Origin of the sequence: Streptomyces sp. NPDC004539, from assembly GCF_040610055.1 — a bacterium.
In the GTDB taxonomy this organism is placed as follows: Bacteria; Actinomycetota; Actinomycetes; order Streptomycetales; family Streptomycetaceae; genus Streptomyces.
In genome coordinates, this window is record NZ_JBEXLS010000012.1 from 1 (window position 1) to 55811 (window position 55811).

General features: G+C 72.7%; 56 protein-coding genes (1 of these 56 running past the window's edge). 40 read left to right on the top strand and 16 right to left on the bottom strand.

Annotation, left to right across the window (positions count from 1 at the left end; all coding sequences use genetic code 11):
- Positions 1-244: hypothetical protein (locus tag ABZX85_RS24470; protein WP_355872338.1), on the bottom strand; the 244-nt coding region annotated here is incomplete at its 3' end.
- A gap of 160 nt (positions 245-404) precedes the next feature.
- Between ABZX85_RS24470 and mftR the strand changes: the two genes are divergently transcribed.
- Positions 405-995, top strand: coding sequence for a mycofactocin system transcriptional regulator (gene mftR, locus ABZX85_RS24475; RefSeq protein ID WP_355872341.1), 591 nt, complete (start codon positions 405-407; stop codon positions 993-995).
- On the opposite strand, the gene ABZX85_RS24480 is transcribed toward mftR, so the two are convergent.
- Entirely contained in the window at positions 957-2435 is a 1479-nt protein-coding gene (locus ABZX85_RS24480) for a GMC family oxidoreductase N-terminal domain-containing protein (RefSeq protein ID WP_355872343.1), read from the bottom strand. The genes mftR and ABZX85_RS24480 overlap by 39 nt on opposite strands.
- 145 nt (positions 2436-2580) lie before the next feature.
- Here ABZX85_RS24480 and mftA point away from each other — a divergent pair, with 145 nt between their 5' ends.
- The 9 genes from mftA to ABZX85_RS24525 all read left to right on the top strand — a co-directional run bounded on the left by mftA (position 2581) and on the right by ABZX85_RS24525 (position 9910).
- Complete coding sequence (gene mftA / locus ABZX85_RS24485; RefSeq protein ID WP_355872346.1) at positions 2581-2700, top strand: mycofactocin precursor MftA; 120 nt, start codon at positions 2581-2583, stop codon at positions 2698-2700.
- A 9-nt stretch (positions 2701-2709) separates the two neighbouring features.
- A complete protein-coding gene (gene mftB, locus ABZX85_RS24490; RefSeq protein ID WP_355872348.1) occupies positions 2710-2988 on the top strand; it encodes a mycofactocin biosynthesis chaperone MftB in 279 nt (92 codons plus the stop codon).
- Positions 2985-4124: a mycofactocin radical SAM maturase gene (gene mftC / locus ABZX85_RS24495; protein WP_355872350.1), complete on the top strand. Its 1140-nt coding sequence runs from the start codon at positions 2985-2987 to the stop codon at positions 4122-4124. The genes mftB and mftC overlap by 4 nt, the downstream gene beginning before the upstream one ends.
- The gene (mftD, locus tag ABZX85_RS24500) at positions 4117-5286 is read left to right on the top strand and encodes a pre-mycofactocin synthase MftD (RefSeq protein ID WP_355872353.1); all 1170 of its coding nucleotides are present in this window, start codon (positions 4117-4119) and stop codon (positions 5284-5286) included. Before mftC ends, mftD begins: the two co-directional genes overlap by 8 nt.
- Positions 5283-5978, top strand: a complete 696-nt coding sequence (mftE, locus tag ABZX85_RS24505) for a mycofactocin biosynthesis peptidyl-dipeptidase MftE (protein ID WP_355872355.1) — start codon at positions 5283-5285, stop codon at positions 5976-5978. Before mftD ends, mftE begins: the two co-directional genes overlap by 4 nt.
- Entirely contained in the window at positions 5975-7378 is a 1404-nt protein-coding gene (gene mftF, locus ABZX85_RS24510; protein WP_355872358.1) for a mycofactocin biosynthesis glycosyltransferase MftF, read from the top strand. The genes mftE and mftF overlap by 4 nt, the downstream gene beginning before the upstream one ends.
- Positions 7379-7439: 61 nt before the next feature.
- Positions 7440-8621 (top strand): hydroxylase, encoded by a 1182-nt coding sequence (locus ABZX85_RS24515; protein ID WP_355872360.1) that lies wholly within the window; start codon positions 7440-7442, stop codon positions 8619-8621.
- A complete protein-coding gene (locus ABZX85_RS24520) occupies positions 8618-9145 on the top strand; it encodes a flavin reductase family protein (protein ID WP_355872363.1) in 528 nt (175 codons plus the stop codon). The genes ABZX85_RS24515 and ABZX85_RS24520 overlap by 4 nt, the downstream gene beginning before the upstream one ends.
- A 30-nt stretch (positions 9146-9175) precedes the next feature.
- Positions 9176-9910, top strand: a complete 735-nt coding sequence (locus ABZX85_RS24525; protein ID WP_355872366.1) for a hypothetical protein — start codon at positions 9176-9178, stop codon at positions 9908-9910.
- A gap of 51 nt (positions 9911-9961) precedes the next feature.
- Here ABZX85_RS24525 and ABZX85_RS24530 read toward each other — a convergent pair whose 3' ends face one another.
- From ABZX85_RS24530 to ABZX85_RS24540, 3 genes are read right to left on the bottom strand one after another with little or no spacing between them, the layout of a single operon-like run.
- Positions 9962-10708 carry an SDR family oxidoreductase gene (locus ABZX85_RS24530; RefSeq protein ID WP_355872368.1) on the bottom strand — a complete coding sequence of 249 codons (747 nt, stop codon included), beginning with the start codon at positions 10706-10708 and terminating at the stop codon, positions 9962-9964.
- Positions 10705-11469, bottom strand: a complete 765-nt coding sequence (locus ABZX85_RS24535; protein WP_355872371.1) for an SDR family NAD(P)-dependent oxidoreductase — start codon at positions 11467-11469, stop codon at positions 10705-10707. The genes ABZX85_RS24530 and ABZX85_RS24535 overlap by 4 nt, the downstream gene beginning before the upstream one ends.
- A 19-nt stretch (positions 11470-11488) precedes the next feature.
- Positions 11489-12589, bottom strand: coding sequence for an acyl-CoA dehydrogenase family protein (locus ABZX85_RS24540; RefSeq protein WP_355872373.1), 1101 nt, complete (start codon positions 12587-12589; stop codon positions 11489-11491).
- A 76-nt stretch (positions 12590-12665) separates the two neighbouring features.
- Here ABZX85_RS24540 and ABZX85_RS24545 point away from each other — a divergent pair, with 76 nt between their 5' ends.
- Complete coding sequence (locus ABZX85_RS24545) at positions 12666-13859, top strand: thiolase family protein (protein WP_355872375.1); 1194 nt, start codon at positions 12666-12668, stop codon at positions 13857-13859.
- A gap of 203 nt (positions 13860-14062) precedes the next feature.
- On the opposite strand, the gene ABZX85_RS24550 is transcribed toward ABZX85_RS24545, so the two are convergent.
- Entirely contained in the window at positions 14063-15541 is a 1479-nt protein-coding gene (locus ABZX85_RS24550; protein ID WP_355872378.1) for an aldehyde dehydrogenase family protein, read from the bottom strand.
- Between the two features lie 206 nt (positions 15542-15747).
- Between ABZX85_RS24550 and ABZX85_RS24555 the strand changes: the two genes are divergently transcribed.
- Positions 15748-17025, top strand: a complete 1278-nt coding sequence (locus tag ABZX85_RS24555) for an amidohydrolase family protein (protein ID WP_355872380.1) — start codon at positions 15748-15750, stop codon at positions 17023-17025.
- A gap of 53 nt (positions 17026-17078) precedes the next feature.
- Here the strand turns inward: ABZX85_RS24555 and ABZX85_RS24560 are convergent, their stop codons facing one another.
- Both ABZX85_RS24560 and ABZX85_RS24565 read right to left on the bottom strand, forming a co-directional pair.
- Positions 17079-18050: an LLM class flavin-dependent oxidoreductase gene (locus ABZX85_RS24560; protein WP_355872382.1), complete on the bottom strand. Its 972-nt coding sequence runs from the start codon at positions 18048-18050 to the stop codon at positions 17079-17081.
- 51 nt (positions 18051-18101) lie between these two features.
- Positions 18102-18875: an enoyl-CoA hydratase/isomerase family protein gene (locus tag ABZX85_RS24565; protein ID WP_355872385.1), complete on the bottom strand. Its 774-nt coding sequence runs from the start codon at positions 18873-18875 to the stop codon at positions 18102-18104.
- Between the two features lie 101 nt (positions 18876-18976).
- On the opposite strand from ABZX85_RS24565, the gene ABZX85_RS24570 reads away from it, so the two are divergent.
- From ABZX85_RS24570 to ABZX85_RS24580, 3 genes are read left to right on the top strand one after another with little or no spacing between them, the layout of a single operon-like run.
- Positions 18977-19279, top strand: coding sequence for a hypothetical protein (locus ABZX85_RS24570; RefSeq protein WP_355872387.1), 303 nt, complete (start codon positions 18977-18979; stop codon positions 19277-19279).
- Between the two features lie 11 nt (positions 19280-19290).
- The gene (locus ABZX85_RS24575) at positions 19291-20820 is read left to right on the top strand and encodes a long-chain fatty acid--CoA ligase (protein ID WP_355872390.1); all 1530 of its coding nucleotides are present in this window, start codon (positions 19291-19293) and stop codon (positions 20818-20820) included.
- Positions 20817-21815 carry a phosphotransferase family protein gene (locus ABZX85_RS24580; protein WP_355872392.1) on the top strand — a complete coding sequence of 333 codons (999 nt, stop codon included), beginning with the start codon at positions 20817-20819 and terminating at the stop codon, positions 21813-21815. The genes ABZX85_RS24575 and ABZX85_RS24580 overlap by 4 nt, the downstream gene beginning before the upstream one ends.
- Before the next feature lie 9 nt (positions 21816-21824).
- Here the strand turns inward: ABZX85_RS24580 and ABZX85_RS24585 are convergent, their stop codons facing one another.
- Positions 21825-22565 (bottom strand): SDR family oxidoreductase, encoded by a 741-nt coding sequence (locus ABZX85_RS24585; protein WP_355872394.1) that lies wholly within the window; start codon positions 22563-22565, stop codon positions 21825-21827.
- Positions 22562-23881 carry an acyl-CoA dehydrogenase family protein gene (locus tag ABZX85_RS24590; protein ID WP_355872397.1) on the bottom strand — a complete coding sequence of 440 codons (1320 nt, stop codon included), beginning with the start codon at positions 23879-23881 and terminating at the stop codon, positions 22562-22564. The genes ABZX85_RS24585 and ABZX85_RS24590 overlap by 4 nt, the downstream gene beginning before the upstream one ends.
- Before the next feature lie 102 nt (positions 23882-23983).
- On the opposite strand from ABZX85_RS24590, the gene ABZX85_RS24595 reads away from it, so the two are divergent.
- Genes ABZX85_RS24595 through ABZX85_RS24640 form a run of 10 tightly spaced genes read left to right on the top strand, consistent with a single transcriptional unit; the run spans position 23984 to position 35328 of the window.
- Positions 23984-25216, top strand: a complete 1233-nt coding sequence (locus ABZX85_RS24595; RefSeq protein WP_355872399.1) for a CoA transferase — start codon at positions 23984-23986, stop codon at positions 25214-25216.
- Between the two features lie 25 nt (positions 25217-25241).
- Positions 25242-26450, top strand: coding sequence for a cytochrome P450 (locus ABZX85_RS24600; protein WP_355872401.1), 1209 nt, complete (start codon positions 25242-25244; stop codon positions 26448-26450).
- Positions 26447-26881, top strand: coding sequence for a VOC family protein (locus ABZX85_RS24605; protein WP_355872403.1), 435 nt, complete (start codon positions 26447-26449; stop codon positions 26879-26881). Before ABZX85_RS24600 ends, ABZX85_RS24605 begins: the two co-directional genes overlap by 4 nt.
- The gene (locus tag ABZX85_RS24610; protein ID WP_355872405.1) at positions 26878-27960 is read left to right on the top strand and encodes an acyl-CoA dehydrogenase family protein; all 1083 of its coding nucleotides are present in this window, start codon (positions 26878-26880) and stop codon (positions 27958-27960) included. Before ABZX85_RS24605 ends, ABZX85_RS24610 begins: the two co-directional genes overlap by 4 nt.
- Positions 27961-27964: 4 nt before the next feature.
- Complete coding sequence (locus ABZX85_RS24615) at positions 27965-29446, top strand: fatty acid--CoA ligase family protein (protein ID WP_355872407.1); 1482 nt, start codon at positions 27965-27967, stop codon at positions 29444-29446.
- Positions 29443-30681, top strand: a complete 1239-nt coding sequence (locus tag ABZX85_RS24620; RefSeq protein WP_355872410.1) for a MaoC family dehydratase N-terminal domain-containing protein — start codon at positions 29443-29445, stop codon at positions 30679-30681. Before ABZX85_RS24615 ends, ABZX85_RS24620 begins: the two co-directional genes overlap by 4 nt.
- Before the next feature lie 2 nt (positions 30682-30683).
- Complete coding sequence (locus tag ABZX85_RS24625; protein WP_355872412.1) at positions 30684-31448, top strand: crotonase/enoyl-CoA hydratase family protein; 765 nt, start codon at positions 30684-30686, stop codon at positions 31446-31448.
- A complete protein-coding gene (locus ABZX85_RS24630) occupies positions 31445-32536 on the top strand; it encodes a CaiB/BaiF CoA-transferase family protein (protein WP_355872415.1) in 1092 nt (363 codons plus the stop codon). The genes ABZX85_RS24625 and ABZX85_RS24630 overlap by 4 nt, the downstream gene beginning before the upstream one ends.
- A gap of 9 nt (positions 32537-32545) precedes the next feature.
- Positions 32546-33691 (top strand): thiolase family protein, encoded by a 1146-nt coding sequence (locus ABZX85_RS24635; RefSeq protein WP_355872417.1) that lies wholly within the window; start codon positions 32546-32548, stop codon positions 33689-33691.
- The gene (locus tag ABZX85_RS24640) at positions 33688-35328 is read left to right on the top strand and encodes an OB-fold domain-containing protein (RefSeq protein ID WP_355872420.1); all 1641 of its coding nucleotides are present in this window, start codon (positions 33688-33690) and stop codon (positions 35326-35328) included. Before ABZX85_RS24635 ends, ABZX85_RS24640 begins: the two co-directional genes overlap by 4 nt.
- An 8-nt stretch (positions 35329-35336) precedes the next feature.
- Here ABZX85_RS24640 and ABZX85_RS24645 read toward each other — a convergent pair whose 3' ends face one another.
- Positions 35337-36551, bottom strand: a complete 1215-nt coding sequence (locus ABZX85_RS24645; protein ID WP_355872423.1) for a cytochrome P450 — start codon at positions 36549-36551, stop codon at positions 35337-35339.
- A gap of 90 nt (positions 36552-36641) precedes the next feature.
- The gene (locus ABZX85_RS24650) at positions 36642-37814 is read right to left on the bottom strand and encodes an acyl-CoA dehydrogenase family protein (RefSeq protein ID WP_355872425.1); all 1173 of its coding nucleotides are present in this window, start codon (positions 37812-37814) and stop codon (positions 36642-36644) included.
- 176 nt (positions 37815-37990) lie between these two features.
- On the opposite strand from ABZX85_RS24650, the gene ABZX85_RS24655 reads away from it, so the two are divergent.
- From ABZX85_RS24655 to ABZX85_RS24675, 5 genes are all read left to right on the top strand, one after another.
- A complete protein-coding gene (locus ABZX85_RS24655; RefSeq protein WP_355872428.1) occupies positions 37991-39463 on the top strand; it encodes an FCD domain-containing protein in 1473 nt (490 codons plus the stop codon).
- 73 nt (positions 39464-39536) lie between these two features.
- The gene (locus ABZX85_RS24660) at positions 39537-40685 is read left to right on the top strand and encodes an acyl-CoA dehydrogenase family protein (RefSeq protein ID WP_355872431.1); all 1149 of its coding nucleotides are present in this window, start codon (positions 39537-39539) and stop codon (positions 40683-40685) included.
- 10 nt (positions 40686-40695) lie between these two features.
- On the top strand, positions 40696-41463 hold the full coding sequence (locus ABZX85_RS24665; RefSeq protein WP_355872433.1) for an SDR family NAD(P)-dependent oxidoreductase: 768 nt from the start codon (positions 40696-40698) through the stop codon (positions 41461-41463).
- Positions 41460-42599 carry an acyl-CoA dehydrogenase family protein gene (locus ABZX85_RS24670; protein WP_355872435.1) on the top strand — a complete coding sequence of 380 codons (1140 nt, stop codon included), beginning with the start codon at positions 41460-41462 and terminating at the stop codon, positions 42597-42599. Before ABZX85_RS24665 ends, ABZX85_RS24670 begins: the two co-directional genes overlap by 4 nt.
- Entirely contained in the window at positions 42596-43570 is a 975-nt protein-coding gene (locus tag ABZX85_RS24675; RefSeq protein WP_355872437.1) for an NADPH:quinone oxidoreductase family protein, read from the top strand. The genes ABZX85_RS24670 and ABZX85_RS24675 overlap by 4 nt, the downstream gene beginning before the upstream one ends.
- Here ABZX85_RS24675 and ABZX85_RS24680 read toward each other — a convergent pair.
- Positions 43567-44430 carry a mycofactocin-coupled SDR family oxidoreductase gene (locus ABZX85_RS24680; protein ID WP_355872440.1) on the bottom strand — a complete coding sequence of 288 codons (864 nt, stop codon included), beginning with the start codon at positions 44428-44430 and terminating at the stop codon, positions 43567-43569. The two genes, ABZX85_RS24675 and ABZX85_RS24680, sit on opposite strands and share 4 nt — an antisense overlap.
- Before the next feature lie 185 nt (positions 44431-44615).
- Between ABZX85_RS24680 and ABZX85_RS24685 the strand changes: the two genes are divergently transcribed.
- Genes ABZX85_RS24685 through ABZX85_RS24700 form a run of 4 tightly spaced genes read left to right on the top strand, consistent with a single transcriptional unit; the run spans position 44616 to position 46999 of the window.
- Positions 44616-45761, top strand: a complete 1146-nt coding sequence (locus ABZX85_RS24685; protein ID WP_355872442.1) for an amidohydrolase family protein — start codon at positions 44616-44618, stop codon at positions 45759-45761.
- Positions 45758-45973, top strand: a complete 216-nt coding sequence (locus ABZX85_RS24690; protein ID WP_355872445.1) for a hypothetical protein — start codon at positions 45758-45760, stop codon at positions 45971-45973. Before ABZX85_RS24685 ends, ABZX85_RS24690 begins: the two co-directional genes overlap by 4 nt.
- Before the next feature lie 5 nt (positions 45974-45978).
- Entirely contained in the window at positions 45979-46794 is an 816-nt protein-coding gene (locus tag ABZX85_RS24695; RefSeq protein ID WP_355872447.1) for a mycofactocin-coupled SDR family oxidoreductase, read from the top strand.
- 16 nt (positions 46795-46810) lie between these two features.
- A complete protein-coding gene (locus tag ABZX85_RS24700) occupies positions 46811-46999 on the top strand; it encodes a ferredoxin (RefSeq protein ID WP_355872450.1) in 189 nt (62 codons plus the stop codon).
- A gap of 56 nt (positions 47000-47055) precedes the next feature.
- Here the strand turns inward: ABZX85_RS24700 and ABZX85_RS24705 are convergent, their stop codons facing one another.
- Positions 47056-47925: a VOC family protein gene (locus tag ABZX85_RS24705; protein WP_355872453.1), complete on the bottom strand. Its 870-nt coding sequence runs from the start codon at positions 47923-47925 to the stop codon at positions 47056-47058.
- A 136-nt stretch (positions 47926-48061) separates the two neighbouring features.
- On the opposite strand from ABZX85_RS24705, the gene ABZX85_RS24710 reads away from it, so the two are divergent.
- Both ABZX85_RS24710 and ABZX85_RS24715 read left to right on the top strand, forming a co-directional pair.
- A complete protein-coding gene (locus ABZX85_RS24710) occupies positions 48062-48922 on the top strand; it encodes an alpha/beta fold hydrolase (protein WP_355872455.1) in 861 nt (286 codons plus the stop codon).
- Positions 48919-49518, top strand: coding sequence for a TetR/AcrR family transcriptional regulator (locus ABZX85_RS24715; RefSeq protein WP_355872457.1), 600 nt, complete (start codon positions 48919-48921; stop codon positions 49516-49518). The genes ABZX85_RS24710 and ABZX85_RS24715 overlap by 4 nt, the downstream gene beginning before the upstream one ends.
- Positions 49519-49560: 42 nt before the next feature.
- Here the strand turns inward: ABZX85_RS24715 and ABZX85_RS24720 are convergent, their stop codons facing one another.
- Positions 49561-51156 (bottom strand): FAD-binding protein, encoded by a 1596-nt coding sequence (locus ABZX85_RS24720; protein WP_355872460.1) that lies wholly within the window; start codon positions 51154-51156, stop codon positions 49561-49563.
- Positions 51157-51401: 245 nt separating this feature from the next.
- Between ABZX85_RS24720 and ABZX85_RS24725 the strand changes: the two genes are divergently transcribed.
- The 4 genes from ABZX85_RS24725 to ABZX85_RS24740 all read left to right on the top strand — a co-directional run bounded on the left by ABZX85_RS24725 (position 51402) and on the right by ABZX85_RS24740 (position 55158).
- Positions 51402-52226 carry a fumarylacetoacetate hydrolase family protein gene (locus ABZX85_RS24725; protein ID WP_355872463.1) on the top strand — a complete coding sequence of 275 codons (825 nt, stop codon included), beginning with the start codon at positions 51402-51404 and terminating at the stop codon, positions 52224-52226.
- On the top strand, positions 52223-53167 hold the full coding sequence (locus ABZX85_RS24730) for an acetaldehyde dehydrogenase (acetylating) (RefSeq protein WP_355872467.1): 945 nt from the start codon (positions 52223-52225) through the stop codon (positions 53165-53167). The genes ABZX85_RS24725 and ABZX85_RS24730 overlap by 4 nt, the downstream gene beginning before the upstream one ends.
- Entirely contained in the window at positions 53164-54174 is a 1011-nt protein-coding gene (gene dmpG / locus ABZX85_RS24735) for a 4-hydroxy-2-oxovalerate aldolase (RefSeq protein ID WP_355872470.1), read from the top strand. The genes ABZX85_RS24730 and dmpG overlap by 4 nt, the downstream gene beginning before the upstream one ends.
- Before the next feature lie 243 nt (positions 54175-54417).
- Entirely contained in the window at positions 54418-55158 is a 741-nt protein-coding gene (locus ABZX85_RS24740; RefSeq protein ID WP_355872942.1) for an IclR family transcriptional regulator, read from the top strand.
- A gap of 113 nt (positions 55159-55271) precedes the next feature.
- Here the strand turns inward: ABZX85_RS24740 and ABZX85_RS24745 are convergent, their stop codons facing one another.
- On the bottom strand, positions 55272-55811 hold the 3' portion of the coding sequence (locus tag ABZX85_RS24745) for an SDR family oxidoreductase (protein WP_355872473.1). Its footprint extends 222 nt past the window's final position; only the last 540 of its 762 coding nucleotides appear in the window; the start codon falls outside the window, past its right edge; the stop codon is at positions 55272-55274.

Consider the following 55811-nt stretch of genomic DNA (forward strand, 5'->3'; position numbering starts at 1 on the left):
GCGCGTCCCACTTGCCCCGGGAGGCGGTCGCGAACACCTCGGCGCCCAGGTGCCGCGCCAGCTGCACGGTCTGGGGCCGCCCCCGGTACAGCGCGACCCCCATGCCGAGCGCCACCACGCCCATCCCGGCGCTGGTCATGTACCCCTGCGAGTTCTCGGCGATGAGCGGCGCCGCGACGGCGGCCGTGGTGTTGAAGAGGAAGAGGGTCCACAGAACGGTGCGGTTCGCGAGCATCGCCTTCACGGGAGGAGCCTTTCGGTTACGAGAGAGCCGTTGACCTGGTGGGATCAACGATTCCGTGATCGGCTCGGCGGAACGAGGGGGCGGTCTCCCGGGTCCGTGGTGGAGTTGGCTGAACCTGCGCTCGTCGTACGAAGATGGCAGTACACGAAGGGGAGGCCGGATGGGGTCCGACGCCGTGATGGGACGGCCGCGCGCGACGTCGCGGCCCGCGCTGGAGCGGCTCGGGTTCGAGCTGTTCGCCCGGCGGGGGTTCGAGCGGACGACGGTCGACGACATCGCCGACGCGGCCGGTATCGGGCGGCGCACGTTCTTCCGGTACTTCGCCTCCAAGAACGACCTCGTGTGGGGCGACTTCGAGGAGCAGCTGGAGCGGCTGGACGCGCTCCTCGCGACGGCCGACCCCGGGACCCCGATGATGGACGCCGTGCGCGAGGCGGTCGTCGAGTTCAACCGCTTCGACCCGGCGGTCGTCCCCTGGCACCGCCAGCGCATGACCCTGATCCTCGAAGTCCCCACCCTCAAGGCCGACTCCGCCGTCCGGTACGCGTCCTGGCGGGCCCTCGTCACCGCGTTCGCGGCCCGCCGCCTCGGCCTCCCCGCAGGCGAGCTGCTGCCCCGCCTGATCGGCAGCACCGTCCTCGCCGCGTGTGTCGCCGCCTACGAGCAGTGGCTCGCGGACGAGGACGCCGACCTGAGTGACCTCCTCAACGCGTCAATCGGCCAACTCTCCGCCGGGTACAACCACTTGTAGTATCCCGGCGGCGATCACCTCCCCGACGAGGACGGCCGTCGCCGCCGGACCCCGCAGCGGGGGAACCGGCAGGAGCGACGTGTCCGCGACCCGCAGCCCCGCCACCCCGCGCACCCTCCCGTACCCGTCCACCGCCGACCCCAGCGGCACCGTCCCGCACAGGTGCTGCGCCGTCCCCAGCCGCTCCCGCACCCATTCGTCGAGCAGCCGGTCGTCCCGCAGCACCGCCACCCCCGGCGCGACCAGCCCCGGCCCCGCCAACTCGGCCGTGACCCGCACGACTTCCCGCAGCCGGCGCCGGTCCTCCGCAGTCGACAGGTACCCGTACGCGAACATCGGCGGCGTCCCCGGATCGGCGCTCACCGTCCGCATCCTGCCCGTCGGCCTCGGCGTCTGCACCGACGCGAGGAACGCCAGCGGAGCCCCCGGCACCGAGACCCGCCCGCTCGTCAACCCGGCCATCGGGACCAGTGACTGGAGGATCTCCAGGTCACCGCTCGGATGGTTCCCGTCCGACGCGGGCAGGTGCAGCGCGCCGCCCAGCCAGGAACCCGACGGCTCCGGCAGCGCACACCCCGGGTGCCACTCCAGGACCACCTGAGGATGGTCACCGAACCGCGCGCCGACCTCCGGGACGTCGCTGACGACCGGTATCCCGAGCGCCTCCAGCTCCCGGCGCGGGCCGATCCCCGACAGGTGGAGCAGGTGAGGGGAGCGCAACGCCCCGGCGCAGAGCACCACTTCACCGCCGTACACCGTCTCGCGGCGGCCGGCGCGCGCGAACTCCACGCCGGTCGCGCGGCCCCGGTCGACGACGACGCGCAGGGCCGTACTGCCGCCGTGCACACGGAGGTTGGGGCGGTTGAGAGCGTCGAGGAGGTGACTGAGGCCGGTGTTGAGCCGGACGCCGTCCGCCGTGTTGGTCGGGACCGGGCCGAACCCCGGTGCGCCGTCGGCGTTCTTGTCGGGCTCCTCGGGAAAACCCAGGCGCAGCGCGGCCGTCCGGAACTTGTCGGCGGCCGGATGGTCCAACTCGGTGCGGGCCAGGCCGGTTTCGAGGGCGCGCAGGAACGGGAGCACCCTGTCGTACGACCAGACCGGGCCGCCCGCCGCCGACCAGCGGTCGAAGTCCGCACGCCGGGCGCGGACGAAGTAGCCGCCGTTCACGGTCGTCGACCCGCCGAGATACCGGCCCCGCACGACCGTGTACGGGTGCGCCGGCGTCAGGTGGACGTCGTACGGCTGGAGTGCCGGATGGCCGGGCCGGGCACCGGGGACGAGGCGGGCGTCCAGCAGGTCGGCGCCGAAACCGTCCCGTCGGCGCGGTACCGGACCCGCCTCCAGGACCAGCACCCGGCGTCCGGGGTCCTCGCTGAGCCGGGCCGCGAGAACCGCGCCGCTGCCTCCGGCACCCACCACGATGACGTCCGCTCGCTCCATGGACACGGGATTCAAGACGGTCGGCGGGGCCCGCGCAAGACCCGGTGGCGCAGGACCCCTTCACTTTTGGCACATGGTGCCATTAGTCTCCCGGCATCCGACGGAAGCCGCCCGCGACCGCGCGGGACGTCTGAGGGAGAGCCGTATGCACGAGCTCCGTTCCGAACAGTCCGAAGAGACCGTCGAGACCGACGCACCCCCGCTCATCGAGGCGGAGGACCTCCTGGAGGAGATCTCCATCGACGGCATGTGCGGCGTCTACTAGACCGCCCCCATGACCACCGGGATCGACCTCGACCGCGCCTGGGACCTGCACCCGCAGGTCTCGGTGCGGCCCGAGCCCTTCGGCGCCCTGCTCTACCACTTCGGCACCCGAAGGCTCACCTTCCTCAAGGACCGCCGCCTGCTCGCCGCCGTCGAACACCTCGCGCACGCCCCCACGGCCCGCGCCGCCTGCCTCGACGCCGGCCTCACGGAAGCCGAACTCCCGCGCTACCAGCGGGCGCTGGCCGCACTCGCCGACTCCGCGATGCTCGTGGGAAGGACCCCATGACCCGCCTCACCGACCTGTTCGAGCACGGCCTCGACGCCCCCATCTGCCTCACCTGGGAACTCACCTACGCCTGCAACCTCGCCTGCACCCACTGCCTGTCCAGCTCCGGCAGACGCGACCCCCGCGAACTGACCACCGCCGAAGCCATGGCCGTCATCGACGAGCTGGAGGCCATGAAGGTCTTCTACGTCAACATCGGCGGCGGCGAACCCACCGTCCGCCCCGACTTCTGGGACCTCCTCGACCACGCCACCGCCCACCACGTCGGCGTCAAGTTCTCCACCAACGGCGTCCGCATCACCCCGCAGGCCGCCGAGCGCCTCGCCCGCAACGACTACGTGGACGTCCAGATCTCCCTGGACGGCGCCACCCCCGACGTCAACGACGCGATCCGCGGCCGGGGTTCGTACGCGACGGCGGTCCGGGCCCTGGAGAACCTCGCCGCCGCCGGGATGAGCAACGTCAAGATCTCCGTGGTCTGCACCCGCCACAACATCCCCCAGCTCGACGCGTTCAAGACCCTCGCCGACCGCTACGGCGCCACCCTCCGCCTCACCCGGCTGCGCCCCTCCGGACGCGGCGCCGACGTCTGGGACGACCTCCACCCCACCGCCGCCCAGCAACGCGAGCTGTACGACTGGCTGGTGGCCCACGGCGAGTCCGTCCTCACCGGCGACTCCTTCTTCCACCTCTCCGCGTACGGCGAACCCCTCCCCGGCCTCAACCTGTGCGGCGCCGGACGCGTCGTCTGCCTGATCGACCCCGTCGGGGACGTCTACGCCTGCCCGTTCGCCATCCACGACGAGTTCCTCGCCGGGAACGTCCGCGACCCCGGCGGATTCGCCCGGGTGTGGCGCGACTCCGAGCTGTTCGGGCGGCTGCGCACCCCGCAGCACGGCGGCGCCTGCGCCTCCTGCGCCTTCTACGACACCTGCAAGGGCGGCTGCATGGCCGCGAAGTTCTTCACCGGCCTCCCGCTCGACGGCCCCGACCCCGAGTGCGTCCAGGGACACGGCGAGCGACTGCTGACCCTCCGCGACCCGGTGCTCCTGCCGAGACCGTCCGGCGACCACTCCCGGCCCGCCCGCGACTGCGACGAGAGCCCGCTGACCATCGTCAGGAAGGCCCATGCCTAGGAACCCCTGGTTCGAGACCGTCGCCGAGGCCCAGCGCCGGGCGAAGAAACGGCTGCCCGCCTCCGTGTACGGCGCGCTCCTCGCCGGCTCCGAACGCGGCCGGACCCTCCACTCCAACACGGCCGCCTTCGCCGAACTCGGCTTCTCCCCGAGGGTCGTCGGCCACCACGCGCACCGCGACCTCACCACGACCGTCCTCGGCGTCCCGGCCGCGTTCCCCGTCGTCATCTCCCCGACCGGCGTCCAGGCCGTCGACCCCGAGGGCGAGGTCGCCGTCGCCCGAGCCGCCGCGAACCGGGGCGTCCCGATGGGCCTCAGCTCGTTCGCGAGCCGTCCCGTCGAGGAAGTCGCCGCCGCCCAGCCGGACTTCTTCTTCCAGCTCTACTGGAGCGGTACCCGCGAGACGATGGTCCGCCGCATGGACCGCGCCCGCACGGCGGGCGCCAAGGCCCTCGTCGTCACTCTCGACTGGTCCTTCTCCCAGGGCCGCGACTGGGGCAGCCCCGCCATCCCCGAACGGCTCGACCTGCGGACGATGCTCAAGTTCGCCCCGGACGTCCTGCCCCGCCCTGCCTGGCTCCTCAGGTACGCCAGAGCCGGCCACCTCCCCGACCTGACCGTCCCCAACCTCACCGCCCCCGGCAACCCCGCCCCCACCTTCTTCGGCGCCTACGGCGAATGGCTACAGACCCCACCCCCCACCTGGGACGACGTCACATGGCTCCGCGAGGAGTGGGGCGGCCCCTTCCTCCTCAAGGGCGTCACCCGCGTCGACGACGCGAAACGGGCCGTCGACGCGGGCGTCACCGCCCTGTCCGTCTCCAACCACGGCGGCAACAACCTCGACACCACCCCCGCGACCATCCGCCTCCTCCCCGCCATCGCCGAAGCCGTCGGCCATCAGACCGAGGTCCTCCTCGACGGCGGCATACGACGCGGCGGCGACGTCGCCAAGGCCCTCGCCCTCGGCGCACGGGCCGTCCTCATCGGGCGGGCCTACCTGTGGGGGCTCGCGGCGAACGGGCAGGCCGGTGTGGAGAACGTCCTCGACATCCTGCGCGGCGGTCTCGACTCGGCGGTCCTCGGCCTCGGCCGCGCGGCCGTCCACGACCTCACGCCGGACGACCTGGTGATCCCGCCCGGCTTCCGCCTCGACCTGTGAGGGGCGTGCTGGCCGACGCGGTGTGGCCCGCCGTTCCGCGCGGTGTACTGGTCGTCGTTCCGGTGGGCTCCACCGAGCAGCACGGGCCGCATCTGCCGCTGGACACGGACACGGTCGTCGCGGACGCCGTGGCCGGGCGGGTCGCGGGGACGCTTCCGCGCGCGCTGGTGGCGCCCGCCCTGGCCTACGGCGCCAGCGGGGAACACGCCGGGTTCCCCGGGACCGTGTCGATCGGGCAGGAGGCGCTGCACGCCGTGCTCGTCGAACTGGCGCGCTCGCTCGCCCTGTGGGCCGGGCGCGTCGCCTTCGTCAACGGGCACGGCGGGAACACGGCGACCCTCGACCGGGCGCTCGGGCTGCTGCGGTCCGAGGGGCACGACGTGGCGTGGACGGGCTGCGAGATCCCCGGCGGGGACGCGCACGCCGGGCGCACCGAGACCTCCCTCATGCTCCACCTCGCCCCCGCGCGGGTCCGCCTCGACGCCGCCGTCGCCGGCGACACCCGGCCCCTGTCCGCGCTCATGCCCGACCTGGTCGCGCACGGCGTGCGGGCCGTCTCGCCCAACGGCGTCCTCGGCGACCCGGCCGGAGCCTCGGCGGAGGAAGGGAAGCGCCTCCTGGACCAGATGACCGGCGCCACGGTCCGCCGTATCGAGACGTGGGCGGCCGACGACCGGGGCCGCCTGAGATGACCGTCCTGCGGCTGGACCGGCACACCCGCGTCCTCGACGACGGCCGCGCCCTGCTCGGCGGCCACCCCACCCGGCTCCTCAAACTCGCGCCCAGGGCACGGAAGTTGCTCGACGGCAGAACCCTCACCGTCCACGACACGGCGAGCGCCGCCCTGGCCGAGCGGCTCCTCGACACCGGCCTGGCCCACCCTGTCGTCGACACCCTCCCGCTGCCGGCCGACGCCCGCTGGACCGTCGTCGTCCCGGTCCGCGACCGGCCCCGCCAACTGGCACGGCTGCTGCACAGCGTCGACGGCCACCCGGTGATCGTCGTCGACGACGCCTCGCACGACCCGGCGGCCGTCGCGGAGGTCGCCGCCCGCTTCCACGCGAGGCTCGTCACCCTGACCACCAACCTCGGCCCCGCCGGCGCCCGCAACGCCGGGCTCCGGCACGTCACCACCCCGTACGTCGTCTTCGCCGACTCGGACGTCGTCCTGCCCCCCGACACGATCCCCACCCTCCTGCGGCACTTCGCCGACCCCCGCGTCGCCATGGCCGTCCCCCGCATCACCGGCCTCCCCACCCCGGCGCCCACCTGGATCGAACGGTACGAGAACGCCCGCTCCTCCCTGGACCTAGGCGCCCACCCGGCACTCGTCCGCCCCGGCACCCCCGTCTCCTGGGCGCCGACCGCCTGCGCCGTCGCGAGAGTCGACGCCCTCGGGGCCGGGTTCGACGAGGCGATGCGGGTCGGGGAGGACGTCGACCTGTGCTGGCGGCTCGTGGCCGAAGGACGGCACGTGCGCTACGAGCCCGCCGTGCACGCCGCGCACGAACACCGGTCGCGCACCGGCGACTGGCTCACCCGCAAGGCCGTGTACGGCACCGGCGCCGCCCCCCTCGCCCGCCGCCACCCCGAGTTCATCGCCCCCGCCGTACTCGCCCCCTGGAGCGCCCTGTTCGCGGCCTCCCTGCTCGCCCAGCGCCCCTGGTCCGCGCCGGTCGCGGCGGGCGTCCTCGCGGTGACGGCCGTACGCGTCGGCCGGAAACTCGACGGGACACGCCACCCCTACCGGCTCGCCGCCCGCCTCACCGGAAACGGCGCGCTCGCCGCCCTCGCCCAGACCTCGGCCCTGCTGAACCGACACTGGTGGCCGCTCACGGCCGTGGGGTGCGTGGTGTCCCGGCGGATACGCAGGGCGGCCCTGGTCGCCGCCGTGGCGGACCTCGCCCTGGAACGCCCGCCGGACCCCCTGCGCCACGGGATCGCCCGGCGGCTCGACGACCTCGCGTACGGCGCCGGCGTGTGGCTGTCGGCGTGCCGGGACCGGTCGGCCGTCGCCCTGCTGCCCCGTCTCTCCCCTGTCCCGGTCAGCGGAAAGCGCCCGGCGGGTACGGGGCGCGCACCCCGAGACTGAGGGCGCCCGCCGCCGGGGACGACGTGCGGCGCGGGCGTCGATCAGTCACCAGGAGGTGCGCGTGACGCATGAAGTGGTCGGCCGTGTCGAGGAGTCGGGGGCCGAACTGGCCGCACTCGCCGACGAGAACGAGACACTCGGCAGACTCAGCGACCGGACCGTGGAACTGCTCCGCTCCGCCGGAGTGATCCGCCTGCTCCAGCCCAAGGCGTACGGCGGCTACGAGGCCCACCCCCGGGACTTCGCCGAGGCCGTCATGGCGGTCGCCCGGTACGACGGGGCCGCCGGCTGGGTCAGCGGAGTCGTCGGCGTCCACCCGTGGGAGCTGGCCCAGATGGACCCCCGGCTCGCCCATGAGGTGTGGAACGACGACCCGGACACCTGGATCGCCTCCCCGTACATGCCCAACGGCGTCGCCGACCCCGTCGACGGCGGCTACGTCCTCAGCGGACGCTGGCCGTTCTCCTCCGGCAGCGACCACTGCCGCTGGGACTTCCTCGGCGCGCTCCTCGGCGACGGCAAGGGGCAGCCCGCCCAGCCGATCACCGTCCTGCACGTCGTCCTGCCGCGCTCCGACTACGAGATCATCGACGGCACCTGGGACGTCGTCGGCCTCGGCGGCACCGGCAGCAAGGACGTCGTCGTCGACAAGGCGTTCGTCCCCACCCATCGCGCGATCCGCCAGGAGGCCGTCCAGGAGAGCGCCGCCGCCGAGGAGTTCGGGCTCACCGACACCCTCTACCGGCTGCCGTTCAGCTCGATGTTCCCCCTCGGCATCACCTCCGCCGTCATCGGCATCTGCGAAGGCGCCCTCGCGCTGCATCTGAGCCAGCAGAAGGAACGCGTCGCCGTCACCGGCGTCCAGGTCCGCGACGACCCTTACGTCCTGTACGCCGCAGGGGAGGCCGCCGCCGAGATCGCCGCCTCCCGGGTCCAACTCCTCGACGGCATCAGCCGGCTGTACGACAAGGCCGACTCCGGGCAGAAGATCACCGTCGAGGACCGGGCCGACGTACGCCGCAACCAGGTGCGCTGCGCCTGGCGGGCCGTCGGCGCCCTCGACCAGATCTTCACCCGCTCCGGAGGCAACGCGATCCGCCGGAACAACCCGATGCAGCGGTACTGGCGGGACGCCCACGTCGGACTCCAGCACATGATCCACGTACCGGGCAGCGCCTACCACGCGAACGCGCTCGCCGCGATGGGCCTCGAACTGCCCGAGCCGATGCGCGTCCTGATATGAACCAGCGGCAGTTCCGCGACGTGCTGGGCAACTTCCCGACGTCCGTCGTCGCCGTCACCACCACCGACGCCGACGGCCGGCCGCACGGCATGGTCGTCGGCACCTTCACCTCCGTCTCCCTCGACCCGCCCCTCGTCTCCTTCCTCGCCGACAGCTCCTCCCGGACGCTGCGGACGATCCTCGCGGCGGGCCGGTTCTGCGCGAACTCCCTTGCCGGGAACCAGGAACGGCTCTCCCGCAGGATGGCGACCGGGCCGGGACACGAGCGGTTCGACGGGGCCGGCTGGACCCCCTCGCAGGCTGGGAACCCCGTCCTGGACGGCGTCGTCGCCTGGGTGGACTGCGCGGTCGAGCGCGAGGTGGAGATCGGGGACCACCTGCTGGTCGTCGGGCGGGTGCGGGACCTGCGCGTCGAGTCGATGAAGACCCCGCTGCTGTTCTTCCGCGGCGGATACGGCGACTACCTGTCCAGCGCGGCCGTGCTGCTGGACAGCCTCGTCGGCTGGGACGAGATCGGGAGATAGCCGAGAGCACGCCGGAACAAGGAGCCGCAGATGCCACAGCCGCCGCAGTTGAGAAACGACCTCTACATCAGACTCCAGCGCCTCTCCGCGTGGTGCGGAGTCGTCCTGTTCGTGGGCTTCCTCATCGCCTTCGTCGTGGGCCACCTCACCCCGCCCATGAGCCCGACGGAGAGCCCCGACGACATCGTCAGCTTCCTCAAGGACCATCGCACGGGCATCCTCACCTGTGTCGCCCTGATGGTCCTGCTCGTCCCCTTCGAGTACCCCTACGTCGTCGTGACGAGTCTCCAGATGCGCCGGGTCGAGGGCGGCTGGGGGCTGCTCTCCATGATCCAGCTGCTCACCGGGGTCGTCGCCCCGGTCGGGTTCTTCTTCCCGCTCGCGATCCTCGCCGCCGCCGCGTACCGGCCCGAGATCCACTCCGCCGACGTGCTGTCCGCCATGACCGACACGTTCTGGCTCATGTTCGTCGGCAACGCCTGCATTTTCGTCCTCCAGGTCTGGTCGATCGGGTACGCCTCCTTCGTCGACCACACCCGCGAGAAACCGCTCTTCCCCCGCTGGTACGGCTGGCTGAGCGTCGTCCTCGGCATCCTCCTCATCCCCGGCGCGTTCGTCTTCCTCAACCGGACCGGACCGCTCGCCTGGGACGGCCTCTTCGCCTACGCCCTCCCCTCGGCGGCGTACTTCGTCTGGAAGATCGCCACCCCCTACGTCCTGCTCAAGGCGATCAGCGACGAGGAACGCGAACTCGCCCAAGCATGACGCGACGGCTGTGCCCCGCAACCGAGTTGCGGGGCACAGCCGTCTGCACGCTCAGAGGGAGAGCGCGAACCCGCCCGTCACCCGCAGGGTCTCCCCGGTGACGAACGAGGCCCGGGGCGAGACGAGATGGAGGAGCGCCTCCACGATGTCCCCTTCCGTGCCCGGCCGTCGGAGGACCTGCTCGCCGAGGACCCGTTCCGTCTCGGCGGGGGAGAGCTGGGCGCGGACCGTGTCCGTGAGGACCAGGCCCGGGGCGATCGCGTTGACCCGGATGCCGTCCGGCGCGAACTCCCGCGCGAACGCCATCGTCAGCCCCCGCACCGCCAGCTTGGAGACGCCGTAGACGCTCCGGTTGGCGAAGGACGCCGAGGACGAGATGTTGACGACGGACGCGCCCTCGCGCCCTTTCATCGCCTCCCGCGCGGCCAGCGAGCAGACGACGACACCCATCACGTTCACGTCCAGGACCCGGCGCACGGCCGCGACGCCCAGCTCGCCGAACGGGCGGTGGTAGGCGGTGTGCAGACCGGCGTTGTTGACCAGGACGTCCAGACCGCCGTACCGCTCGGCGATCCCGGCGACGACCGCGCCCACCGCCCCCTCGTCGGTCACGTCGCAGGCGACCCCGACGGCCTCCGCCCCGATCGAGGCAGCCGCCTCGGAAGCGGCGTCACCGTCGACGTCCGCGAGGACCACGGACGCGCCCCGCGCCGCGAGCGCCGCTCCGAACGCCCTCCCGAGACCCCGCCCGCCCCCGGTCACGAGGGCCACCTTCCCCCGCAGCTCCACGCCGCTCACCGCGGCCCGAACCGCTGGCCGGCGTCGAGGCGCAGGCACTGCCCGTTGAGCATCGGGTTCTCCACGACGGCCAGCGCCAGCTTCGCGTACTCCTCCGGCCGCCCGAGCCGCCGGGGGAACGCGGCGTCCTTGACGAGCGCGGCCCGTGTCTCGGCGGGGATCTTCTCGGTGGCGCCCGTCTCGAAGAGGCTCGGCGCGATCGCCACGACCCGGATGCCGAGCGAGCCGAGATCACGGGCCATGGTGAGGCTCATCCCGGCGATCGCCGCCTTAGCTGCCGAATAGGCGACCTGCCCGATCTGCCCTTCGAACGCGGCGATCGACGAGGTGGTGACGATGACCCCGCGCTCGCCGTCGGGCTCCTCGGGCTCGCCTCGGCTCATGTGCAGGGCCGCGAGGCGGCTGATGTTGAACGTCGCCACCGCGTTGAGGTCGAGGACCCGGCGGAACGTCTCCAGGTCGTGCGGGCCGTCCTTGCCGAGCGTGCGCCGGACCGTGCCGCCGCCCGCCGTGGTCACCGACACGTGCAGCCCGCCGAGCGCCTCGACGGCGGCGGCGAGCGCGTCCTCCGTGGCCGCGAAGTCGGTGACGTCGACGGGGTGGAAGGTCCCGCCGAACGTGGCCGCCACCTCCTCGCCCGCCGACGCCGGACGGTCCAGCACCGCCACCTCGGCGCCGCGCGCCGCGAACAGTTCGGCGGTGGCCCGGCCCATGCCGGACGCGCCGCCGAACACGACGGCCTTCTTGCCCTTGATCTCCATGCGGAACCTTTCCTGTCGGTCAGGAGCGGGGTCGGCTTCCCAGGAGCCCGCACAGCCGGTCACGGTGCACGGCCGCGTCGCCGTACAGCACGCTGTCCGCGCGGGCCCGGCGCAGATACAGATGCAGGTCGTGCTCCCACGTGAAGCCGATCCCGCCGTGCAACTGGAGCGCCCGGCCCGCGACGTCGGAGGCCCCGGCGGCGACGTACGAGGCCGCCGCGCAGGACGCCCGCTCGGCGTCGGCCCCGGCCGCCGCTGCCTGGTAGGTGATCGCGCGGGCGCCGTGCACCACGAGCGCCATGTCCGCGCACGCGTGCTTCACCGCCTGGAACATGCCGATCGGCCGCCCGAACTGCACGCGCGTCGTGGTGTGTTCGACGGTCAGCTCCAGCATCCGCTCCATTGCCCCGAGCGCGTCGGCGCAGCGCAGCACCGACGCCTCGTCGAGCAGCCGCCGGATCTCCCCGGGCGAGGCGTCCAGCCGGTGCGGGGTGCGCACACCGTCGAACCGGACCTCGTAGAACGAACGGGTCGGGTCGAGGACCCGCTGCCGCCGCATGCTCACCCCGGGCGCGTCCCGCTCCACGAGGTACGACGCCGGCGTGCCGTCCTGGAGCGCCGTCACCAGCAGCCAGCGGGCGCCACCGGCGTCCTGCACGGCGGTCTTGACCCCGTCGAGGACGTGCACGCCGCCCGCCGACCTGGCCGTGGCCCGCACTCCGGCGAGGGACCAGGGGCCGCGGGGTTCCGCGAACGCCCACGTCGCCCACGCCGATCCGGCGGCCAGCGCGGGCAGCACCTCCGCCCGTAGCTCGGGCGGGGCGAGGGCGAGCGCCCGGCCGACGACCGCCGTCGGCAGGAACGGTCCGCGGCCGAGCGCCCGCCCGATCTCCTGGGCGACGAGGGCGAGTTCGACCAGCCCCTGACCCGATCCGCCGTACTCCTCCGGCAGCCCCAGACCGGGCCAGCCGAGGCCGGCGGTCAGCCGCCACAGCTCGGGATCGACATCCTCGTCACCGTCCGCCCACGCCCGTACCCGTGCGACGGGGGCCCGGTCCGACAGGAGGTCGCGCGAGGCCGCGCGCAGCATCTCCTGCTCCTCGCTGAGCTCGAAGTTCACCCGAGCAAGGTATCCTCAATTGGGGAATCGGTCGAGAGTATGTCGCTCAACTCTCCAGTTAAGTACTCTCAATTGCATGGTTGACGCCGTTCTCCTCTCCGCGTGCCGCACCGCGATCGGCACCGCCCGCCGGGGCACCCTCCGCGACACCGACGCCTTCCGCCTCGCGACCGTCGTCGTCCGCGAGGCCGTACGACGCGCGAGGCTCCCCGCCGGACTCCTCGACGACGTGATCCTCGGCGAATCCCTCGCCGGGGGCGGCGACATCGCCAGGTACGCCGCGCTGGAGGCGGGGCTGACCCATGTTCCCGGACTCGCCCACAACCGGCACTGCGCCTCGGGGCTCGCCGGCATCGCGAGCGCCGCCGCGAGCGTGCGGGCCGGGATGGACCGGGCGGTGGTCGCGGGCGGCACGCACTCGTCGTCCACCGCGCCGGTCGGCCGGCGGCGCACACCGGGCGGCGACGCGTGGCAGGACCCCTGGATGCCGCCGACGCATGTGCCGACGCCCGCCGCGCCCAACGACGACATGGGTGTCCTCGTCGGCTGGAACACGGCACGGCTCGCGGGGATCGGGCGGGCGGAGATGGACGCGTGGGCGTTGCGGTCCCATCAGCGGGCCGTTGATGCCATTGACCGGGGGGTGTTCGTCGAGGAGATCGTGCCTGTGGTGGTCGGGGGTGCCTCGGGTGGTGCCTCGGGCGATGCCTCGGGTGGCGTCGAGTTCGCCGTCGACGAGCACCCTCGGCGGGACACCACCGCCGAGAAGCTGGCCGCGCTGAAGCCGCTGCACCCCGAGATCGACGGGTTCTCCATCACCGCCGGGAACTCCAGCGGCGTCAACGACGGGGCCGCCGCGGTCGTCGTCGCCTCCTCCGAACTGGCCGCCGAGCAGGGGCTGACCCCGCTGGCTACCGTGCGATCCTGGGCGAGCGTCGGTGTCGATCCCGTCGAGACGGGGCTCGCTCCGATCGCCGCGATCCGCAAGGCGCTCGACCGGGCGGGGCTGCGGCTCTCGGACGTCGACGTGTTCGAGGTGAACGAGGCGTTCGCGTCGGTCGCGGTGGCCACGACCAGGGAACTCGGGCTCGATCAGGAGCGGGTGAACCCGTTCGGGAGCGGGTGCAGTCTCGGGCATCCCGTCGCGACGACCGGGGCTCGGATGGTCGTCACGTTGACGCACGAACTGCGGCGCAGGGGTGGGGGAGTGGCGGTCGCGGCGATGTGTGCGGGTGGGGGGATGGGGGCGGCGATGGTGTTGACGGTGTGAGGGGGTCGGGGCGGCGGGGCCGATGGGGTGAGGGCGCCGGTCAGCGGGGCTGAACGAGGTGAGGTGATCGGTGGGGCTGGTGGCGGGTGTCGGCCTGGGCGCACGCCGGCAGCGGGCCCTTCGAGCGTGCCGCGCCCGCCGTTCCGCCGCCGACGCCGCGCCCGCCGTCCTCCTCGACCTCATGTCCTCACCCCTTCACCCCCTCACCGCCCCGCCCACGTCACCGCCTTCGTCTGGAGGTACTCGTCCAGCCCGAACTCCCCCCACTCCCGCCCCAGCCCGCTCTGCTTGTACCCCCCGAACGCCGCGCGCGGATTCACCCCCGCGCTCCCGCCGTTGACGCTCACCCCGCCCGCCCTGATCCGTCCCGCGATCTCGTACGCGGTGACGGTGTCCGCGCTCCAGACGCCGGCGGCGAGGCCGTAGGGGCTGTCGTTGGCGATGCGGACGGCCTCGTCGTCGTCGGCGAAGGGGATGACGACGCCGACCGGGCCGAAGAACTCGGTGCGGGCGATCGTCATGGAGTTGTCGACGCCGGTGAAGAGGGTGGGCTCGACGAACCAGCCCCGCTCCAGACCCGCCGGCCGCCGCCCGCCGAGCGTGAGCCGGGCGCCCTCCTCCTCGCCGGCGCGGATCAGCTTCTCCACCTTGTCCCGCTGGGCGGCGCTGATCAGCGGCCCCATGGTGGTCGCCGGATCGGCCGGGTCACCGACGCGGACGGCACCGAGCGCCTCCGTGAGCCGGTCGACGAACTCGTCGTGCACCGACGCGTGCACCAGCGTCCGCGTGAGCAGCGAACACCCCTGACCGGCATGGGTGACGATCCCGGACAGCGCGGAGCGTACGGCGCCGGCGAGGTCGGCGTCCGCGCGGACCAGGTTCGCCGACTTGCCGCCCAGCTCCAGGACGACCTTCTTGAGGGAGGCGGCGGCCTGGGCGTACACCAGGCGGCCGACGGTGTCGGAGCCGGTGAAGCTCACCAGGTCGACCATCGGGTGGGTCGTCAGGACCCGGCCCGCCTCCGCGTCGCCGGTGACGATGTTGAGGACGCCCGGCGGCAGCCCGGCCGCGTCCGCGAAATCGCCGATCAGGAGGGACTCCAGGGGCGTCGCGGGCGCAGGTTTGAGGACGGCCGTGCAGCCTGCCGCGAGCGCCGGGATCACCTTCATCATGCTGAGGAAGAACGGGAAGTTGTACGCCGAGACCAGCGCGCACACCCCGAACGCCTCGCGGCGCAGCACCCCTTGGGAGATCCCCACACCGGGCACGGGTGTCGGGTCCATCGGGCGCTCCCAGCCGAACGCCGGCATCACCCGCTCCGCCATGTCCCGCAGATGCGCCACCGGGACCCGGGTCTGGAGCGTCTCGGCCAGCGCGCGGACCGAGCCCGCCTCGGCCATGTTCACCGCGACGAGTTCGGGGAGCCGCCGCTCCATCTCCTCGGCCATCCGCAGCAGCACGGCGGCCCGCTCACGGGGGTGCGTGCGGGGCCACGGCCCCTCGTCGAAGGCCCGGCGGGCCGCCTCGACGGCTCGGCGCACGTCGTCGGGCGTGGCGTCCGGGACCTCGGCCACCGGTTCCTCGGTCGCGGGGTTGCGCACGACCAGCGGGGTGTCGGCGCGGCCGTCGGTGCGGCGGCCGTCGATGTAGAGCTGGGTGGAGAACGCGTAGGGCGTCGTCATGGTAATGAGTGTACTTAATTGAGGCGGGCGGGAAAGGGGTGTGGCCGACGGGCCTTGTGTCAGCTTTCTGTCAGGTTCGGGGAGCTGAGATCCCAGCTCAATCCGTATGCTGAATCATTGACTGGACCGATCGGTACAGCTAACTTCGGCGATATCCGCTCCTGGGGGGAACGGCGCGAACGACGAGGTTCGAAAGAGGTACCGTTGTGTTCAAGGAATTTGTCGTCTCCGGCGATTCACACATCATCGAACCGGCCGATCTGTTCAAGGATCGGCTGCCGAAGAGCCTTCGGGACCGGGCTCTGTGGGAAGAGGAGTTCACCCTCGACGAGCCGATCGTCGAGGGCGGCCACACCGAGTTCAAGAAGCTCCACACCATCGGCTTCGACGGCTGGACCATCTCCAAGTACCGCCAGCTCGGCGGCGAGACCCCGGACGGCGACCCCGACCACATCATCCGGGACATGAACCTCGACGGCGTCGACGCGTCGGTGATGTTCCCGAACCTCTCGCTGTTCGTCCTCTTCACCGACGACCACGAACTCTCCATGGCGCACGCCCGGGTGTGGAACGACTACCTCGTCGAGCGCTTCCTCCCCCACAAGGACCGGCTCCGGCCGACCGCCGCGATCCCGCTCACCGACGTCCCCGAGGCCGTCGCCGAGATCGAACGCTGCGCCCGCCTCGGCCTCGGCGCGATCCTCCTCCCGGAGGTCCCGCCGCTGCCCTACTACGCCCGCGAGTACGACCCGGTCTGGGCCGCCGCGCAGGCGCACGGCATGCCGGTCTTCATCCATGTCGCGACCGGCGGGGTGAAGGTCAGGGAGACGGTGTCCGAGACGGCGATGACCGTCCGGGGCCTCATGACGGCCGTCAACCAGGGCAAGGGCAACCTGACGGACAGCATGGTCGCGGGCCGCACCATGGGCAGCGCCGTCGGCTCGGCCGTCGCCGGACCGCAGGGCATCATCGCGAGCCTCGTCGGCGGCGGCGTCTGCGAGCGCTTCCCCGACCTGCACTTCAACCTCATCGAGTACACGGCAGGCTGGCTCGTCTCCTTCATGGGCTACATGGACAAGGCGTGGAAGACCGGCACCGGCCAGGACCCCGACTGGTGGCTCGGCTTCTGGGACGACAACCGCCCGGCGAACGACCAGCCCGCGATGGGCCGCCTCTTCGCCATCAACGACAAGTGGCCCTACCCGCTGAAGCCCACCGAGTACGTCCGCCGGCAGATCCACGTCCAGTTCGCCGACGACCCCACCGCCGTCAAGGCCCGCCACATCACCGGCCTGTCCACGGTCATGTGGGGCAACGACTACCCCCACGCCGAGGGGACGTTCCGCTCCAGCCAGGACTGCGTCGCCGAGAACTTCGAGGGCGTCGGCCCCGAGGACCGGGCCGCGATCCTCGGCGGGACCCTCGCGAAGGTCGTCGGCTTCGACGCGAGCCGCAAGCTGGCGCCGGTGGCCGAGAGCAGCTGAGCCTCGAACGGCGGGCCCCTGGAGCGCCGTCCGCTCCAGGGGCCTGCCGGGTCTCAGCCCGCCGCCCCGATCAGCCCGAGCGCCGACCGCGCGTAGGCGGCGCGGCGTCTCGGGCTCACCAGATAGCTCGGCGGCGCGAAGTAGCCGACGTCGCGGGGGAGCGAGCCCGTACGCCGGCCCAGGGTCTCCTTCGCCTCGGCCGTCGTCCCGCACACCGCGATCTCCGCGAGCATCTCGTCGGTGACCGCCCGCTCCATCGCCCGGGAATCGCCCGCCCGGAACGCCGCGCGCAGCCGCGCCACCGGTTCCTGCCAGCCGTGGTGGGCGACGAACGGGTCGTACGTCCGCACCGTCAGGTAGAAGGCGATCATCCGGCGCGCGTCGGCCACGGCCCGCTCCGGGGCGGTGTCGTCGACGGCCGTGATGATCCAGCCGTGCTCGACGAGGGGGCGGCCGACGGCGGGACGTACCACGTCGTTCCACCAGGAGGCGGTGAACAGGCCGTGCCCCACGACCCCGTCGGCGACCCGCCCGGCCGTCGCCGCCATCCGCTTGTTGAACGCGGCGAGCAGGACGGGGATGTCGAGCCGCCCGAGCACCGGCGCCCGTACATCGGCGTCCACGGCGTAGAACTCCCCCGAGTGGCGCACCCGTTCACCGTTCTCGGCGTGCAGCCAGGCCCGTACCGCGCCGACCGTCTCGGCGATGCGTTCCACCGGACGGTCGGCGGGCACCCCGAGCCAGTCCCGGTTGATCCGGAACGCGGCGCTGCCGAGCCCGACGAAGAGCCGCCCCGGCGCCTGCTCGTGCAGTTGGCGCAGGGCGGTCGCGTGGGCGTACGGCGTGCGCGCGAACGCGTACGCGATCGCGGGACCGGCGAGGGCGCGCTCCGTGTTCGCGACGATGTCCGCGACCGTGAGGTAGGCGTCGTGGTCGACGAACTCCCCCGCGCAGAACGCGCCCACCCCCGCCGCCTCCGCCTCCCGCCCCACCTCCCGGCCGGGCCAGGGCATACCGAACCGCATGAGTACCTCCCACCTGATATCAGTACACTCATTTGGGAGAGTAGGGGAGGCTCACCGCACTGTCCACCGCCCCCGCTCCACCGTCGAACGCTCCACCTGGGCCTTCCCGACGGGGTTCCCGAGCTGCGTGTACGACAGCCCGGTGCGCAGCGCCTGTGTCCGCGTCGAGTCCAGCGACTCCCAGATCGCCCGTACCGTCCCCTGGATCGCGGCGGGCGGCTTCGCGGCGATGATCCGGGCGAGTTCGTCGGCCCGCCCCCACAGCTCCTCGCGCGCCACCACCTCGCTGACCAGCCCGATCTGGAGCGCCCGCTGCGCCGAGACCCGCTCGTCGAGGCCCAGCAGCGCGATCCGCAGCGCCTCCCCGAGCGGCACCCTGCGGGCCAGCCCGATCGGCTCCAGCGCGGCCGTGAGCCCGTAGCTGACATGCGGGTCGAAGAAGGTCGCGTCCGGCGAACAGATCATGAGGTCCGCCTCGTTGAGCCAGTAGAACGCGCCGCCCGCCGCCATCCCGTGCACCGCGCAGACCAGCGGCTTCCACACCTGGTTCAGCTTCGGCGACAGGAACTCCCCGGGGTCCGTCTGCGTCCACACGTTCGGGTGCCGGTCGATGCCCTCCTTGACGTCCATCCCCGTGCAGAACGCCCGGTCACCGGCCCCGCGCAGCACGACCACGCGGATGTCGTCGTCCGCCTTGACGGTCTCCCAGATCCCGGCGAACTCCTCCAGCATCCGCTGGTTGAAACCGTTCATCACCTCGGGCCGGTTCAGCGTGACCGTGGCGATGTGGTCGGCCACCTCGAACAGGACGGTCCTGAACTCCATCCGGCAACTCCCATCTCGACGTGATCGGGCTAAGTAGTATACTTTTTTCGCGTTGCTCGGCACAGTTGATCGGTCACTCGATACTCGCGGAGGACGCTGCGATGAGGCCACGCGTGGGGCAGATGCTCACCAGTCAGGTCGACACGACGGCGGTGATCGTCGTCCGGAGCCCGGACGAGGAGGTCGAGATCACCTGCGGCGGCGCCCCCATGTCCGAAGGAACCGCCCCGCCCTCCGGCACCCCCCACCCCGGCCTCTCGGCGGGCACCCTCCTCGGCAAGCGGTACGCCGACGACGGACTCGGCGTCGAACTGCTCTGCACCAAGGGCGGACCGGGCACTCTCGCGGTGAACGGCGTCCCCCTGGAGGTCAAGAGCCCCAAACCGCTCCCGGCCTCGGACTGAAGGGCCCGCGCATGCACCTCTCGATGCTGCTGGACATGGCCGCCGAGGGCTTCGCCGACCGCGTCGTCCTCGGCCCCGCCGACAGCGGACCGACCGCCGGCCGCCTGCGGGAACTCGCCGACGCGGGCGCCGCGTCGATCGGCGACGCGGACGCCCTGATCCACCTCGCCGTCAACGGCCCGGCCCTCCCCGTCGCCCTGTTCGCCGCCGCCCGCGCCGGAGTTCCGCTGATCCCGCTCAATTACCGCCTCGGCGCGGACCAGTTGGCCACTCTCCTTGCCCACCACCCCCGCGCCCTCGTCATCGCCGGCCCCGACCACGACGAGGCACCGCGCCGCGCCGGACTGCGCGTGACGACCCCGCAGGAGTGGCTCGACGCCCCGCCCGCGCCCGCCCCACCGGGCCAGGGCGACCTCGACTCCTCGGCCGCGCCCGTTCTACCGGGCCAGGGCGGCCCCGACTCCCCGGCCGTCCTCATCTACACCAGCGGCACCACCTCCACCCCCAAGGCCGTGGTCCTGCGCCACCGCAACCTCGTCTCCTACGTCCTCGGCACCGTCGAGTTCGCCGCTGCCGGCCCCGAGGAGGCCGCGCTCGTCAGCGTCCCGCCATACCACATCGCCGCCGTCGCGGGCGTCCTGACGAACCTGTACGCCGGGCGGCGCGCGCTGACGCTGGAGCGGTTCACGGCGGACGGCTGGCTGCGGCTGGTGCGGGAACAGGGGATCACCCACGCCATGGTCGTCCCGACGATGCTCGCCCGGATCATGGACGCCGAAGGGCTCGACCGGTCCGTGCCCGCCCTGCGGGCCCTGTCCTACGGCGGGGCCCGGATGCCGGCCAGGGTCGTCGAGGCGGCGCTGCGGGCCTGGCCGGACGTCGACTTCGCGGGCGCGTACGGGCTCACCGAGACGTCGTCCACCATCACCGTCCTCGGCCCGCGCGAACACCGCACGGCCCTCGACGCCGACGACCCCGCCGTCCGCTCCCGCCTCGGCTCCGCCGGCCTCCCCGTGCCCGGCGTCGAACTGGAGGTGCGGGACGCCTCCGGCACGGTCCTCGGGGCCGGGGAGAAGGGGGAGATCTGGGTGCGCGGCGAACAGGTGTCCGGCGAGTACGCGGGACAGGGCGCCGCCACCGACGAACGGGGGTTCTTCCCCACCCGGGACCGGGGACACCTCGACGGCGGCGGCTACCTCCACATCGAGGGACGCGCCGACGACACGATCATCCGGGGCGCCGAGAACATCGCCCCCGCCGAGATCGAGGACGTCCTGCTGCGCCATCCGGACGTGCTGGACGCCGTGGTCGTGGGGGTGCCGGACGACGAGTGGGGGCAGCGGATCGAAGCGGTCGTCGTCCTGCGGGCCGGGGCCGCCGCCGACGGGGACGGGCTGCGGGACGCGGTGCGCGCGGTGCTGCGGGGGTCGAGGACGCCGGACCGGATCGTGTGCTGGCCGGAACTGCCGCGCACCGCGACCGGGAAACTCGTCCGCCGGGAGATCGTCGAGGCGCTGGCCGGGGAAGGGGAGGCGCGGTGAGCGAGGAGCTGACCGAGCGGACGGCCGCCGCAGTCCAGGAGTGGGTCCCCGGAGCGGGCGTTGTCTCCGTGACCCCGCTCACGGGCGGCACGTCCAGCCTCACCTACACCGCCGTCCTGTCCGGGGTCCCCGAGCGGTACGAGACGGTCGTCCTGAAGGTCGCCCCGCCCGGCCTCCCGCCGGTCCGCAACCGTGACGTGCTGCGGCAGGCCCGGCTGATGCGGGTACTGGCAGGCGTGCCAGGCATCCGGGTACCGCAGATCCTGTTCACCGACGCCGGCGCACCCCTCGCCCGACAGCCCTTCGCCGCCATGGAGTTCGTACCGGGGGAGTGCGTCGAACCGGTCCTCGTGCCGAGAGGGCGGGTGGACCCGGAGGAGGTGCACGAGCGGGCCCTGGACGCGGCCCGCATGCTCGGACGGCTGCACCGGGTCGACCCCAAGCGGACCCCCCTCGCCGTCGAGCCCGTCGTCACACCGAGCGGCGAGATCGACCGGTGGGCCAAGGCGTTCACGACCGTGCCCGAAGACCTGCGGGGCGACTGCGAAAGGGTCGAGGCACGCCTACGGGCGACCGTCCCTCCCGCGGTGATGCCGGTGATCACGCACGGCGACTTCCGCCTGGGCAACACCCTCTGCTCCGGCGGAACCGTCAACGCCGTGATCGACTGGGAGATCTGGACACTGGGCGACCCCCGCGTCGACGTCACCTGGCTGACCTTCTTCACCGACGAGGCCCGGCATCCGGCCTCCCTCTCCGACGAGACGACGGGAACGCCGAGCAAGACGGAACTCCTCGACGCCTACCAGGAGGCACGGGGAGAAGCGCTGCGGGACATGCGCTGGTTCGAGGCACTCACCAAGTACAAGGAGGCCGCCGCCACCGCCCTGCTCATCAAACGAGGCCGAAAAGCAGGGCGGTTGACGGACATGCATCGTCGAATGGGGCCCGCCCTGCCTGTGCTGCTGGACGAGGCGAGAGGGCTGCTCGGCTGAAGCGGGTACTCAGTACAGGCCGCCGTCCACCCTTATCAGGGCTCCCGTCGTATAACTCGACGCATCGCTCGCCAGATACAGCGCCGTCGTCACGATCTCCTCCGGGCGGCCCGGTCTGCCGAGGGCGCTGCGGGTCGTGTGGCGTTTCTCCTCGGTCCAGGATTTGGAGATGTCGGTGAGGAAGGGGCCGGCGGAGATGGTGTTGACGCGGACGGTGGGGCCGTATTCCTGGGCGAAGACGGTGGTGAGGGTGTTGAGGGCGGCTTTGGCGCCGGCGTAGGGGGCGAAGCGGGGCTGGGGGAAGAGGGCGCCGGAGGAGGAAATGTTGATGATGGAGCCGCCGGAGGCGGTGGACATGCGGGTGCCGATCAGGGAGGCCAAGCGGAAGGGGCCTTTGAAGTTGACGGCCATGACTTTGTCGAAGAGGTCTTCCGTGGTGTCGGCGGAGGAGGGGGCCACCGGTGACATGCCGGCGTTGTTGACGAGGATGTCGACTTTGCCGAAGTGGTCGTAGGCAGCGTCGGTGAGGCGGGAGAGGTCGGTCCAGTGGCCGACGTGGGCGGCGACGGGGAGGGCGCGGCGGCCGAGGGCGGTGACCTCCTTCGCCGCCGCCTCGCAGGCGTCGAGTTTGCGGCTGGTGACGACGACGTCCGCGCCCGCCTCGGCGAACGCGCGGACCATCTCCAGGCCGAGACCCCGGCTGCCCCCGGTGACGAGGGCGACCTTGCCCGTGAGGTCGAAGAGGCTCATGCCTCCACCCGGCCGGTGAGGGAGTCGTCGCCGATGATGTGGGCGTACCGCTTGCGGGCCGCCTCCAGGCGGGGCGGGATGTGCTCGGAGGGGAAGAGGCCCTCGGCGGGGCGGTGGTCCTTGAGGAGGCGCTTCGCGATCGTCGTGCGATGGACCTCGGTGGGCCCGTCGGCGAGGGCGAGGTTCGGGGCGGCCATCCACCACTTCGCGAGCGGGAGTTCACCCGTCGTGCCGAGGGAGCCGTGGAGGTGGACGGCGCGCTGGACGATGTCGTGCAGCACCTTCGCCGTCTGCACCTTGCACATCGCGATCTGCGTGCGCGCCGCGCCGTGCGGCTGTGTGTCGATGAGCCACGCCGTGTGCAGGACGAGCAGCCGGAACTGCTGGAGCTCCAGCCACGAGTCCGCGATGAACTGCTGCACCGCCTGCTTGTCGGCGAGCAGCGTGCCCTGCGTACGACGGGACAGCGCGCGCTCGCACATCATGTCGAAGGCCCGCGCGCACTTCCCGACCGTCCGCATCGCGTGATGCACCCGGCCCCCGCCCAGCCGGGCCTGCGCCACCTCGAACCCCTGGCCGGGACCGCCGAGCATGGCGTCGAGCGGCACCCGCACCCGGTGGTAGCGGAGATAGGCGTGGATGCCCTCGTCGAGGCCGTCCCGCTCGTCCATCGTGCCGACGTTGCGCTTGACCTCGATGCCGGGCGTCTCGGCGGGGACGACGAACATCGACATCCGGCGGTGCGGGGGCGCCTCGGGATCGGTGACCGCCATGACGATCAGGAAGGCCGCGTACCGGGCGTTGGAGGAGAACCACTTCTCCCCGTCGATCACCCACTCCTCGCCGTCCCGCCAGGCACGGCACACGAACTCCTTCGGGTCCGCGCCCGCCTGCGGCTCGGTCATGGAGAACGTCGAGACGATGTCCCCGTCCAGCAGCGGCCTCAGATACCGCTCCTTCTGCTCGGCGGTGCCGAACATGGCGAGGATCTCCGCGTTGCCGGTGTCGGGCGCGGCCGTGCCGAAGACGGTCGGCGCCCAGTAGGAGCGGCCCAGGATCTCGTTCAGCAGGGCCAGCTTGACCTGGCCGTAGCCGGGGCCGTCGAGTTCGGGGCCCAAGTGGCAGGCCCACAGCCCTTGTCGCCGCACCTGCTCGCGCAGGGGCCGCAGGATCGCGCGGGCCTTCTCGTTGCCCGTGTCGTACGGGTCGCCGCCGTGCGGGAAGAGGAGGTCGAGCGGCTCGACCTCCGCACGGACGAACGCCGCCGCCCAGTCCAGCTTCGCCTGGAACTCCGGTTCGATCGTGAAATCCAGCATGCCGAAAACAGTATACTTTTTAGCGCCCTCGGTCCATACTCGAACCCGCAGATGCCGCATTGGGTATGCGCAATAGCGTGGAGTCGCTGAGGAGTTGGTCCGATGCACAGGCCCATGGAGGGCGTGCGGGTGCTGGAAGTCGCCCAGTTCACCTTCGTCCCGGCGGCCGGCGCCGTCCTCGCGGACTGGGGCGCCGACGTCATCAAGATCGAGCACGCCGAACGCGGCGACGCGCAGCGCGGGTTGGTGCGCGTCCTCGGCTACGAGGCCGCGAGCCAGGGGTCGTCGTTCTTCCCCATCATGGAAGGGCCCAACCGGGGCAAACGCAGCGTCGGCCTCGCCCTGGAACGGCCCGCCGCGCGCCCGGTGCTGGAGAAGCTGATCCGCGAGAGCGACGTCTTCCTCACCAACTTCCTCCCCGAGGCCCGCGCCAAGCTCCGCATCGACCTGGACGACGTCCGCGCGATCAACCCCGACATCGTCTACGTCCGCGGCAGCGGCTTCGGCCCGCGCGGCGACGAGGCGGACAAGGGCGGCTACGACAGCACCGCGTTCTGGGCGCGCGGCGGCAGCGCCTCCGGGGTCACCCCGCCCGGCGCCGACCGCATGACCCGGATGCCCGCCGGGGCGTACGGCGACTCGATGGGCGGCATGACCCTCGCCGGAGGCATCGCCGCCGCCCTCTACTCCCGCGCCGTCACCGGCGAACCGTCCGTCGTGGACGTCTCCCTGGTCGGCGTCGGCGCCTGGGCCACCCAGTTCACCGTCAACCTCGCCCTCATGACCGGCGGCCCCCTGCCCGCCAACCCCCCGCCCCGGCACGGCTCGGCGACGAACCCCCTCATCGGCGCCTACCGCACCGCCGACGGCCGCTGGATCGAGCTGTCGATGCTGCAACCCGGCCGCTACTGGGCCGAGTTCTGCACCCTCGCCGGACGCGAGGACCTCGGCACAGACGCCCGCTTCGACAGCACCGACAAGCTGATGGCCAACGCCGCCGAAGCCGCCGGCCTCGTCGCCGAGCTGATCGCCGCCCGCCCCTTCGCCGAGTGGACCGAGATCCTCGCGCGCGGCGAGGGCCAGTGGGCGGCCGTGCAGAACGCGTGGGAGGTCGGCCAGGACCCGGCGCTGCGCGCCAACGGGATGATCGCGCCGGTCGTCGACGCGGACGGCGTACCCCGCGAACTCGTCGCCAGCCCCGTCCAGTTCGACGAGACCCCGGCGGACATCACCCGGGCCCCGCAGTTCGCCGAGCACACGGACGACGTGCTGCGCGAACTCGGCCTCACCGACGAGGAGCTGATCGCCCTCAAGCTCGACGGGGCAGCCACCTGACAGCCGTAGACGTGAAGGAGCCGCGATGAGCAGCACCCTCGAATCCGACGGCACCCACGACGGGGTGCCCGCCTACCGCTTCGACAACCGGCTCGGCGGACCGGTCCTCTCCCACCAGGAACGCTGGGACGACATCGCCGGGAGCCACGGCGGTTTCCGCTCCACCACCGCCCGCGGCTACTGGGTCGTCACCGACGGCCCCGCCGTCCAGCAGGCCCTCCAGGACTGGCGGACCTTCTCCAACAGGTCGGTCACCGCCCTCGAACCCGACCCCAAGTTCCTGTGGATACCGGAGATGCTCGACCCGCCCGTGCACGGCGTCTGGCGCCGCCTGCTCGGCCGCTACTTCTCCCCGAGCGCCGTCGCCGCCCGCGAACCCGAGATCCGCCGCGTCGCCGCCGAACTCATCGACGACCTGAAGGACCGTCAGGAAGTCGACGTCCTCGACGAGTTCGCCCGCCGCTTCCCCACCCTCATCTTCATGCGCCTGATGGGCCTGCCCGAGGACGACCTCCCCGTCTTCCTCGACTGGACCCACGACCTCCTCCACCTCCCGCACCACGAGGACCCCGACGGCGCCCGCCAACTCGCCGCCATGCGCGCGGTGTCGGCCTACTTCGAGCAGCAGATCGCCCAGCGCCGCGAGACCCCCCTCGACGACCTCCTCTCGCACGCCATGGCCTGGCGCATCGACGGCGACCTCATCGACGACCGCGACCTGCACGCCTTCTGCGTCCTGATGTTCCAGGCCGGCTTCGACACCGTCCCCATCTCCATCGGCTGGGCCCTCTACCACTTCGCCGCCCACCCCGAACAGCGCGCCGAGATCCTCGCCGACCCCACCCTCATTCCCACCGGCGTCGAGGAGATCCTGCGCGTCTACTCGTTCGTCGTCCCCGCCCGCAAGGCCACCCAGGACGTCGAGATCGGCGGCTGCCCCGTCAGAGCGGGGGAGATGGTGATGCTGCCCCTCGCCGTCACCAACCGCGACCCCGGCCGCTACCCCGACCCGCACCGCGTCGACCTGCACCGCGACACGACGAACCACATCGCGTTCGGCTCCGGCCCACACCGCTGCCTCGGCTCCCACCTCGCCCGCCTCGAACTCACCGTCGCCGTCGAGGAGTGGCACCGCCGCATCCCCGACTACCGCATCGCCCCCGGCCAACAGCTGTGGCAGCACGGCAACATGTACGGCCTCACCGCCCTGCGCCTCGCCTGGGACCCGGCATGAACCTCTTCCACACCGGCATCGTCGTCCCCGACATCGAGGCGTGGAAGACCCGCCTCACCGCCACCGCCGGCCACCGCTGGACCCGCACCCTCACCGGCGAACTCCGCGTCCGCCTCGCCGACGGCGACCACGACCTGACCCTCACCTACGCCTACTCCCTCGACGCCCCGCACCTCGAACTCGTCCAGGAGATCCCCGGCACCCCCTGGCGGGCGGGCGCCCACCACATCGGCTACCTCTGCGACGACCTCCACGCCACCTCGAAACGCCTCGAAGCCGACGGCTGGCCCCGCGAGGCATGCGCCGTCCTCGACGGCGAACCGGCGATCTTCGCCTACCACTTGGACCCCGCGGGCGTCCGCGTCGAACTCGTCGACCGCGCCCGCGTCCCCGACTTCCCCGCGTACCTGCGCGCCAGGACCCCGCGATGACCTTCACCGAGGAACACGAACACCTCCGGACGACCCTGCGCCGCCTCCTCGACGAGAAGGCCCCCAGCGAGGCCGTCCGCACCGCCATGGACTCCGCACCCGGCCACGACCGGGCCCTCTGGCACCGCATGGCCCGCGAACTCGGCCTCCAGGGAATCGCGCTGCCCGAGGAACACGGCGGCGCGGGCGGCGGCCCCGTCGAACTCGGCGTCGTCCTGGAGGAGTTCGGCCGCACCCTGCTCCCCTCGCCCTACTTCGCGACGGCCGCCCTCGCCGGACAGGCCCTCACCGAAGCGGCCGACACCCGCTGGCTGCCGCGCATCGCCGACGGCACCCTCACCGCCACCCTCGCCCTCACCGACGCGAACGGCACGACGACGGCGACCCCCGACAACGGCGACAGCAACGGCCGGCGGCTCACCGGCACCAAGATGTTCGTGATCGACGGCCACAGCGCCGACCTGCTGATCGTCGCCGCGCAGGACACCACCGGCCCCGCCCTCTTCACCGTCACCGGCGACGCCCCCGGACTGACCCGCACCCCCCTGGCCACCCTCGACCCCACCCGCAGACAGGCCCGCCTCGACCTGGCCGCCGTACCCGCCGTTCGCCTCGCCGCCGACCCGCGCCGCGTCCTCGACCTGGTGCTCGTCGCCCTCGCCGCCGAACAGGTCGGCGGCGCCCAGGCGTGCCTCGACATGGCCGTGGCGTACGCGAAGGTGCGCACCCAGTTCGGCAGGCCCGTCGGCGCCTTCCAGGCCGTCAAGCACAAGTGCGCCGACACCCTCCTGAAGGTGGAGGCGGCCCGCTCGGCCGCCCAGCACGCGCTGTCCGTGGCCGCCGGCGCGCCGGACGAACTGCCGGTGGCAGCCGCGCTCGCCGCCGCCTGCTGCGCCGACGCCTACACGCACGCGGCGAAGGAGAACATCCAGATCCACGGCGGCACCGGCTACACGTGGGAACACGACGCCCACCTCCACCTCAGGCGCGCGAAGTCCTCCGAGCACCTCTTCGGCGGCCCGGCCGCGCACCGGGGCCGACTGGCCGAACTGGTCGGGATCACCGCGACGAAAGGCTGAGCACGTGGGAATTCGCGACCGTCTGACCCGGCTGCTCGCCGAGGCCGACGCCGACGCGGAGGCGATCGAGCACGACGGGCAGTGGTGGACGTGGGGCCGGGTCCGCGACACCGCGCACGCACTCACCGACGCCCTCGACACGGCCGGCCTCGGCACCGGCGCTCGCGTCGGCGTGATCCTGGAGAACCGGCCCGAACACGTCGCCGCCGTCGCCGCGGTCATCGCCTCCGGACGCTGCCTGGTGATGCTGAGCCCCCTCCAGCCCGCCGCCCGTCTCGCCGCCGACATCGACGGCTGCGCACTCCCCGTCGTCGTCTCCGGACCCGAACCCCTCGCCCGCGAGGGCGTGTCGGACACGGTCACCGCGCACGGCACGGCCCTGGTCCTCCCGACCCTGCGCCCCCTCGGCGGCGCCGTCCCCGCAGACGCCCCCGCCCGCCCCGGCATCGCCGTCGAGATGCTCACCTCCGGCACCACCGGCCCCCCGAAACGCGTCCACCTCCGCACCGGCCAGCTCGACCAGGCCCTCGTCTCCGGCGGCCAGGTCCCCAAGGACGACCGGCTGCTGTCGCCGTCCGTGTCCCTCGTCGCCGCCCCCCTCGTCCACATCGGCGGCCTCTGGCGGGCGCTCGCCTGCCTCGCCACCGGACGCCGCATGGTCCTGCTGCCGAAGTTCGCCGTGGAGCCCTGGGCGGACGCCGTCGAACGCCACCGCCCGCGCGCCACCAGCCTCGTCCCCGCCGCCCTCCGCGCCGTCCTCGACGCGAACGTCCCGAGGGAACGCCTGGCGAGCCTCCAGGTCGTCACCTCCGGGACCGCGCCCTGCCCCGCCGAACTCGCCGACGCCTTCCACCGCGCGTACGGCATCCCGGTGCTGATGACCTACGGGGCGACCGAGTTCGCCGGCGCCGTCGTCGGCTGGACCCTGCCGCTGCACCGGCGCTGGTGGCCCCGCAAGGCCGGCAGCGCCGGACGGGCCTTCGCGGGCGTCGAGCTGAGGGTGACCGGCGACGACGGCACCGAGGTGCCGGCCGGACGCGTGGGACGCCTGGAGGTCCGCACCGAGCAGAGCGTGCGCGGCGGCGGCACCTGGACCCGGACCAGCGACCTGGCACGGGTCGACGCCGACCGGTTCGTGTGGATCGAGGGCCGCGCCGACGACACGATCATCCGGGGCGGCTTCAAGGTCCGGCCCGACACCGTGCGGCGCGTCCTGGAGACCCACCCGGCCGTCCGGGAGGCGGCCGTGGCGGGCCTGCCGGACGCACGGCTCGGCGAGATACCCGTCGCGGCCGTCGAACGCGAACCCGGCGAACCCGCCCCCGACCCCGTCGAGTTGACCGCCCTGTGCCGCACCCGCCTCACCCCCTACGAGGTCCCGGCGCACATCGTCGTCCTCGACACCCTGCCCCGCACCCCGTCCAGCAAGGTCAGCCGCGTGGAACTCCTCGACACCCTCCGCGCCCGACTGGAGGAGCACCGATGACGTACGGCCGGCTCACCGACGAGGCGGTCGAACGCTCCCGCCGCCGCCTCGGCATCCCCCAGCCCCAGCACAACCCCCCGCACAACCACGAGGTCACCCGCGACGGCGTCCGCCACTTCGCGTACGGCTACGGCGACGACAACCCCCTCTACTGCGACCCCGCCCACGCGGCCCGCAGCCGCTGGGGCACCCTGATCGCCCCGCCCACCTTCCTCTACACGATGGGCGAGGACGCCGCCCCCACCCCGGACGCCGACACCAAGGCGCTCCTCAAGGGCGACCCCTTCGCCGGACTCGGCTCCTACCAGGCCGTCATGGAGTTCGAGTGGTGGCGCCCCCTCACCCTCGGCGACCGCTGCCGCGTCCTCCAGACCCAGGTCGGCGTCCGCCTCAGACCCAGCAGCTTCGGCGGACGCACCGCGCACGTCGTCCGCGACTACCTCTACACCGACGGCCACGGCCGCATGCACGCCCTCAGACGCGGCACCTGGATCAACGCCGAACGGCACACGTCGAAGACACGGGCGAAAGAGACACTCGTCCAAGAGCCCTACACCGACGACCAGTTGGCGGAGATCGACGCCGCGTACGCCGGCGAGACCCGGCGCGGGAGCGAACCCCGGTACTGGGAGGACGTCAAGGTCGGCGAGGAACTCCAGCCCCGCGTGAAAGGCCCCCTCACCACCACGGACGTCGTCGTCTGGCACCTCGGCTGGGGCATGCAGCTCACCCCGCCCGGCGCCTTCGGGATCGCCGCGAAGGTCCGCCGCAAGGCCCCCGGCCTCTACCCCCGCAACGCCCTGAACATCCCCGACACCGTCCAGCGCCTGCACTGGGAACCCGAACGCGCACGGGAACTGGGCCTGCCGAACCCCTACGACTACGGCGGGATGCGCGAGACCTGGCTCTGCCACCTCCTCACCGACTGGATGGGCGACGACGGCTGGCTCTGGCGACTGCGCTGCGAACACCGCAGGTTCAACTACCTCGGCGACACGACCTGGGTACGCGGCACGGTCGTCGACAAGCGACTCCGCGACGGACGCGCCGAGGTGCACGTCGAGGTCCGCTGCGAGAACCAGCGCGGCGAGACCACCACCCCCGGCACCGCCGTCGTCCTGCTCCCCACCCGCGACCGCCCCGTCGAACTCCCGGCGCCGCCCGCCGACGACCTCGACGGCATGGTCGCCCACGAACTCACCCGCCACGACGTCGACTTCGACCAGAGGAGGTAGGCGTGTCCGACGAAGTGCTCGTGGAACGCCGGGGCACGGTACAGGTCATCACGATCAACCGGCCCGCCGTACGCAACGCGCTCGACGCGGGGGTGGCCGCCGGGGTCGCCGCCGCCGTCGACGAACTCGACGAGTCCGACGACCTGCGGGTGGGCGTCCTCACCGGCGCGGGCGGCACGTTCTCGGCGGGTATGGACCTCAAGGCGTGGCTCCGGGGCGAGACCCCCGCCATCGAGGGACGCGGGCTGTGCGGCATCAGCATGACGCCGCCGCGCAAACCGCTCGTCGCCGCCGTCGAGGGATGGGCGCTGGCCGGGGGCTTCGAGCTGCTGCTGGCCTGCGATCTCGTCGTCGCCGCCCGCACCGCCCGGTTCGGGATACCCGAGGTCACCCGGTCACTGGTCGCCCGGGCCGGCGCCGCGCTCCATCTGCCCCGCCGGATTCCGTACGCGATCGCGCTGGAACTCCTCCTCACCGGACAGCCCATCGGGGCGGGCCGCGCCGCCGAGTACGGCCTGGTGAACCGGCTGACCGAGGAAGGCGGCGCGCTCCAGGGCGCCCTCGAACTCGCCGAGATCATCGCCGCGAACGGGCCCCTGGCCGTCGCCGCGACGAAGGAGATCGCCCGGTCCACCGCCGACTGGACGCGAGAGGAGGCATGGGGGAAGCAGTTCGACATCGCCGAGCCCGTGTTCCGGTCGCACGACGCGCGGGAAGGGGCCGCCGCGTTCGCCGAGAAGCGGATACCGGTGTGGAAGGGGCGGTGAACGGGGGGCCGCTCGCCGGGTGCCGGGTCGTCGAACTCGGCGGGATCGGCCCAGGCCCCTTCGCCGGGATGCTGCTCGCCGACCTCGGGGCCGAGGTCGTGCGGGTGGACCGGCCGGGGGGTACGGCGGACGTGCTCGGGCGGGGGAAGCGGTCGGTCGTCCTCGATCTCAAGGACCCCGCCGACACTGCCCTGTTGCTCGGGCTGGTCGAGCGCGCCGACGTCCTGATCGAGGGGTTCCGGCCCGGGGTGACCGAACGGCTCGGCGTCGGACCGCACGAGTGCCTCGCCCGCAACTCCCGGCTGGTGTACGGGCGGATGACCGGATGGGGGCAGGGCGGGCCGCTGGCCGCGAGCGCCGGGCACGACATCACCTACATCGCGCTGACCGGGGCGCTCGGCGCGATCGGGGAGGCGGGCGGGACACCGCAGATCCCGCTGAACCTCGTCGGCGACTTCGGGGGCGGCGGCTGCTACCTCGTCATCGGCGTGCTGGCCGCCCTCCACCACGCCGCCCGCACCGGGCGGGGACAGGTCGTCGACGCCGCCATCGTCGACGGCACCGCCCATCTCCTGGCCAGCACCTACGCCAAGCTCGCGCGGGACGAGTGGACCGACGAACGGGGCGTCAACCGGTTCGACGGAGGCTGGCCGTTCTACGCCGTGTACGGCACGAAGGACGGCCGGCACGTCGCGGTCGGCGCGCTGGAGCCCAAGTTCTACCGGACGCTCGTCGAACTGCTGGAGCTGGACGTCGACCCCGCCCGCCAGCACGACCGTTCGGCGTGGCCGGAGCTGCGCAGACTCCTCACGGAGAGGTTCGCCGAGCGGACACGGGACGAGTGGGCCGCGCTGTTCGAGGGGACCGACGCGTGCGTGGCGCCCGTCCTGAACCTCCGGGAAGCGGCCGACCACCCCCATCTCGCCGCTCGCGGCAGCCTGTTCACCCGCGACGGCGTCCTCCAGCCCGCCGCAGCCCCGCGTTTCTCCGCGACCCCGGCCCGCGCCGGGCACCCGGCATCGGCGGTCGGTGCCGATACGGGGGCCGTGCTGCGGGAGTGGGGCGTCACCGCCACCGACCAGATCTGAGGAGCCCCCATGCCGGACGCCGTCATCGTCGACGCCGTACGCACCCCCATAGGCAAACGCAACGGCACCCTCGCCCCGATCCACGCCGCCGACCTCTCCGCGAAGGTGCTGAACGCCCTGGTCGACCGCACCGGGATCGACCCCGGCACGGTGGACGACGTGATCTGGGGCTGTGTCACGCAGATCGGCGACCAGTCCAGCAACGTCGGCCGGTTCGCGGTCCTCTCGGCGGGCTGGCCCGAACACGTTCCGGCCGTCACCGTGAACCGCGCGTGCGGCTCCAGCCAGCAGGCCGTGGACCAGGCCGCGCACGCCGTCATGTCGGGACAGTACGACTTGGTCGTGGCGGGCGGCGTCGAGACGATGAGCCGCGTCCCGCTCGGCGCCCACCGCACGACCGGCCAGCCGTACGGGCCCGGCGCGCTCGCCCGGTACGGCGGCACCGGGTTCAGCCAGGGCATCGGCGCCGAACTCATCGCGCGGCGCTGGGGGTTCAGCCGTACCCGGCTCGACGAGTTCGCCGCCGAGTCGCACGCCAAGGCGGCCCAGGCGATCGACACGGGAGTCTTCGACGACCACCTCGTCCCCGTCGAGGCCGACGGCACGAAACTCACCACCGACGAAGGACTCCGCAGAGGCACGTCCGTCGAGAGACTCGCCGCGCTGAAACCGTCGTTCAAGGACGACGGCGTGATCCACGCGGGCAACTCCTCCCAGATCTCCGACGGTTCGGCCGCCCTCCTCGTCACCACCCCCGAACGCGCCCGCGACCTCGGCCTCACCCCCATCGCCCGCTACCACACCGGCGCGGTCAGCGGCGCGGACCCCGTCACCATGCTCCTCGGCCCGATCCCCGCGACGGAGAAGGCGCTGCGCCGCGCCGGGCTCACCATCGACGACATCGGCGTCTACGAGGTCAACGAGGCGTTCGCGCCGGTCCCGCTGGCCTGGCTCGCCGAGACCGGCGCCGACCCGGCCCGCCTCAACCCGTACGGCGGCGCCATCGCCGTAGGACACCCCCTGGGCGGCTCCGGCGCGATCCTCATGACCCGGATGCTGGCCCGCATGCGCCGCGACAACGTCCGCTACGGCCTCCAGACCATGTGCGAGGGCGGCGGCACCGCCAACGCCACGATCCTCGAACTGCTCCCGTGACCGGCCGCCCCCTGCCCCAACCGAGCCTCGCCAGCGCCGGGTTCTGGCGCTCGGGCGCGGACGGCGTCCTGCGGATCACGCACTGCGCGGACTGCGGACGCCACTTCCACCCGCCGCTTCCCAACTGCCCGTCATGCCGGAGCCGTTCCGTCGCCCTCGCTCCCGTCTCGGGCCGCGCGGTCGTCGTCGGCTTCAGCGTCAACCACCAGACGTGGCTGCCCGGTTTCCCGCCCCCGTACGTCGTCGCCGTGGTCGCCCTCGCCGAGGACGACCGGGCCCGCCTCACCACGAACCTCGTCGGCTGCGCCCCGGAGGACGTCCACGTCGGCATGCGGGTCCGCGTCCGCTTCGAGCAGCACGAGGACATCCATCTCCCGCTGTTCGAACCGGACTTGGAGGACACGAGCCCCGGCCCGCTGCCCGCACCTCGCGTGATCCGCGCCCCCGCCAGAGCGTCCGCCCGCAAGTACGAGGACCGGGTCGCCCTCACCGGCGTCGGCCAGTCACAGGTCGGCCGCCGCCTGATGACCGACCCCCTCTCCCTCGCCGTCGACGCCTGCCTGGCGGCGGTCGAGGACGCGGGACTCCGGCTCGACGACATCGACGGCCTGTCCACCTACCCCGGCCCCACCCCCGACGGCATGAGCGAAGGCGGCGTCACCGCGCTCACCGAGGCCCTCGGCCTCACCCCCACCTGGGTCAACGGCGCGCGGGAAGTCCCGGGCCAGATCGGGTCGATCACCGCCGGGATGCTCGCCGTCGCAGCCGGACTCTGCCGGCACGTGCTGTGCTTCCGCACGGTCTGGGAGTCCTCCCACAGCGCGCTCGTCCGCTCCGGGCGGTGGCCGAACCCCCAAGGCGCCCGCGCCACCGGCATGTTCGAGTTCCGCGCCCCCTTCGGCGCCATGTCCGCCGCCCAGTGGATCGGCTGCCACGCCTCCCACTACCAGCACCGCTACGGCGTCGGCCGCGAGGCCCTCGCCGCGATCGCCGTCACCACCCGCGCCCACGCGGCCCGCAACCCCGAGGCCCTCCACCGCGAACCGATGACCCTCGACGACTACTACGCGGCCCGGATCATCACCACCCCGTTCGGCCTGTACGACTGCGACGTCCCCTGCGACGGAGCGGTCGCCGTCGTCGTCTCCGCGATCGAGACCGCGTACGACCGCCCGCGCCCGCCCGTCCTGGTCGAGTCCGTCGGCACCGCCGTACGCGAACGCCTCAGCTGGGACCAGGACACCCTGACCCACCTCCCGCAGGCCCGGGGCCCGGCCGCCCACCTGTGGACCCGCACCGACCTGACCCCGGCGGACGTCGACGTCGCCCTGCTCTACGACGGGTTCACCTTCAACGCGCTGTCCTGGATCGAGGCGCTGGGGTTCTGCGGCCCGGGAGAGGGCACCGGCTTCCTCGCCGGCGGCAAGACGATCGCCCTGGACGGCGAGCTGCCGCTGAACCCGCACGGCGGCCAGCTCTCGGCCGGGCGCCTGCACGGGTTCGGGTTCGTGAGGGAGGCGATGCTGCAACTACGCGGTGACGCGGACGGCCGTCAGGTCGCCGGGGCGAGGGTGGCGGCCGTCACGGCGGGCGGGGGAGTGCCGTCGGGGGCGATGCTGCTGCGCCGGGCCGAGTAGGGGCCGGTTCACCACGTGACCGGGAGTTCGTAGATGCCGTACGCCTGGGAGTCCTCCTTGAAGCGCAGTTCCGGGACGTCGGCCGCGAGTTCCAGGGTCGGGACGCGGCGGAACAGGGTGCTGAAGACGACGTGGAGCTCGATGCGGGCGAGCTGCTGGCCGACGCACTGGTGCGGGCCCCAGCCGAAGGCGTGGTGGTGGGCGGCGGTGCGGGTCAGGTCGAGGCGGGCGGGCTCGGCGAACGCCTCGGGGTCCCAGTTCGCGGCCGGGAGGGAGGCGATGACGCCCTCGCCGGCGCGGATCGTCTCGCCGTCGATCTCGATGTCCTCGGTCACCGCGCGCCGGGCCAGCAGATGCGGGATCGTCAGGTAGCGCAGGAGTTCCTCGACGGCCTTCGTCACGTACTTCGGGTCGTCGGCGTGGGCGCGCAGCGCGGCGAGCTGGGCGGGTTCCCGCAGGAGCAGTGCCGTCCCCAGGGTGATCATGTTGGCGCTGGTGTCGTGCCCGGCGACCAGGAGGATGTGGCCCAGCGGGGCGGCCTCCTCCATCGAGAGGACGCCCTCCTTGATGCGGGCGCCGAGGTCGGAGAGGACGTCCTCGCCGGGGTCGGCCATCTTCGCCTCGATGAGTCCGGCGATGTAGCGGCGCAGGTCGGCCGTGGAGCGGGCCGCCTCCTCGGGCGTCTTGAAGCGGGCGTTGGTGACGCCCGCGTGCTCCTGGAAGAAGTCGTGGTCCTCGTAGGGGACGCCGAGGAGCGCGCAGATCATCAGGGAGGGCAGCGGGAGCGACAGAGCCTCGTTGAGGTCGACCGGGTTCGGGCCCGCGAGCATCTCGTCGATCAGGCCGTCGGTGATGTGCTGGATCTCCGGGCGGAGCTTCTCCATCCGGTGCCGGGTGAAGGAGTTCGTGAGCATCCGGCGCCAGCGGGTGTGCTCGGCGCCGTCCGTGTTGTTGATGGACGGCTGCATCTCGGCGGCGTGCGCCTTCATCGCCTCGGTGGTGTGCGGGTAGCCGGGGGCGCCGATGTCCGCGCTGAGCCGGGGGTCGGTGAGGAGGCGGCGCTGGGCGGAGTGGGAGGTGACCAGCCAGGGGGTGGTGCCGTCCCAGGTGCGCACGCGCTGTACGTCCTTGCCGGTGTCGTGGAGCCTCAGCAGGCCCGGCGGGGGTGCGAAGGGGCATTCGGCGGAGCGCGGGGCCGGGAACTCGGGCAGCTCGGTGGTCATGGGGTCGTCCTCTCGCACGGGGGTCCGCCGCCACCGTGCCACGTCCAGAAAGTTATGTCGATCGGTCGGTACAATAAAGTCCAGTCGGATTCAGCGCGCCTCGCGCGGCAGACCCAGGCCCCGCTCCGCGATCTGCGTCCGCAGCACCTCGTTCGCCCCGCCCGCGATCGTGTACGCCCGCGCGTACAGATGCGCGTCCTGCCACCAGCCGTCCGCCACCGCCCCCGGGTCGCCCTCGACGAGCAGCCCGTCCGTCCCCTGGAGGCGCAGCCCGAAGTCCGCCAGGTCGTGGTTGAGCTCGCTGAAGAAGATCTTCCCGAGCAGGGCGTCGGCGGGCTGCTCGGTGCCGTGCAGGAGCCGCGAGCGCGCGACACCGGTGAGCGCCGCGTTGACCTGGACGCGCGCGGCGAGTTCGCCCAGCGTCTGCCGGGTCGCGGAGTCGTCGAGGGCGCCGGTCTCCGCGGCGAGCGCGACGAGGTCGTCCAGGACGGCGAGGAGTTCCGCGCCGCGCGCCGCGACCCCGGACCGCTCGTGGCCGAGGCTGCTCATCGCGACCCGCCAGCCGCCGTTCACCTCCCCGATGACGTTCGCGGCGGGGACGCGGACGCCGTCGAGGAAGACCTCGTTGAAGTCGGTCGTCCCGGTGATCTCCCGCAGCGGCCGGACGTCCACGCCGGGGCTGCGCATGTCCAGGGCGAACGCCGTGACGCCCCGGTGCCTCGGGGCGTCCGGGTCGGTGCGGGCGAGGAGGTAGCCCATGTCGGCGTGCTGCCCGTTGGTCGTCCACACCTTCTGGCCGGTCACCACGAACACCTCGCCGTCCCGGACGGCCCGGGTCCGCAGCGCCGCGAGGTCGCTGCCCGCCTCGGGCTCGCTGAACAGCTGGCACCAGATGTCCGCGCAGGAACGGATACGGGGGAGAAAACGGGTGCGCTGGTCCGGGGTGCCGTGCCCGATCACGGCCGCCGAGGCGAGGGAGGCCGCGCCGATCGGGGCCCAGGTGCGGGCGCGGGCGATCTCCTCGGCGACGATCGACGCCTCCAGCGGGTGCGCGTCGGGGCGACCGCCGTACTCGGGGGGCCAGTCGATGCCGAGCAGGCCCGCGTCGTACAGCTTCGCCGTCCAGGCGCGGAGCGCCGGCAGCAGGGCGGGGGCGGGGGCGCGGACGCCCGCGTGGGGTTTGGGGCCGGGGGAGTGCCGCGCGACGAAGGCGCGGACCCTGGCGCGGAAGGTGTCGAGTTCGGGGGTGGCGTCCGGTCCCATCGATGTTCGCTCCTCGTCCGGGCGATCTCGAAATGAGGGCACTCTAACGGGAGAATCGGGGGTGTGGATAGATCGCGGAAGCTGAATCAGTGGGCTTAAATCGGGGTCGAGCACGCTCCGTGGCCGCGCGGCGAATAGACTGGGGACCCTTGACGCACCCTCAGAGGAGTTGGCCCATGGCGACAGCCGTCGACCGCGAGTCCGCCGACGGCGAGACCGGGGTCCCGGTCGGCAAACTGGCCGCGCAGACCGCGCGCCGGATCGAGGCGAGCGTGATCCGCCGGGGCTGGCCGGTGGGGGAGTCGCTCGGCTCGGAGGTCGAGCTGAGGGAGCGGCTCGGGGTCAGCCGCGCCGTGCTGCGCGAGGCCGTCCGGCTGGTCGAGCACCACCAGGTCGCCCGGATGCGGCGCGGCCCGAACGGCGGCCTGATCGTCTGCGCCCCGGACGCCGGCCCCGCCACCCGCGCCATGGTGATCTACCTCGAATACGTCGGCACCAGCGTCACCGACCTCCTCCACGCCCGCCAGCTCCTCGAACCCATCGCCGCGGGGCTCGCCGCCGACCGCATCACCGAAGAGGGCATCACCACCCTGCGCGCCGCCCTCGACTCCGAACGCGCCCACTGGGACGACCCCTCCGTCCACTCCCAGGACCCCCTGCACCCCATCCTCGGACAGCTCTCCGGCAACCCGGTCCTGCACCTCTTCATCGACGTCCTCACCCGCCTCACCGCCCGCTACGCCGGCACCTCCCGGCGCATCTCCCGCGCCGAACTCCACGCCGCGAAGGAGGTCTCGCACCGTGAGCACCGCGCGGTCGTCGAGGCGATCGTCGCGGACGACGGCGCCCGCGCGCAGACCGAACTCGCCGCCCACCTGGAGTCGGTCGCCGCCTGGATCGAGAAGCACCGGGTGCGCAGAGGCCGCCGTATCCAGGGCGCGGTCGTCGAACCCGAACCGGTCGAAGGGCCCCGCGCCAAGCTCGCGGAGGTCGTCGCCGCCCGTATCCACGACGACATCGCGGCCCGGGGCTGGCAGACCGGCATGGTCCTCGGCTCCGAGACCGACCTCCTCGCCCGCTACGGCATCAGCCGGGCCGTCCTGCGCGAGGCCGTCCGCCTCCTGGAGTACCACTCGGTGGCCCGCATGCGCCGGGGCCCCGGCGGCGGCCTCGTCGTCACCGAACCCGAACCGCAGGCCAGCATCGACACCATGGCCCTCTTCCTGGAGTACCAGGGCGTCACCGCCGACGACCTGCGGATCGTCCGGGGCGCCATCGAACTCGGCGTCGTCGCCACCGTCACCACCCGGCACGCCCAGGGGGAGGCGGACGTCGCCGAACGCCTCCAGAAGGCCGTGAAGTGGACGAAGGACGGCCCCGCCGACGACCTGCGCAAGGCCGACCTGTTCCACTCCGAACTCGCCGCCCTCGCCGACAACCCCGTCCTGTCCCTGTTCCTCTCGATCATCACGGAACTCTTCCGCCGCCACGCCTCCGGCCGCGACCGCCCGCTCCCCGGCGACACCGCCGCCGACGAGGTCCAGCACGTCCACCAGCGCATCCTCGACGCCATCGTCCAGGGCGACGCCGGAGTCGCCCGGCACCGGATGCGACGGCATTTGGATGCACTCATTCCCTGGTGGCACTGAGCTTTTCCCGGCCACCCTGGACCAAGAACGCTAATTACGTATACTCAATAGGGTCCCGATCGAAGGAGATTCGATGCGCCGGACCCTGTTCGAGCAGGACCACGACGACTTCCGTCACCTGGTCCGCGACTACCTCTCCCGCGAGGTGCTCCCCGACTACGAGGACTGGCGCCGGACCGGCCTCGTCCCGCGTGAACTCTTCCGGCACATGGGCAAGCTGGGGCTCCTCGGCACCGCGATCCCCGAGGAGTACGGCGGGGGCGGCCGGGACGACTACCGCTTCAACGTCGTCCTCCAGGAGGAGTGCGCCCGCGCCGGCGTCACCCTGGGCGGCCTGCGCACCCATCTCGACGTCGTCGTTCCGTACTTCACGGGCCTCGCGAACGCCGAGCAGCGCCGCCGCTGGTTCCCGGGGCTCGCCTCGGGCGAGTTGTACACCGCGATCGCGATGAGCGAACCGGGCACCGGCTCCGACCTCGCCGGGATCACCACCCGCGCTGTCCGCGACGGCGGCCACTGGCTCCTGAACGGCGCCAAGACGTTCATCACCGGCGGTCACCACGCCGACCTCGTGATCGTCGTCGCCCGCACCGCCACCGACCCCGCCGACCGGCGTGCTGGGCTCACCCTCCTGGTCGTCGAGAAGGGCACGCCCGGCTTCACCGTCGGCCGGAAGCTGGAGAAGATCGGCCTGCCCACACAGGACACCGTCGAGCTGTCCTTCGACGACGTCCGCGTCCCCGCCGCGAACGTCCTCGGCGAGGAGGGCGCCGCCTTCACCCACCTCGGCCGCAACCTCGCCCAGGAACGCCTCGCCATCGCCGTGGGAGCCGTCGCCCAGGCCCGCGCCGCCCTCGACCTGACCGTCGCCTACGTCCGCGACCGGACCGTGTTCGGCAAGCCGGTCGCCCACTTCCAGAACACCAAGTTCGAACTCGCCGCCGTAGCCACCGAGCTGGAGGCCGCCCAGGCCCTCCTGGACGCGGCGGTCAGCGCCCTCGTGGACGGCGGGCTGAGCCCCGCCGACGCCGCGAAGACCAAACTGTTCTGCACCGAGACCCAGGGCCGTATCGTCGACCGCTGCCTGCAACTCCACGGCGGCTACGGCTACATCCTCGAATCCCCGGTCGCCCGGCTCTACGCCGACGCCCGGGTGACCCGGATCTACGGCGGCACCAGCGAGGTCCTGAAGACCATCATCGCCAAGTCCCTCGGACTGTGAGGAGAACACCGTGCCCATCGACGGTTCGTCGGCCCTGGTCACCGGAGGCGCCTCCGGCCTCGGCCGGGCCACCGCCCGCCGCGTCATCGCCCGGGGCCACCGGGTCGTCCTCGCGGACGTCTCCGAGGAGGAGGGCGCCAAGGCCGTCGCCGAACTCGGCGACGCCGTACGGTTCGTGCGCGCCGACGTCACCGACGAGAACGACGTGAACGCCGCCCTCGACGCCGCGAGCGAACTCGGCACCCCGCGCTGGATCGTGCACTGCGCGGGACGCGGCGGCGACCGGACCCGCATCATCGACCGCGACCGGGCCCCCGGCGGACTCGACACCTTCGCCGAGGTCGTCCGCGTCAACCTGATCGGCACCTACAACGTCCTGCGGCTGGCCGCCGCCCGCCTCTCCGGCAACGAGATCGTGGACGGCGACCGGGGCGCGATCGTCCTCACCTCGTCCGTCGCCGCCTTCGACGGCCAGATCGGCCAGACCTCCTACACCGCCGCCAAGGCGGGCGTGCACGGCATCACCCTCGTCGCCGCCCGCGACCTCGCGAGCTGGCAGATCCGCGTCAACACCATCGCCCCCGGCATCATGGACACCCCCATGCTGGGCCGGCTGCGCGCCGACATCCGCGAGGGCCTCGCCGCGACCGTCCCCCACCCCAGACGCCTCGGCGAACCCGACGACTTCGCCCGCCTCGCCGTCGAACTGCTGGAGAACCCCTACCTCAACGGCCAGACGGTCCGCCTCGACGGCGCCCTGCGCATGGCACCCCGATGACCGACGCCTTCCGGCAGCGACTGCGCGCCTTCCTCACCGATCACCACCCCGGCCGACGCCCCAAGGACCCGGCCGAGCGGCTCGGTTGGCAGAAGGCGTGGCTCGCCACCCTGTACGACGCCGGCTGGGCGGGCCCGAGCTGGCCGCGCGAACACGGCGGCCTGGACCTGGACTTCGCCCACCAGGTCGTCTACCAGGAGGAGTACGCCCGCGCCCGGGTCCCCGGCCCGCTCGGCACCGGCCTCGGCATCGCCGCCCCGACGATCGTCCGCCACGCCACCGAGGAGCAGAAGGCCCGCTTCCTGCGCCCGATGCTGCGCGCCGACACGATCTGGGCACAGGGCTACTCCGAACCGGAGGCGGGCTCCGACCTCGCCGCCCTGCGCACGACCGCCCGCCGCGACGGGGACACGTACATCGTCAACGGGCAGAAGGTGTGGAACAGTTCGGCCGACATCGCGGACATCCTCTTCACCCTCGTCCGCACCGGCCCGCCGAACTCCCGCCAGGACGGCATCAGTTACCTCCTCGTCGACGCACACGCCCCCGGCGTCACCGTCCGTCCGCTGCGGGACCTCACCGGGGACGCGCACTTCTGCGAGATCTTCCTCGACGACGTCCGCGTCCCCGTCACCGACCGCATCGGCCCCGAGAACGGCGGCTGGCCCCTCGTCCGCACCAGCCTCGGCCACGAACGCGCGGCCGGCGCCATGAACCAGGCCGCCCGCTACCGGCGCGTCCTCGACGAACTGATCCACCTCGCCCGTGAACGCGGCGCCACCGCCGACCCGCTGGTCCGCGACCGGCTCGCCGACTTCGAGACGCGCGTGCGGATCATGCGGCTCACCGGCATGCGGACCATCACCGACATCCTCACCAAGGGCGAACCGGGACCCGCCTCCTCCACGTCCCGCCTCTTCATCGCCCTCTTCGAGCAGGACCTGCACGAGTTCGCCGTCGACCTCCTCGGCCCCTACGGCACCCTCGACCGCCACGACCCGCACGCCGTCGAACGCGGGCGCTGGGTCTGGGGGTTCCTGCGCACCCGGGCCTCCACGATCGGCGCAGGCACCGCCGAGATCCAGCGCAACACCATCGCCGAACGCGTCCTCGGACTGCCCAGGGAGAGTGTGTGAGAGCCGCCCGCTGCACGGCCTACGGCCCGCCCGAGGGCCTGGAGGTCGTCACCCTCGACGACCCCGAACCCGGGCCCGGTGAAGTGCTGGTGGACGTGCACGCCGCCGCCGTCAACTTCCCGGACGTCCTCCTCGTCGCCGGGCGCTATCAGGTGCCCGCGCCGCCGCCGTTCACGCCGGGCAGCGAGTTCGCCGGGGTCGTCGCGGCGCTGGGGCCCGGTGTCGCCGGGCCGGCTGTGGGGACGCCGGTCGCGGGGGCGGTGCTGACGGGGGCGTTCGCCGAGAAGGCCGTCGTTCCCGTCGAGGGGCTGCGGGCGGTGCCGGACGGGCTCGACATGGTGCACGCCGCCGCGTTCCACGTCACCTACGCGACCGCCTACCACGCCCTCGTGACCGTCGGGGCGGGGACGGCGGGGGAGTGGGTGACCGTGCTGGGGGCGGCCGGCGGGGTCGGGTCGGCCGCCGTGGACGTCGGATCGCGGCTCGGGATGCGGGTCGTGGCGGCGGCGTCCGGCGAGGAACGGCTGAAGGTCGCCCGCGTGCTCGGCGCCGAGGCCGGGGTGGACTACGTCCGCGAGGACCTCAAGACGCGGGTGCGGGAACTGACCGGCGAGGGCGCCCACCTGGCGGTCGACCCGGTGGGCGGGGACCACGCGGAGGCGGCACTGCGCGGCCTGCGCAGGGGAGGCCGGTTCGTCACCGTCGGGTACGCGGACGGCCGTGTCCCGCGCATCCCCCTCAACCTCGTGCTGCTGAAGGACGCGGTCGTCCGGGGCTTCGAGATCCGCATGCTCCGCCGGTACGCCCCCGAGGCCGTGGCCGCCGGGGACGAGGCGCTCGCCCGGCTCGTCCGCGACGGGATGCGTCCGCTGGTCTCCCGCGTCCACCCCCTCGGCGAGGTGGCCGCCGCCCTGTCCGACGTGGCGGGGCGGCGGACCACCGGGAAGGTCGTGATCGAGATGGGCGCCTAGAACGCGGGGAGTTGCGGGCGGCGTTTCACGTAGCCGCCCGCGTCGACGCGCATCTGCATGCCGGTGACGTACTTCGACTCGTCCGAGACGAGGAAGAGGACCATGTCGGCGATGTCGTCGGGGGAGACGTAGGGGACGCCGAAGCCGGTCGTCGCCGGGAAGGAGGGGAGGGCGTCCTCGCGGGTCGGGTGGTCGAGGTCGGGGCGGAACGAGCGGTACATGACGTCGCTGTTGAGCATGTCGGTGTCGACGTTGGTGGGGTGCAGGGCGTTGACGCGGATGCGGCGGGGGTTGAGGACGGTCGCCAGGTCGTGGACGAAGGAGGCGACCTGGCGTTTCGCGAACGAGTAGCCCAGCCCGCCGGGGCCGTTCGCCGGGTTGTCGGTGGTCGCCGGGATCAGCCCCGCGATCGACCCGGTCGCCACGATCGAGGCGCCGTCCGGGAGATACGGCAGCGCGGCGTCCACCGCGTGCACGACCCCGTTGAAGTCGACCGTCACCGCGTCCAGGAACGCCTGCGCGCTCTTCCCCGGCCCGATCGGACAGATCCCCGCCTGCGCCACCACCGCGTCCAGCCGCCCCAGCTCCGCCACCCCGTCCGCGACCGCCGCCCGCAGTGCCCCCGGATCGCGCACGTCGGCCCTGCGGGCGACGATCCGCCGGCCCAGCTTCTCCACCTGACGGACCGTCTCCTCCAGGTCCTCGGGCGTGGCGAGGGGGTAGCCGTTGGTCGCGATGTCCTCGCACAGGTCCACCGCGACGACGTCGGCCCCCTCGGCGGCGAGCCGCACCGCCTGCGCCCGGCCCTGGCCGCGCGCCGCCCCCGTGATGAAGACGACCTTGTCCTGCACTCGACCCATGGGGTCTCCCTCCGTCGAACTCCTCGGACCCTCGGATTCCTGAGAAGAAAAGAGTAGCCTTAATAGAGTCAGGTTGATCCGGCCGTATCTCAAGATCCCTGATTCACGTGGGTTCTTCACGCTCGGTCCCGCTCACCGGGACATGTTCAGTGCACGCAATGAGCCAGCTGTTAGAGGGAGCGCGCATGCCGTTGCAGCCGTGGATGAAGCTGCTGTCCACCGACGACCACCTGATCGAACCCCCGCGCCTGTGGACGGACCGCCTGCCCGCCCGCCACCGCGAGGCGGGACCCCGGATCGTCGAACAGCACCGGGGCGAGGGCAAACCGCCCGCCGAGGTGTGGACCTACGAGGGCCGGATCTACCCCTACATCGGCCTCAACGCCGTCGCCGGCAAACAGCCCGAGGAGTTCGGCCTCGAACCCACCCGCTACGACGAGATGATCCCGGGCTGCTACGACCCCAAGGCCCGGCTGCGCGACATGGACCTCGACGGCGTCTGGGGCGCCCTCTGCTTCCCCTCGTTCCCCGGCTTCGCCGGCACCGTCTTCCTCGACGGCCGGGACAAGGACCTCGCCCGCCTCTGCGTCCAGGCGTGGAACGACTTCGTGCTCGACGAGTGGTGCGCCACCGCGCCGGACCGGCTCATCCCCCTCGTCGTCCTGCCCCTGTGGGACGTCGAAGCCTGCGTCGCCGAGATCCACCGCACGGCCGCCAAGGGCGCGAAGGCGATCTCCTTCCCCGAGAACCCCGTCCCGCGCGGCCTGCCGTCCTTCCACACCGACCACTGGGACCCCGTCCTCTCCGCCGCCGAGGAGACCGGCCTCCCCCTCTGCCTGCACTTCGGCACCTCGGGACAGTCCCCCAAGACCGCCCCCGAGGCCCCCTTCGCCGTCACCATCGCCCTGTTCGGCTGCAACGCCATGTTCGCCACCGCCGACCTCCTCTTCTCCCCGGTCCTGCACAAGCACCCGAACCTCAGGATCGGCCTCTCCGAAGGCGGCATCGGCTGGATTCCCTACCTCCTGGAACGCATCGACGGCACCTGGGAACGCCACCGCCACTACCAGAACGTCGACCAGACCGTCCGCCCCTCCGAACTCTTCCACCGGCACTTCCACGGCTGCTTCATCGACGACCGCTTCGGCGTCGAGAACCGCCACCACATCGGCATCGACAAGATCACCTGGGAGTGCGACTACCCCCACTCCGACTCCTACTGGCCGAGGAGCCGCGCCTACGCCGCCGAGGTCCTCGCCGACGTCCCCGACGACGAGGTCCACCGGATCGTCGAGCTGAACACCCGCCGCCTCTACAACCTCCCCGCATGACCGCCCGCCCGCCCGCGGAGCGCTCCGACTGGACCGACGTCGACCTCCTCACCCGCGAGGAGGCCGCCGAACGGCTCCGCGAGGAGATCACCGCGACCGAGGCCCGGCTGACCGGCGCCGAGCACCTGGAGGCCGCCGAGCGCGACCTCCTGAACTCCCGGCTGCACGCCCTGCGCGACGCGGCCGACGACCTGAACAGCACGGAAAGGTGAGGCAGTTGACGGGACGAGTCGAGGGCAAGGTCGCCCTGATCACCGGAGCCGCACGCGGCCAGGGCCGCTCGCACGCCGTGCGGCTCGCCGAGGAGGGCGCCGACATCGTCGTCACCGACGTCGGGCACGAGATCAGCGACGAGCTGCCCTATCCGCTGGGGACGAAGGAACAGCTCGCGGAGACCGTCGAGCTGGTGCGCGCGACCGGACGCGGGTGTGTCGCCGTCGAGGCCGACGTGCGGTCCATCGCCGACATGCGGGCGGCGGTCGACGCCGCGCACAGTGAATTCGGCCGGCTGGACACGGTGATCGCCAACGCGGGCGTCATGAGTTCCGGTGCCGCCTGGGAGTTGAGCGAGGAGGCGTGGGACGTCGTGGTCGACGTCAACCTGAAAGGGGCGTGGAACACGGCGCGGGCCGCGATACCGGGGCTGATCGAGGCGGGGCAGGGCGGGTCGATCGTCCTGATCAGCTCCGCCGCCGGAATCCGCGGACATGTGCCCTACGCGCACTACGTCGCCGCCAAGCACGGCGTCGTCGGCCTCATGAAGGCCCTGGCCAACGAACTCGCCCCGCACCGCGTCCGCGTGAACACCGTCCACCCCACCGGGGTCAGCGACACCGGCATCGGCGTCGGTGTCCCGGTCGAGGAACTCGCCGCCCGCGAACCCCTGTTCGCCCTCGCCGCGATGAACCCCCTCGCCCCGTACGTCGAACCCCGCGACGTCTCCAACGCCGTCCTGTTCCTCGCCTCCGACGAGGCCCGCTACGTCACCGGCCTCCAGTTCACCGTGGACGCCGGCTCCACCAACAAACCGTAGGACGGAGGTGAGCCGAGTGAAGATCTCCATCGACCCGGGGTCCTGCTCGGGACACGCCCGCTGCGCGGCGGCGGCCCCCGCACTGTTCCGCCTCGACGACGACGGCTACGCCCTGCCGTACGACGGCGAGGTCCCCGACGGCCAGGAGGAGACCGCCCGCGACGGCGAACGGGCCTGCCCGGAACGGGCGATCACCGTCGGGTGAGACGGCGAAAGAGCCCCACGGTGACGTGGGGCTCTTCCCGTACCGAGAGCCGGTGCTCAGCCGGCGGGCTGCGGCGGCGGGGTGAAGTTGTGTCCCCAGAACGCGCCGTCGGTGATCTCGTACACCGGGACCGGCTCCGGCACCTTCAGGCCGTTCCAGCCGAACTCGACGGCGATGTTCTCCGGCGACCACACGTAGAACGACACCATGTGGTCGTTCGTGTGCTTGCCGAGGCTGTGCATCATCGGCACCTCGTACTTCGCCGCCCGGTCCAGCGCGAGACCCACGTCGTCCAGCGTCGCCGCCTCCACCATGAAGTGCAGCAGCCGCCCCGGGCCCGGCGCCGGGGTGATGCCCAGAGTGTGGTGGCGCGGGTTGCAGCCCAGGAACCAGGTCGTGCCGCCGGGGCCCTTCATCGTGTTGCGCTCGACGAAGCCCAGCACACCCACATAGAAGTCGAACGCCGCCCGCGCGTCCTCGGCGGACACGATCGCGTGCCCGAACCCCATGTCGCCGGTCACGAACCTCGACACCAGGGGCGTCGTCACCGGGACATGGTCGAGGACCGTCCCGTAGTACAGCTCGACCGGGTTGCCGCCCGGGTCCGCGAACCTGGCGAACCCGGTGACCTTCCGCTCCGCCGCCTCCGCCTCCGTACCGGCCGTCACCTTGATGCCGGACCTCTCGACGTCCGCGACGAGCTTCGCCAGCTCCCGCTCGTCCAGCACCTCGAAGCCCAGCGCCGTCGTCGCGGGCTGGGCGCCCGGCGAGACCACGATCCGGGCGGGATGGTCGTCCATCCGGAACGACAGCGACCCCGAGTCGCTCTCCACCGGCATCAGACCGAGGAAGTCGGCCCCGAAAGCCCGCCACTTGCCCAGGTCACCGGACTCCAGCCGCAGGTACCCGAGTGAACGCACGCCCATCAGGCCCTCCCCTCACATCGGTTCGTCATCGTCACGACGGCGACGGTAGGCAGAGCCCCCGCCCGCCCGCCGAACCCGTCCCACTGATCGGGAGCCGTACGCCTCACCCCGCCGCCCCGGTGCGACGGTGACCGGCATGACCCTCAGCTACGACGACACCCTGCGCGAACTCCCCACCGCCGACGGCACGTTGCGCTACCACGAAGCTGGCGACGGCCCCCCGCTGCTCCTGCTGCACGGCTCCGGACCCGGGGTCACCGGCTGGCGCAACTACCGGGACAACCTCCCCGCCCTCGCCGGGCACTTCCGCTGCCTGGCCCTGGAGTTCCCCGGCTTCGGCGTCAGCGACCCGACCCCCGAGAGCCCGATGGCCGCCGGCCCCAAGGCCGTCCTGCGCTTCCTCGACGGCCTCGGACTCGACCGCGTCGACGTCATCGGCAACTCCATGGGCGGCTACGTCGCCGTCGGCCTCGCCGTCGCCCACCAGGACCTCTTCCGGCGGATCGTCACCATCGGCGGCGTCGGCCGCAACATCCTCTCCCCGGCGCCCAGCGAGGGCCTCAACCTCCTCGTCGAGTTCGCCGAGAACCCCACCCGCGACAACCTCGTCCAGTGGCTGCGCGCGATGGTCCACGACCCGGCGCTCCTCACCGACGAACTGATCGAGGACCGCTGGGCGAGCGCCACCGACCCGGAGACCCTGGAGGCGTCCCGCCGCATCTACGGCCGGCAGGCCATGGCCGGCATCCTCGCCGCGCAGGCGCACGACGACCGCCCGATCTGGGCCGCCCTCCACAAGGTCACCGCCCCCACCCTCCTCACCTGGGGCCGCGACGACCGCGTCACTCCCCTCGACAACGCGCTCCTGCCGCTGCGCACCATCCCCAAGGCGGAACTGCACGTCCTGCCCGACTGCGGGCACTGGGCGATGATCGAGCAGAAGGAGGCATGGGAGAGCGCGGTCCTGGCGTTCCTGACCCGCCCGGAGGCGGGATGAGCGTGCGGGCCTTCGGCGCGGGGCCCCCGGAGTACTTCAAGGCGGGGCCGTCGGAGGTACGACGCCCCGCCGCACCCACGTCCATCCGCCAGGCCGCCCGCCGCGTCCGCATCCTGCGCGCCGCCTCCGCGCTCGGCGCCCGCGACGGACTCGCCGGCGTCCAGATGCACGACGTCGCCCGGGAGGCCGGGGTGGCCATCGCCACCCTGTACCGCTACTTCCCCTCCAAGCCCGGCCTGTTCCTCGCCGTCCTGGAGTGGCACATCGAACAGTTCCTGGACGACACCGACACGGACGCCGACCTCGCCGACACGTTCGTCGAGCTGACCGACGAACTCCTGGCGAGCCCCCTGCTCGCCTCGGCCGTCGCGCTCTCCTCGTTCACCGAGTACGCCGGAGCCGTCCCCACCCGCATCGACATCACCGGCACCGCCCTGGGCCGCAGGGCGCTCGGCCACCTCGGCAGCGGCAGCCGGGTCCGCATGCTCGTCTACACCTGGTGGGGACTGTTCGTGGCCGTCCTCACCGAGGAACTCACCCCCGACCAGGCGGAACACGACCTGCGGCTCGCCGCCCGGCTGGCCGCCGCCCGCTGAACCGGGCCCGGGACCCGCGGGGGAGTCCCGGGCCCGGCGCTCTCACTTCCCGGCGAGGTCCAGCACCGCCAGATAGGAGAACGCGATGCTCGACCCGATCGGCGTCCCCGCCCCCGGATACACCCGCCCCGACATCGCGGCGGCCGTGTTCCCGGCCGCGTACAGACCGGGGATCGCGCTCCCGTCGGGCCGCAGGACCCGGGCGTGGACGTCGGTCCGCAGACCGCCCTTCGTACCGATGTCGGCGGGCAGGATCGTCGCCGCGTAGAACGGCGGCTCCTCGATCGGCAGGAGCAGCGGGTTCGGCCACCGGGTCTCCGGGACCGCCGGGAAGTTCTGCCGGGGGTCGGCGGCGAACGGCACGATGTGGTGGAACATCTGGTCCCACACCGACTCGCCGCGCCGGAACCGCTCGTCGACGCCCGTGCGCGCGAACCCGTTGAACTCCTCGACGGTCGCGCGCAGTCCGCCGTACGGAACGCCGATCAGGTCCGCCAGTTCCTTCAGGCTGTCGGCCCGCTTGAGGGCGCCCGACTCCAGCCACTCGGGGCGGGGCGGTTCGTCGGGCGGGCCGCCGAAGCTGTCGCGGTCGATCACACGCTGGTCGAAGATCCAGTGGGCGGGGACGTGGGAGACGCCCGAGGTGCGGTGCAGGCGCATGATCTCGTGGCCGGCCTGGTCGTAGGGGCGGGTCTCGTTGACGAAGCGTTCGCCCGCGCCGTTGACCCAGATCCCGGCGCGGGTCCCGGTGTGGAACACGGGCCGCCCGTCCGGCTGGACGAGACCGGGCACGAACCACGCCTCGTCGAGGAGGTCGGTGTCCGCGCCGACGGCGATCCCGGCCCGCAGCGCGTCCCCGGTGTTCGCGCCGACGCCGTTGGACCACTCGCCGGTCAGCGGGCCCTGGTGCTTCTCGCGCAGCACACGGTCGTGCTCGAAACCGCCCGCCGCGAGCAGCACCCCCAGCGAGGCCCGCAGCCGCACCCGCTCACCGCCGCTGACCGCGTCGATCCCGACGACCCTGCCGTCCTCGACGACCAGGCTCTCCAGCGCGGTGTCCAGCCGCAGCGTGCCGTGCCCGGTCGCGAGGAACGCGGCCAGCGCCCGCCCGATCAACGCCCGCCCGCCCGACACCAGTCGGCCTTCGTCGAAGCCCCAGCGTTCGGTGGGCAGGGAACGGCGGACCAGCGGGGCGTGCGCCTCGATCCCGGCGAGGTCCAGAGGAGTCGGGAACACGGTGTGCCCGGTGGGGGAGGCGCCCGGCGCGGTCGTGAAGTAGTCCGGGACCGGGCCGTGGACGAACGACCCGAACCAGGGGTTCTCCTCCAGCTCGTCGATCAGCCGCGCCCCGGCCGCCAGGTACGCGTCCTGGAGCGCCTCGCGGGAGGGGTCCGCGACGACGTGCCGCAGATACGCCCGCGCCTCTTCGACGTCGTCCCCGAGACCCGCCCGGCGCAGCGGCGCCGAACCCGGGAACCACAGCCCCGCCCCGGAGTAGGCGACGGTCCCGCCCACCAGCCCGGTCTTCTCCACGACCAGCGTGCGCAGCCCGCGCGCCGCCGCCGTGTACGCCCCGACGAGCCCTCCGCCCGAACCGACGACGATCACGTCGTAATCGACCTCGTTGTCGACGCTCACCACGACCTCCTCATGCCTGCTTCAAGGGGTGCGGGACAAGGGGAGGCGGACGCGGCCCGGATGCGCCGAGGGGCCGGTGGACGTCCCAGGTTCCACCGGCCGCGGCGTCCCGCCACCGAGTCGGGACGGTAACGAGCCGTCCACCGGACGGGGTCCGGCCATCTCGGTGAGCGAGACCGCCCGGCCGTCCCGATGAGCGGTACTCCGGGCCGCCCGGCCCGCGCCGGTCGCCCAGGCTGTCGTGGATGCGAACGACAGACGTCACGAACACCGCCGTGGTGCGCGACGCGGCCCGGCGGCTCACCCGGGCCGCCGCCGACCGCGCGCCCTGCCCACCCGTGCGGGACCTCCTCGGCACGACCGACATCGGCCTCGCCTACACCGTCCAGCAACAGGTCGTCGGCGAGCGGATCGCCGCCGGGGCCCGTGTCGTCGGCCGCAAGATCGGCCTCACCTCGCCGTCCGTCCAGGCCCAAGTGGGCGTCGACCGGCCCGACTTCGGGGTCCTCCTCGACGACATGGACGTCAGCGCCCTGCCCGAGGTGCCGAGCTCCCGGCTGCTGCAACCCCGCGTCGAGGCGGAGATCGCGTTCGTGCTCGCCGAGGATCTGGCCGACGGCGACCTGGACGTCGGCCGGGTCGCGGCGGCCGTCGGGCACGCGGTCGCGGCGCTGGAGATCGTGGACAGCAGGGTCGCCGGCTGGGACATCGCGATCACCGACACGGTCGCCGACAACGCCTCCAGCGGACTCTTCGTCCTCGGTGAACACCCCGTACCGCTCGGCGACCTCACCCCCCGGGACGTGACCATGCGGCTCTACGCCGACGGCGTGCTCGCCTCCGAGGGGAACGGCGCCGCCTGCCTCGGCGACCCCCTCGCCGCGCTGCTCTGGCTGGCGCGCACGGCACGGGAGTTCGGCGATCCGCTGCGCGCCGGACAGATCGTGCTCTCCGGGGCGCTGGGCCCGCTCGTCCCCGTACCGCCGGGGACGGTCGTCCGGGCCGAACTGACGGGCCTCGGGCCGGTCACCGCGACGTTCTCCCGCGTACACGAGGAAGAAGAAGGATGACGAAGACGAAAGTGGCCGTGATCGGCTCCGGCAACATCGGCACCGACCTGATGATCAAGGTGCTGCGGCTGTCCGAGACCCTGGAGATGGCCGCGCTGGTGGGCATCGACCCGGACTCCGACGGCCTCGCGCGCGCCGCCCGGCTCGGAGTGCCGACGACACACAAGGGCGTGGACGGGCTGATCGGCATGCCGGGCTTCGAGGAGATCGGCATCGTCTTCGACGCCACCTCCGCCAAGGCCCACCTCACCAACGCCGAGAAGCTCGCCCCCTACGGGAAACGCCTCGTCGACCTGACGCCGGCCGCGATCGGGCCGTACGTCGTGCCGACCGTGAACCTCGACGAGCACCTCGGGCTCGGCAACGTCAACATGGTCACCTGCGGCGGGCAGGCGACCATCCCGATCGTCCACGCCGTCGGCAGGGTGACGCCCGTGCCGTACGCGGAGATCGTCGCCTCCATCTCGTCCCGCTCGGCGGGGCCCGGGACGCGGGCCAACATCGACGAGTTCACGGAGACCACGGCGGGCGCGATCGAGAAGGTGGGCGGGGCCGCGCGGGGCAAGGCGATCATCGTGCTGAACCCGGCGGAGCCGCCGCTGATCATGCGGGACACCGTGTACTGCCTGATCGGCGACGCCGACCACGACGCGGTGCGGGCCTCGGTCGAGGAGATGGTGGCCGCCGTCGCCGAGTACGTGCCGGGCTACCGGCTCAAGCAGGAGGTGCAGTTCACGCCGGTCGCCGCCGGAGAACCCGTGCACACGCTGCTGCCGCCCGGCGCCGGGGACGTCACCACGCGGGTCTCGGTGTTCCTCGAAGTGGAGGGCGCCGCCCACTACCTGCCCGCCTACGCGGGCAACCTCGACATCATGACCTCGGCCGCGCTGCGCGTCGCCGAGCGCATCGCCCTGCGGACGACCAGCGAGGTGGGCAAGTGACACGCGGGCTCTACATCCAGGACGTCACCCTGCGGGACGGCATGCACGCCGTACGGCACCGGATCACGCCGGACTTCGTGGCCCGGATCTCCGCGGCCCTCGACGCCGCCGGGGTCGACGCGATCGAGGTCGCCCACGGCGACGGCCTCGCGGGCGGCTCCCTCAACTACGGGCCGGGCAGCAACACGGACTGGGAGTGGATCGAGGCCGCCGCCGACGCCGTCGACCGCGCCGTCCTCACCACCCTGCTCCTCCCCGGCATCGGCACCATCGAGGAACTGAGGCGGGCCAGTGCGCTGGGCGTCCGCTCGGTGCGCATCGCCACCCACTGCACCGAGGCCGACGTGTCCGCCCAGCACATCGCCACCGCCCGCGAACTCGGCATGGACGTCTCCGGGTTCCTGATGATGGCCCACATGGCACCCCCGGAGAAACTCGCGGAGCAGGCCAAGCTGATGGAGTCGTACGGCGCGCACTGCGTGTACGTCACCGACTCCGGCGGCCGTCTGACGATGGACGGCGTCCGCGACCGTATCCGCGCCTATCGGGACGTCCTCGACCCGGAGACCCAGATCGGCATCCACGCCCACGAGAACCTCTCCCTCTCCGTCGCCAACAGCGTCGTCGCCGTCGAGGAGGGCGTGACCCGTGTGGACGCCTCCCTCGCAGGACAGGGCGCCGGCGCGGGCAACTGCCCCATCGAGCCCTTCGTCGCCGTCGCGAACCTCCTCGACTGGAAACACGGCTGCGACCTGCACGCCCTCCAGGACGCCGCCGACGACCTGGTACGGCCCTTGCAGGACCGGCCGGTCCGCGTCGACCGGGAGACCCTCACCCTCGGGTACGCGGGCGCCTACTCCAGCTTCCTGCGGCACGCCGAGACCGCCGCCCGGCAGTACGGGCTCGACGCCCGGACCATCCTGGAGGAGGTCGGCCGGCGGGGACTGGTCGGCGGGCAGGAGGACATGATCGTCGACATCGCCCTCGACCTCACCCGCACCGCCTGACCCTCACGACACCCGCGCCGCGCCCACCCGGGCGCGGCGCTTTTTCCTGCCCCCGCGAAGCCCCGGCGAATAATAGACCGAACGCCCCAATCAATCCGTGCACGACTCTGTCTCCACGGACGAGGCATTGATACGTTGACATCGGCGCCGAACTAGAATTCATTTCAGTTTGAGCAGGAGGCACCGACGCCGATGTCTGCCCTTCGCCTGGAAACGCCCCCCGCAGGGACCCTTCCCCCGTCGATGATGGAGCGGGTCACCCTGATCATGGACCTCTTCGAACGCCCCCAGACCCATCTGACCCTGGAGACGGTCTCCCGCGGCACCCGCCTGCCGCGCTCCACCACCCACCGCATCCTCGACCAGCTCGTCCGCCTCGACTGGCTGCGGCACACCGACGCCGGATACACCCTGGGCGAACGGGCGCTCGGCCTCGGCGGCCGGGAGACCGCGCACAGCGCCCTGCGCGCCGCCGCCGCGCCCCACCTCCTCGACCTCGCCGTGCGGACCCGGATGGTCGTCCACCTCGCCGTGCTCGACGGGCCCGAGATCTACTACCTGGACAAGATCGGCGGCCGGGCCGCCGTCGACATCCCCTCCCGGGTCGGCGGCCGGGCCGTCGCCCACTGCACCGGGCTCGGCAAGGCGATGCTGGCGCTGCTGAGCCCCGAGGAGATCGACGCCCGGTACGCGGCGACGATGGAGTGCCGGACCCGGCGCAGCATCGGCCGCCTCGACCAGCTGCACCGCGAACTCGCCCTGATCCGGCGGCGGGGCGGGCTCGCCGTGGAGCGCGGCGAGTGCTTCCCGCACCTCGGCTGCGTGGGCCTCGCCCTGCGCGGACCCGAGGGCCCGATCGGGGCCGTCTCCGTCGTCGGGGACGGCCGCTCCTCCCTGGAACTCGTCGCACCGCTGGTCGTCGACACGGTCCGCGCCGTCATGGCGGACCTGTTCCAGGCGCCGGCCCCCGGCCTGACCGGCTGACCGAGAGGGCTGAGCAGCGGGCCGGAGAGGAAGGCCGACGCGCGTACGGACCACGCGTCGGCCCGGCCTCACCAGGCCCCCTCATGGGGACCCGGCCTCACCACGCCCCGGCCTCACCAGGCCGTCCAGCCCCCGTCCACCGTCACCGTCGTCCCCGTCACGTAGCGGGCCGCGTCCGACGCGAGGAACACCGCCGCGCCCCCCAGCTCCTCGGGGTCCCCGACCCGCCCCACCGGCGTGCCCCCCACGATGCGCTCCCCCCACTTGCTGTCGAGGAGCCCGGAGGAGAGGTCGGTGCGGAAGTAGCCGGGGGCCAGGGAGTTGACGCGGACCCCCCGGTCGGCCCACTCGACGGCCAGCGCCCGGGTGAGCGCCTCGGTGCCGCCCTTGCTCGCGGCGTACGCGGCGATCCGCTCGAACCCGGTGACCGCGTGCACGGACGACACGTTCACGATCGACCCCGCGCCCTGCGCCAGCATCGCCTTCCCCGCCTCGCGGCAGCAGAAGAACGTGCCCTGGAGGTTGACGTCCAGCACGCGCCGCCAGTCCTCGTCGGTGACGTACTCGCTGCGCGTGAAGTGCGGGCTGATCCCGGCGCAGTTGACGGCCACGTCGAGCCGCCCCAGCTCCCCGGTGATCCGCCCGACCGTCTC

What these genes read in the sequence shown, in the direction of transcription:
- mftR (WP_355872341.1), top strand. Translation starts at nt 405, where the DNA reads ATGGGGTCCGACGCCGTGATGGGACGGCCGCGCGCGACGTCGCGGCCC.
- ABZX85_RS24480 (WP_355872343.1), bottom strand. Translation starts at nt 2,435, where the DNA reads ATGGAGCGAGCGGACGTCATCGTGGTGGGTGCCGGAGGCAGCGGCGCG.
- mftA (WP_355872346.1), top strand. Translation starts at nt 2,581, where the DNA reads ATGCACGAGCTCCGTTCCGAACAGTCCGAAGAGACCGTCGAGACCGAC.
- mftB (WP_355872348.1), top strand. Translation starts at nt 2,710, where the DNA reads ATGACCACCGGGATCGACCTCGACCGCGCCTGGGACCTGCACCCGCAG.
- mftC (WP_355872350.1), top strand. Translation starts at nt 2,985, where the DNA reads ATGACCCGCCTCACCGACCTGTTCGAGCACGGCCTCGACGCCCCCATC.
- mftD (WP_355872353.1), top strand. Translation starts at nt 4,117, where the DNA reads ATGCCTAGGAACCCCTGGTTCGAGACCGTCGCCGAGGCCCAGCGCCGG.
- mftF (WP_355872358.1), top strand. Translation starts at nt 5,975, where the DNA reads ATGACCGTCCTGCGGCTGGACCGGCACACCCGCGTCCTCGACGACGGC.
- ABZX85_RS24520 (WP_355872363.1), top strand. Translation starts at nt 8,618, where the DNA reads ATGAACCAGCGGCAGTTCCGCGACGTGCTGGGCAACTTCCCGACGTCC.
- ABZX85_RS24525 (WP_355872366.1), top strand. Translation starts at nt 9,176, where the DNA reads ATGCCACAGCCGCCGCAGTTGAGAAACGACCTCTACATCAGACTCCAG.
- ABZX85_RS24535 (WP_355872371.1), bottom strand. Translation starts at nt 11,469, where the DNA reads ATGGAGATCAAGGGCAAGAAGGCCGTCGTGTTCGGCGGCGCGTCCGGC.
- ABZX85_RS24545 (WP_355872375.1), top strand. Translation starts at nt 12,666, where the DNA reads ATGGTTGACGCCGTTCTCCTCTCCGCGTGCCGCACCGCGATCGGCACC.
- ABZX85_RS24550 (WP_355872378.1), bottom strand. Translation starts at nt 15,541, where the DNA reads ATGACGACGCCCTACGCGTTCTCCACCCAGCTCTACATCGACGGCCGC.
- ABZX85_RS24560 (WP_355872382.1), bottom strand. Translation starts at nt 18,050, where the DNA reads ATGCGGTTCGGTATGCCCTGGCCCGGCCGGGAGGTGGGGCGGGAGGCG.
- ABZX85_RS24565 (WP_355872385.1), bottom strand. Translation starts at nt 18,875, where the DNA reads ATGGAGTTCAGGACCGTCCTGTTCGAGGTGGCCGACCACATCGCCACG.
- ABZX85_RS24570 (WP_355872387.1), top strand. Translation starts at nt 18,977, where the DNA reads ATGAGGCCACGCGTGGGGCAGATGCTCACCAGTCAGGTCGACACGACG.
- ABZX85_RS24575 (WP_355872390.1), top strand. Translation starts at nt 19,291, where the DNA reads ATGCACCTCTCGATGCTGCTGGACATGGCCGCCGAGGGCTTCGCCGAC.
- ABZX85_RS24585 (WP_355872394.1), bottom strand. Translation starts at nt 22,565, where the DNA reads ATGAGCCTCTTCGACCTCACGGGCAAGGTCGCCCTCGTCACCGGGGGC.
- ABZX85_RS24590 (WP_355872397.1), bottom strand. Translation starts at nt 23,881, where the DNA reads ATGCTGGATTTCACGATCGAACCGGAGTTCCAGGCGAAGCTGGACTGG.
- ABZX85_RS24595 (WP_355872399.1), top strand. Translation starts at nt 23,984, where the DNA reads ATGCACAGGCCCATGGAGGGCGTGCGGGTGCTGGAAGTCGCCCAGTTC.
- ABZX85_RS24600 (WP_355872401.1), top strand. Translation starts at nt 25,242, where the DNA reads ATGAGCAGCACCCTCGAATCCGACGGCACCCACGACGGGGTGCCCGCC.
- ABZX85_RS24605 (WP_355872403.1), top strand. Translation starts at nt 26,447, where the DNA reads ATGAACCTCTTCCACACCGGCATCGTCGTCCCCGACATCGAGGCGTGG.
- ABZX85_RS24610 (WP_355872405.1), top strand. Translation starts at nt 26,878, where the DNA reads ATGACCTTCACCGAGGAACACGAACACCTCCGGACGACCCTGCGCCGC.
- ABZX85_RS24620 (WP_355872410.1), top strand. Translation starts at nt 29,443, where the DNA reads ATGACGTACGGCCGGCTCACCGACGAGGCGGTCGAACGCTCCCGCCGC.
- ABZX85_RS24635 (WP_355872417.1), top strand. Translation starts at nt 32,546, where the DNA reads ATGCCGGACGCCGTCATCGTCGACGCCGTACGCACCCCCATAGGCAAA.
- ABZX85_RS24645 (WP_355872423.1), bottom strand. Translation starts at nt 36,551, where the DNA reads ATGACCACCGAGCTGCCCGAGTTCCCGGCCCCGCGCTCCGCCGAATGC.
- ABZX85_RS24650 (WP_355872425.1), bottom strand. Translation starts at nt 37,814, where the DNA reads ATGGGACCGGACGCCACCCCCGAACTCGACACCTTCCGCGCCAGGGTC.
- ABZX85_RS24655 (WP_355872428.1), top strand. Translation starts at nt 37,991, where the DNA reads ATGGCGACAGCCGTCGACCGCGAGTCCGCCGACGGCGAGACCGGGGTC.
- ABZX85_RS24660 (WP_355872431.1), top strand. Translation starts at nt 39,537, where the DNA reads ATGCGCCGGACCCTGTTCGAGCAGGACCACGACGACTTCCGTCACCTG.
- ABZX85_RS24670 (WP_355872435.1), top strand. Translation starts at nt 41,460, where the DNA reads ATGACCGACGCCTTCCGGCAGCGACTGCGCGCCTTCCTCACCGATCAC.
- ABZX85_RS24680 (WP_355872440.1), bottom strand. Translation starts at nt 44,430, where the DNA reads ATGGGTCGAGTGCAGGACAAGGTCGTCTTCATCACGGGGGCGGCGCGC.
- ABZX85_RS24685 (WP_355872442.1), top strand. Translation starts at nt 44,616, where the DNA reads ATGCCGTTGCAGCCGTGGATGAAGCTGCTGTCCACCGACGACCACCTG.
- ABZX85_RS24690 (WP_355872445.1), top strand. Translation starts at nt 45,758, where the DNA reads ATGACCGCCCGCCCGCCCGCGGAGCGCTCCGACTGGACCGACGTCGAC.
- ABZX85_RS24705 (WP_355872453.1), bottom strand. Translation starts at nt 47,925, where the DNA reads ATGGGCGTGCGTTCACTCGGGTACCTGCGGCTGGAGTCCGGTGACCTG.
- ABZX85_RS24710 (WP_355872455.1), top strand. Translation starts at nt 48,062, where the DNA reads ATGACCCTCAGCTACGACGACACCCTGCGCGAACTCCCCACCGCCGAC.
- ABZX85_RS24715 (WP_355872457.1), top strand. Translation starts at nt 48,919, where the DNA reads ATGAGCGTGCGGGCCTTCGGCGCGGGGCCCCCGGAGTACTTCAAGGCG.
- ABZX85_RS24725 (WP_355872463.1), top strand. Translation starts at nt 51,402, where the DNA reads ATGCGAACGACAGACGTCACGAACACCGCCGTGGTGCGCGACGCGGCC.
- ABZX85_RS24730 (WP_355872467.1), top strand. Translation starts at nt 52,223, where the DNA reads ATGACGAAGACGAAAGTGGCCGTGATCGGCTCCGGCAACATCGGCACC.
- ABZX85_RS24740 (WP_355872942.1), top strand. Translation starts at nt 54,418, where the DNA reads ATGATGGAGCGGGTCACCCTGATCATGGACCTCTTCGAACGCCCCCAG.